Genomic DNA, 57,671 nt, shown 5'->3' on the forward strand with positions numbered 1-57,671 from the left:
GACTTCGATCACCCTGTTGGCTTGATCGATCCGCATGAGAGAAAAAGTCCCTAATGCCTTGCCCGAATCTTTGTTTACAATCGCATAGTAAAAGCGACCTTGGGCTGTCATGAGATCATCTAATAAGCGGTCCCACTCCTCTTCATTTCGGGCAGGGCCTTTGAACAGATATGTCCACATCGCTGCTGGGGAGGCTGGCCCGTAGACCTGATAAAGATCTGCTCCATGTTTTTCTTTTGAGAGGCGCTCGATCACGGTATAGCGACCTTCGATCCGCTCAATAGCTGGCAGACGCCCCGGTGTAAACTCCGGCAGTGCATCTCCAATCGCTTGACCAAATTCATTTGTTCTCATAGAATATCCTGTCCTACTGCTTTTTCGACATTATCACGAATCCGCTGTTGGCCCAGTCCTGTAGTCCCTCTATGGGTCGGGATAAGAATCAAGGCTGGTGTCAGCTGCTGGTCGTAAAAAGCCACTGTTTCTGGAATAGCTTGAGCAATATCCTCTGTCAGGTAGATAATCCCAAAGTTTTCCCGACTGAGTTTTCGCAAGGTATTGATCGCTTCTTGCGGCTCTGTGACCGGATAGGTTTGAAAGCCAATCAGACGAAAAGGAAGGATGGCGTCCCGATTGCCCACAACTGCGATCTTATAGGTCTGTTTGTCCATAAATCGGTCTCATCCTTTCTTTAATTTCTGCTAGCGGAAAACCATTGTCCAAACCAGAGAGGACCAAACGAAGATTGGTCACCTCTAACTCTTTTCCGTAAAGATAACGAACAAGAGGGAGTGGTCCATCGACTTCAAAACGGCCAGCGTCTAGAAGACTGAATTTCACCAAGCTTTCTAGATACTCCAACTCTACAGTCTTTAGTTGACCGGTGCGCATCTTTTCTTCATAAGTCTCTAAGGCAAGATCGTAGTCCAGCGGATTGATTTGATAAAACCAGGTCAACCACTGACCCGATTCTAGCAGGTCGATCACCTGATGGGCACTGAGACTCCCTTCATCTGAGAGCAATTGGTGCATGAAACTATGCGGTTTTTGCTGATCCAAGGCCCGCTTGACCGTAATCGCATTGTAAAAGTCAATGGTCACGTCCACTAACTGCTTCAGAATCGGATGATCTAGGCTGTCCCCTAAGTATCTCAGGTGTTTAAAATAAGCTAAGTCCATCCCGATTTCGAGAACCCGCAAGTCCTGATAGTCTTGGAATTCTTGCCAGGTTGCAGCCACTTCTTCCGCCATAAAGGCTGGACAATGCTCCGCAGAAAAGGTCGCCACCAAATGCTCGAGCACATCGAGAGAATAAGGACCGATAGGGATCAATAAATGTCCCAACTTGCGCTCTGTCGCCTTGTGTTTTAGATAAACCTTGAGATTGTGATAGGTGTACTTCAAGGTAAAAAGGCTAACCAGGTCTGACTGAGGGCTTACCTCAAAAGCCCATTGGTATTCTGCCAACAAGGCTGCCATCAGGCGGGCTTCAAGGGCTGCTAAATCCTTGATCTCCTGGCTATCTAGAGCATAGGACGTTCCTTGCAGCAAGCCTTCTCGACTCTCACTGGAGGGACTTGCAAGCAACTGCTCGAACTGACTGGGACTGACAAAACTAGCCTCACGTACGCTGATTCCTGTATTGACTTGAGAATAGGTCCGTTCGCTCATTGCAACCTCCTAGTTCTCTTCATCTGTGAAAATGCTGGCTGCCATCTGGTAGCTTTCTTGCTCCCAAATGGAATCCACCAAATCACGGTAGAGATAGTTGTCATCAATCTTCCCAACCGACAAGACAAAACCTGCTTGAGCTGGGATCGTCGCATCTGCAACTGTCACATTCTGATGAGTCTGCTTTAATTTCTCGAGAGCTGCTGGATCAAATTTGCTAGCACTCACCGCCCCAAAGGTCAGAGTCACAACTTGCCCTTGATAGCGGTCTAAAATCGCATCTACAAACTGCATTTCCTTGTCAAGGGGCCAAGCCGCCATTGCTTCATAAGCATCTGAAAAGAGATCCTTTAAGACTCGTTGCTTGGTGACAAGGGTTGATTGGCGTTTTTTATTTTCGATTTGTTGGGTTTCACGTTGCAATTGACGTTGAATCCGCTTGAGCTGCTCAGCACGTTGATTGAGTTTATCTTGGATCAAACGATCTTCTTGCGCCGTCTCTTCTTTTAGGATGGTTTCCTTGGCCTCTTCTAAGAGTTTACGCCCTTTTTCGTGGGCTTGGGCCAAGATCGAATCCTTTAATTGGGTTTGTTCATCCATTCGTTATTTCTCCTATTGCATGCGTCTTTTGTTTTTCGTCTCGCGAGACGAATTCATCAAAGCTAGTTCTTAGCCGACGCGTAGGGTCAATAGGAAGGACACAACGAAGGCCAAGATGGCATAAGTTTCAACCATGGCCGCAAGGATAACCCCTTTCATCATGTCTTCAGGGCGTTTAGCCAAGATTTGCATCCCTGCTGTCGCAACATTTCCTTGGTGTTTGGCTGAGAAATAACCAACGATCGCAACTGGAAGAGCTGTAAAGAAGTAAGCAACTCCTGTTTCAAGTGGCATATCTGGCTTAATTTGCAACCAGATCAAGATCCCAATAACGAAACCGTACAAACCTTGTGTACCTGGCAACAATTGCAGAATCAGGGCTTGGGCAAATTTTTCAGGTTGTTCTTTCAAGAGTGCTGCTGCTGCTTGACCCGTTTTACCAACCCCAAGGGCAGATCCCATCCCACTAAGTGCGACGGCGATCGCTACACCAAATGCTGCAAAGAAGGCGCCCCCATGGGCTGAAAAATATGATGCTAAAGATTCCATGAATATACTCCTATTTATTAAAGATAATACTTATTTTTTTGTTTTAATATAGCGTTCAGAAGGTTTAAGAGGACGAAATGGCTTGCCTCCTCCTTCGTAGAACTTACCGAAGAACTCCACAAAGATCAAACGAGCTCCATGCACGTACCCTGACAAGAAGGACAGGAACATATTAATAGCATGAAGGACAATAAAGAGCAGAAGTCCTACCGTAAACCGTCCAAGCGGTGGAAAGAGATTGACAATGAGGTTAAAGGCTGAACCGATACTAGCTCCAGACAAGCCCAAGGCCATCAAACGGGTGAAACTGACCAGGTCTCCGATATAGCCACTGACATTGTAAAGGTTAAAGAGACCAGACGCTAAACCGGACAGCTTCTTGGCACTGACAATGGAAACAATCAAGATCCCAATGGCATTCAAAATAGCTAGCCACTTGCCAATCGGAACTAGGACGCTCATCCCTGGTAAGATATTGCCTACTGCTAGAAGCATTAAGCCAAGTAGGATCAAAACCCAAGCAAAGCCCGCATTATAGGCTTCCGTGTAGTCTTTGAGGCGGACATTTTTCATCCCCCCTAGGAACAAGCCCACTAAGACAGTAACAAAACCAAAGACTACTGAGAGGATCAGGATGGTCATGGCGTTACTGGTCGTACTGATCAGGGCAAAAGGCATCTCAAATCCAAAGAAAGAGCCATAAACCACACCCCAAAGGGCAACTGAAATCCCGAGGAGACTGAAGAATCGAAGATTCTTTGCCGTACCAGGATTGAGTTTGAAAGCTTTGAGGGCAAAGCCTGTCGCTACCGTTAGCAAGAGTCCATAACCGATATCTGCGACCATCATGCCAAAGAAAACAAAGTAGAAGAGCGAAACGATCGGTGTCGGATCTTTCTCGTAATACTTAGGCAGGGCGTACATCTCTGTGACTAATTCAAAGGGCTCTACCAAGGCATTATTTCGCAACTGGATCGGAACGTCATCCCAATCTTTTTCCGTCACATCGCGTGTCTCTAGTAAGACCCGAGAACCAAAACCTTCTTGCAAGAAGTCTCGCAATGAGGCCACTTGGGAGGTTTCAATCCAACCCTCTAGAGCTACCAAGCTTTGCGTGCTGGCAAGAAGTGACTTGGCTTCCTCCCGAGCTCCCGAACTCAGCAAGTAATCCATCTGGTACTTGAGCTGGTCCAACTCCTTCTGGGAGTTTTGCAACTCGGCTAGGGTTGCTGCAACTACAGCCTCTTGCTCTTTGATTTCCCCTTCTAGGCGATCCAAGTAAGCGGCTGGGACTTGCTCTTCTTCATAGTCCAATTCTTTGAACCCATGGTCTTCTAGAAGCTCCTGAACAGCTACACGATCTCCTGAACGATACAAGATGACATAACCGTGTTCAGTCTCAGATGTAAAGACTTCTTCCAACTCCAGCTCAGGATGAGCTTTTAAGGAAGAACGAACAGCGTCTGTATCGCTATTCGGGATGGTCCCAATCAAACCATGCACATAGTGAAAGGTAGCAAGAGCTGTTGGTGTCACCTCTAACGGTCGCCATTTTTCTAAGCGATCTATCTCTCCCTTTGCATCTGCAATCTTCTGCCGAGCCTTGTCTAACACGCGCAATTGGCGTTTCAACTTGGTCAATAGAAGTTCCTCGTCTCGAATCATCCCGTGAGCCTGCAAGTCATCAAAAGACAAACTTAAAGGTTCTTCCTTCAGAGCTTGCAGGGCCTTTTTCTCAGGCATGTAGGGCTCTAGAGTCTGAATCATTTTTTCGACTTGTTCTTGACGTTTTTGTAGCTCTACCAAGGCTTGACGATTGTCCTCTGTCAAGGGTTGAGACAAGGTATTTGCCTCAAAGGCAGCCTGCCATTCTTCATGCTCACTGAGGTCATAAATCTGGATTTTCGCCTCAGACTGTAGCGCTAGTAGGAGACTGTCCAAGTCATCTTTTGGCAAGATAAGGGACAGTTTTTTCATCTGACTAACGGACATAGCTTGCTACCACCTTTTCTACAATGGCTTCAACTAACCCAGCTCGCTTATCGGTCATCGCTTGCTGTACTTTAGCATCATTGCGCGCAACCGTTTCTTCCAGATCTTTCGTTAAACGGACGAGTTTTTCTTGGGCGTTTTTTTCTGCCTCTGTAACCAATTGCTTGGTTTCCTCATCGTAATGCTGTGCCACTGTTGCAAGGCGATCGCGTGAATCCGTTCGGATTTGGTCGACTTGAGCTTCATAGCCTACGATCACGCCTTGAGCAGCTTGCTCGATCTCTTGCATCATCTCGAGTGTTGCATTCGACATCGTCACACCTCCTTATTCAACTATTGTTCTTCCAACAACAGTACAATTATCTTAAATTATACCACAATTCATATCGTTTGTTCAGGCTAAATCTAGAATGTTCAGAAAATTATGGATACGCACTAAGGCCGTCTTTTCAACATTGGTAACGTTCTCTTTATTTGTATATCCTGTTCCTAGTTTCAGTATTTCTTGATTTCTTTTACTTGAATAAAGCGGTTAGCCATGTTATAATGTGTAATATATTATAGGAGAATCCTGTTATTTCATTTTGCGAGGAAGGAGGATTGCTGTGAAACAAGATCAAGATTTACGCTCGATTATTGCCAGTCATGAATCAGAGCTGACAGATATGGAACGTGACATTGCCCAATACTTTTTATCGTCAGAAGCGCGACAGCATTCCCTGTCTTCTTCTCGTGTCACTGAATTACTTCATGTTTCAAAGGCAGCTTTGACGCGTTTCTCTCAAAAATGTGGTTTTACTGGCTATCGGGAGTTTGTTTACCATTTTAATGAAGAAACTAAGAATCAAAAACAAGTGCAAGATCATGACGAACTTACTCTCAGTGTTTTGCAACGCTACCACCATATCAGTAACGTCACTGAAAGCCTAGTAAACGATTCACAATTGGACCGGGTGGCTGAACTGATCGACCAAGCGGACCGGGTCTACTTCTTTGGGATCGGTAGTTCTGGTTTAGTAGCTCGAGAAATGAAATTGCGCTTGATGCGACTGGGCGTCGTTTGTGAGGCTCTGACAGATCAAGATGGCTTTGCTTGGACGACGAGCATTCTCGATTCCTCTTGTCTGGTCATCGGTTTCTCACTATCAGGAAGTACGAGCTCTATTACAGACAGTCTTCTAAAAGCCAAGGAAAAAGGGGCCAAGACGATTCTTATAGCTTCTAACCCTGCGGCTATCCACCAAGGATATACAGAGGTATTGCCTGCTGCACCCCTTCCTAGTAGCACCTACATCGATCGAATCTCTGCCATTTTCCCTCTCCTCATCGTAGTGGATTTAGTCTATGCCCATTTCCTCAATAAAAACCGAGAACAAAAAGAAGTCGTCTTTAATAGCTACTGGGAAAACAAAAAACTCTCTAGTCAACGTTCTCGAAAATCTTAATATGGTCTCCCTATTTAAAAAACCATGAAGGTTGGGGCTTCTCTCATCCTTCATGGTTTTTATGATGAAGCAAAAACAAGTCGCCTGTGCGACTTGTTTTATGTTGCATGTTTTTGTCTAAAGTGATAGTAAGCTCCCAACATACCCGCAGCATTTTGATGATGGGCAAATTCCAAACGGATTTTATCTGCTAGGCTAGGTACAAGTTCGGCACACAGAGCTTGATAGATTTTTGGCTTGAGGATGGCTTCCTGGGCTATAATCCCCCCTCCAAGAACGATGACCTCTGGATTGACCACGTAGGCGATATTGGCTAATCCTTTTCCAAGGTAGGCCACCATCCGGTCAATCCCTGCCATACAGATCTTATCTCCTTCTGTCGCCTGCTTGAAAATACGGCGACCATTCCACTGGTCTGAAGGATCGCCATGGCACGCCGCCACATACTCGACCAAGGCAGTTGTAGAAGCTAAATCTTGAAAGGCGCCATCTGGCAAATGAAGATAGCCAACTTCACAAGCTGAATTGCTAAAGCCATGAAAGACTTGACCATCCAACAGGAGGCAACCGCCAATTCCTGTTCCAATTGTCAGGCAAACAGCATTGTTCGATCCTTTAGCATGCCCTGTGGTAACCTCTGCAAGACCAGCACAATTAACATCATTTTCAATCTCACAAGGGAGCTGAAAGGCCTCCTCAATTTCCTTTTTGAATTGAGTGCCAGCATAGTTGGGAATTTGTGGTCCAGCATAAAAGATTTCTCCCTTATCCGGATCGACCATCCCAGCTGAGGAAATCGCAACTCCTGCCAAGGCATGCTTCTTTAAATAACGGGCTACGATTTCTTTCGTTGTCTTAAGAATGTGAGGTCCTCCTTTTTGGGCCTCTGTTGGCATTTCATGGGTCTCTATGAGTTGCCCTTCTGCATCGGCTAGACCATATTTGATACTCGTTCCGCCGATATCAATTACAACATATGGATTCATCTAGACCTCCTTTGATCAAAGGAATCTGTCTTTTGTGTCCTTAATGAGTTGAGCAGCACGTTGGATCACTTCTTGATCCGCTTCTACTACTGCCGTCAAAGGGGAACGAACAGATCCTAATTCCAACCCTTCGTTGATCCGCAATACTTCCTTGATGACTCCATACATGTTTCCATGAGCAGACGTCAAGACTCCGATAATGTCATTGATGGCAAACTGCAAGTCACGCGCAGTCTCCAAGTCTTTCTCAGCAATCAGCTGATTGAGTTTCAAGAAGAGCTCCGGCATAGCACCATAGGTACCTCCAATACCAGCTCCTGCTCCCATCAGACGGCCACCTAAGAATTGCTCATCCGGACCATTAAAGACGATGTGGTCTTCACCACCTAAAGAAGCAAAGGTTTGAATATCCTGCACAGGCATCGAAGAGTTTTTCACCCCAATGACTCGTGGGTTTTTCAACATTTCTTTATACAGACTCGGTGTCAAAGCCACCCCTGCCAATTGCGGGATATTGTAGATAACAAAGTCTGTGCTTGGCGCTGCTGCGCTGATTTCATTCCAATAGTGGGCTACACTATACTCTGGCAAGCGGAAGTAAATCGGCGGAATGGCCGCAATGGCATCTACTCCTAGTTCTTCTGCATGTCGTGCCAATTCCACGCTATCCTTGGTGTTATTGCAGGCTACGTGAGCGATGATGGTCAATTTTCCTTTAGCCACTGCCATGACTTCTTCCAAGACTAGCTTGCGATCGGCCACGCTCTGGTAAATACATTCGCCGGAGGATCCGTTGATATACAAGCCCTGCACACCTTTCGCGATAAAATATTCTACCAGCGCTCGCACCCGCTCCGGGCTAATTTCTCCTTGGTCATCATAGCAAGCGTAAAAAGCAGGGATGACTCCTTCATATTTTTTTAAATCTGACATTTTTTCTCCTTTTGTCGTATCAGTAATATTATTAACCCATGATCTCTGATAATTTCACTTTTCGGTCCTCATTAATGGAACGAGTACAAGCATCAGCAGATGCAATTGCTTCTAGCGCCGCTTCTCCGGTTAATAGTTTTTCAAATTCTTTTGATACAGGAGCACCATTCATTATGTCATGAAGGTATTTCATTTCTTTATCAATAACAGATGAAAGCCACAATGGAGTTCGTTTCCCTGGTTTACCATAGGCAATGGCACCATCCATCTCCGTGCTATGATAAATTCTTGTACGGTCATCATCTTCTTCCTGAGATTCATGAATTAAGAAATATGATTCTTTTCCATCTACTTTCAGAGTACCTTTACAATTAAATAGGTCTAATTTTATAGCACCCTTCGTCCCCTGAATCAGAACGTAGTGTTCTCCCCAACGATAGGCAGAACCCCATTCAAGCAAGGCAAATCGCTTGCCAGGGAATTCCATATTAACAAAAATCATGTCATCTTCATCACCAAAGTTTTCTCCTTGGTGAGCTACATTTCCACCTGTCATCGTAACTGTTTCAGGAATACCTCCCATTAAAAATTGAACGCAATCCAACTCATGGATATGGTGGTAAAGATGTCCCCCTGATTTTTCACGAATTTTTTTCCATGAAATAGATGGTTGTTGTTCTTCCCAGCCATTTCTCGCTGTATGACAGTACAAAACATCTCCAATAACCCCTTGATTGATCAATTCTTTAGCATGATGAACACCATTAAAGAAATTCATAATGTGACCAGCCATGAAAATCACACCATTTTCTTTACATGTTTCTACCATCTCTTTACAATCTTCATATGATAAAGCAATCGGTTTTTCACAGAAAACATTTTTTCCATTCTGAGCAGCTTTAATAACGGGTTCTTTATGCAGATTATTAGGAGAAGCAACAATCACGCAGTCCACATCATCACTTTGAACCAATTCATCTAGTGACGAAGCCACTCGTGCTCCTAATTCTTCTGCTACAGCTTCTGCATTTTCTGGATCATAAACAACTGTAATTACTGCACCTTCATTTTTTTTCATATATCTTGCCAATTCAGCACCAAAGTATCCTGTGCCAACAACACCATAATTTACAACCATTGTTTTACTCCTGTTTCTATTTTTACTATTTTACGGATCCTTCAGAAAGACCACTTGCGATTTTGTTTTGGATAATTGAGAAGAAGATGATTGAAGGCAATACCACAATTACAGATGCCGCCATCATATCTCCCCAATCCAGTATTTCCGAACCGTTTAACGAACGCAAAGCTACTGCAACCGTCATCTTGCTTGTATCGTTGATCAAGATCAGTGCGTAAAGGAATTCATTCCATGCATTGATAAAGGTATAGATAGCTGTGGCAACAATACCTGGTGCAACAATTGGCAACACCACTTTATAGAAGGTAACAAATTTATTCGCGCCATCTATTTTTGCTGCTTCCTCGATTCCAATTGGAACGGTTTGGAAGAATCCTACTAACAACCACACTGCATAAGGGACACTAAATGAAAGATAAACAATCATTAAACCAATTAAACTATTGGTTAATCCAACTTTTGCAATAGCAATAGAATAAGGAATTGCCAACAAGATCGGAGGGAAGATATAGGTAATGACTAGCAACCGAGACATGATCGCCCCTAATTTTGGAAAGAAGCGAACAATACCGTAAGCAGCCATTGCAGAAATAATAATAGCGATGACAGTTGTCGTTAATGCGATTAATAAGCTATTTTTTATATTATTTATAAAATGTAGGTCATTAATAACATGCGTAAAATAATCGAGAGTAAACTGTTTAGGCCAAAATCTTGTTGGAAACTGGGTTAATTCACCTTTTCCTTTTACAGAAGATAGAAGGATCCAAATTAAAGGAAAAATTGCGATAATAGTTGAAATAACTAAAACAACATGTGACCCAATATCAAGGAGTACATTTGTTCTTCTCTTCATCATTTTCTACCCTCCTTCTCCCATTTACTAATTACTCCAAAGTAAATGAAACATACTGCCAATAAGAAAATAAATAGCAAGACTGTTACCGCTGAGGCACGCCCAAGAAGTTTTGTTCCCCAACCGAGATTATATGCAAATATTGGCAATGTTGTTGTTGCGTTTGAAGGGCCACCACCAGTAATCAGATAAATAATATCAAAGTTATTAAAGATCCATACTGTTCTCAGTACAACAAGTAATCCGACTACTACTTTAATGTGAGGTAAAATAACAAATCTAAAAACTTGCCAACTGGAAGCTCCATCAATCCTAGCGGCTTCAAACTGTTCCTCCGGAACCGTTTGTAAGGCAGATAGAACATTGACCATGATCATAGGGGCACCAAACCAAATATTAATAAATACTAAACAGATAAAGGCCCAGGTACTTTCTGTCAAAAATCCAGGAACATGATTCATCAGTCCTAATTTCACAATCAAATTAGGTAGATAACCATATACTCCATTTAAGATCCATTGCCAAGAGAAGGCAATGACAATTGTTGGGAAGGCCCAAGGAACAATCAACAATGTTCTATATAACTTCTTAAAGCGTCTAACTCTGTGCAATGCAAGTGCTAACACAAAACCAACAAGCACTTGTCCCAAAAGAGAAAAGACTGTCCATTTAAGGGAGTTGAAGAAGGCATTGTAGAAATTAGGATCCGATAAAACTGCTTTATAATTTGCTAATCCTACAAATTTATACCGCGGCATGATCAAATGTTTGTTTGTAAAGCTAAAATAAATGCTGGAGAAAAATGGGTAAACAAATAATAGTCCAACAATGATAATAGCAGGTAACACAAACACCCATCGAGTCAAATTTCTATTTTTGACCATATGCTTTTTCCTCTCTAAAAACAGAGGCTACATTATTGTAGCCTCTGCTATTATTATTTAACATCAACTGCTACAGTTTCGAATAAATCGTTCAATTGTTTTTCTGCATCCTTAGCAGCCTCCATTGGATCTTTACCATTTGTAATAATATCTTGGAACATTTGTTCAATGATATGTTGGTTTGTTAACATTCCAGCTTGAACACTTGGACCATTTTCATATCCAATAGCTGTACCTTTTTCCGCTGCTTTTGTAATAACTTCTTCTGCATGTTGGAATTTCTTGCGGATGTCATTATCTTTATAGGCTGGATCATCACTAATTCCTTTGATGGCAGGCAACATTCCAACAGGAGTTGAATCTAAGAAGCTAATATAATCTTTCTTTTCATACAAAGATTCTAAGAATGCTTTCGCTACTTCTGGATGTTTGGAATTCTTCCAAACTACCAATGGAATATTAGAAGTTTCAATACCATAATCTTTATCTGATTCTTTTATTTTTGGAATAGGGTAGGCGTCAATCGCATCAATCAATTGAGGACTATTTGCTTGAATACCACCTACATGGAAGCCTGAGTTAAAGTCAAATGCTGTCTTTCCTTGATAGAACAAAGTAGCTTGCTGCAAGACATTAAAGTTCAATGAGTCTTTCGGAGAAAATTCTTTGTACATCTTCACCCAGTATTTAATTCCATCTTGGGCCAGTTTGCTTGTCAAGTTAGCTTTCAAATCTTTAGTCAATAGGCTACCACCGCCACTTCGTACATAGAAATTCAAGAAGCGTGTCCCCATCATATCATTTGTCCCGAAAGGTACGGATAATCCATAAACTCCATTTTCTTTTAATTTTTTAGAAGCTTCATACAACTGATCCCATGTTTTTGGAACTTCAATATTATATTGTTTCAATAAATCAGTGCGAACCCACATAACTTGAGCATGTGAGTACAAAGGCACGGAATAAAAATTGCCATCAACCTTCGCTTCATCTAATGCTGTTTTATTAAATTTGTCTTCTCCAATCGTCTTAACAGTATCATTCAATGGAACCAAAGCATCTGAATTCACCATTTCCATAACTTGGTTTGGCAAAGCTGTACTAATATCTGGAACATTGCCATTTGCTAATCCAGTCGTCCATTTTGTATAGAAGTCATTCCATGAAAATGTCTCAATCTTGATTTTAACTTTTGGATGCTTCTTCATGAACTCATCAGCTGATTTTTGAATACTTTCTAACCGAGGCCCTTGAGTAAATGAGTGCCACATTACAATTTCACCAGATAATTCTCCAGTTTTATTACTTCTTTCTGCATCATTTTTTGAAGATGAACATGCAGTGACAAACAATGCGAATAACGCGAGAACCAAAGCGAAAAGAATTTTCTTACTATTTTTCATTATTTTCCTCTTTCTGTTTTAAATACAAAATATGTAATCAGCGCTTTGAAGACTTAACTTCTCCGAAAAAACTAACTATATTGCCTATCTCCTCCATTTTCTATTTAAGACATCTAATCAATCGCAATTTTGAATAAATATTTTCTGACTGTTTCTTCCTGACCTGAATAACCATTTGGTTGGTGAGGTTCCCCAGGGAAGAAGACTGCAAAATTATGATAACCCAAATGAAGTGGATAGAATTTCTCACAATGAACAAAGCCAATATCACTTGCTTCATCAAATGGAATAGCTTCATCTAGGATACGGGAACCGTAGCTAGAGAATTCATGCCCTTCAACTAATAAATGAAGGTCGGCATAACGGCGATGATGTTCAAAGCGACCATTTTCATCTTTGTTAAGGGTGTTTTCTTGAACAACGAGAAAGACCTTGTCACCGTCGATATCATATCTCCCTAGCTCAAAAGAATCTTTCCGGTGTTCATAGAGAAAATCAATCGCTTGATCCAGATTAGGATGAATCCCTTTGTACAATTTTATGTTTGTTAAATCATCAAATATCATCTATTTCTCCTTTTACACTAGATTTATGTTACAGAAAGTTAAGCAAATATGAGTTCCTTCTTGAAATCTTCATCGTTATCCCTTCACTGAAACATTCTCATTAAATGAATTCGACTACTCTCTATTGGGTCTCCTCCTTCAATCTTCTGTTTTGTTTTCTCAATTTAAAGCTGCGACAAAGCGCTCGGTGATCTCTTTTGGTCGGGTAATAGCGCCACCTACGACGATACCGCGCACCCCGAGATCATGTATTTTCTTGGCCTGATCAGGAGAGTGGATCTTGCCTTCTGCAATGACATCCACTCCTGCTTGGCAGAGGCTATGGATCAGTTCAAAATCTGGTCCATCGACCTTTGGACTGTAGTCTGTATAGCCAGATAAGGTCGTTCCGACAAAGTCTACTCCAGCTTCAACAGCCGTCAATCCTTCTTCCAAGGTCGAGATATCGGCCATGAGCAGCTGATCGGGATATTTTTCTTTGACTTGATGGATAAAGTCACTAATCGAAAGACCATCATGACGGGGACGTTTGGTACAATCCAGAGCAATGAGCGCGATATCCAATGCTGCTAATTCATCAACTTCTTTCATGGTAGCCGTGATAAAGGGTTCTTCCGGTGGGTAGTCACGCTTGATAATCCCAATGATCGGTAACTTGGTCACTTCCTTGATTTCCTTGATATCCCGGACACTATTGGCTCGGATCCCGACAGCTCCACCCTGCTCAGCCGCTTTAACCAAGAGAGGAATGACTCCTCCAGTTTCTGTATAGAGCGGTTCGTGAGGGAGAGCCTGACAAGAAACAATGATGCCATCTTTGATTTGCTGGATCAATTCATCTTTTGTAATCTTTGACATAACTCCTTCTCCTTTGATAATAAGGCAACTCGAGTACTTGTAAATTGATTATAATCCATTTTTAAAGCGCTTACAACATTATTCTTGCAATTGGATTATAGTTTCGCATTTTGGGAAAAATAAAAAGATCTCTGAAACTAGTTTCAGAGATCGACATGGTGACAATTCACTAAACCATCTTTTGAGCCGCTTTTTCCTTTACGACAAATACAAAGCCGATAGAGCCAACGACAGCTCCAAGCAAGATCCAATAGGCCATATCCGATGACGCAATTGGGCCTGCCAAGAGACCTGCTAATAAAAAGAGATCGATATAGAGTCTGATATCCCGATAGAAGGTCCAATTGAAATGGTAGCTACCTTCCGTGTACTTCCGTGTCGATACAGGCGGTTGAAAGACCTGCAACAAAATCAAAATCCCAACAAAAGCAAGATAAGCGAGGCTAACTACCGAAAGCGGAGCCCGCATCGTCAAAGCTACAGCCGCTAAAAGCAAGACCAAGATCCAGAAATGAAAGTCCAACCAGAATTCACGATGGTAACGAAAGCCCTTCATAAGTTCACACCTTTCTATCCATATAATCGTTTTCTACACTTATATTATAAGACAAAGAAATTTTTTTGCAAGGAGAAATCGGTTAGCTGGAACTGAAAATAGGACCAGAATATCTCTGGCCCTACTAAAAAAACTATGAACAAAAATTAGCTAACACTTCATTGACTAATGTCATTATCGATAATGACTTTCAAGGCATTGTTTTCTCCAGCATGTTTGAAGATTTCGTATGCCTTCTCCGCCTCTGAAAGTTTAAAGTGGTGAGTCACCAACTTCGTCGCATCAATCTTACCTGACTTCAATACATTAAGAAGCATCTCAGTTGTATTGGCATTAACCAAACCAGTGTTGAGCGTGATGTTCTTAATCCAAAGGTCATCAAGATTGAAGCTAACTGGCTTCCCATGCACTCCGACGTTGGCAATATGACCGCCGACAGAGATAATATTTTGGCAGACATCGAAGGTAGCTGGATAGCCCACACATTCCATCGAGATGTCAACACCACGACCATCGGTCACTTCATTGATAAAGGTCTTGATTTCATCAATATCACTTGAACAAATGGTATGGGTAGCCCCAAACTTCTTAGAAGCTTCCAGACGAGATTCAGACAAGTCCACCATGATAATCGTAGCTGGTGAGAAGAATTGTACGGTTAAGAGAGCTGCTAAACCGATTGGCCCTGCACCAACGATACAAACGTTGTCCCCAGGTTTCACATGAGATGGGAGAACCCCAATTTCATAGGAAGTTGGAAGAATGTCTGAGAGCATAACAAGGGCTTCATCATCAACAGAGGCAGGTGCATGATAGAGACTACCGTCTGCGTGAGGGATATGCACATACTCTGCTTGGGTACCATTGATCAAGTGACCGAGAATCCAACCACCGTCTTCACAGTGAGATGGTAAGCCACGTTTACAGTAGTAGCACGTGTTACAAGTTGTCACACAAGAGATGATAACCTTGTCCCCCACCTTAAAGTTCGTAACCGCATCACCGACTTCTTCGACTATCCCAATTCCTTCGTGACCAAGAATCGTTCCTTCTTTACAAGCTGGAACATCTCCTCCCAAAATATGGAGGTCTGTTCCACAAATGGTCGTTTTGACCAAACGTACAATCGCATCAGTCGGTTTCTTGATGACTGGTTTTGGTTGATCGATCAACTGTAGATTGCCTGCAGATACATAAGTTGCAGCTTTCATAAGCGACTCCTTTTTTGTTGGTTTGATAAAACCATTTTATTTTCGTTTCTTTGTGAATATTATAACATACTAAGTAAGCGTTTGCAAGAATTTGTGAGCACATTTTTAAAAGTTTTTTGAACAAAATAAAACATTCCCCTTATCTCTACCAGAGGAATGTTTTAATCACCTTGTTCTAATTGTTGGCGCTGTCTGTAATACTCTTGCTGCTCGCGTTCTCGCTCTTCTTCCAAGCGCTCTTCATAGCGCTTGAGTTCTGCCTCAAATTCTTCTTGCAAGGCAAACAAGCGCTCCAAGCCACTTTGGGCCTCCGCACTCGGGGCTTGAAAGTGCAGAGCACTCAACCAGTCTACTAAATTTTCTGTATGTTGCCGAACATCCATGCGCATATCCGCATAATCCCACTCCAGCTCACTAATCTTCTGGTTGAAGCGGTGATGTCGATCTTCTAGTTGCTCTAATTCACTATTTCCTGAATGGTACATCACATACCTCCTTTGATCGGACTCAATAGAATGGGCTTCTTCACTGATTTCAGTGCTGCTTCTGCCGCGTCCGCTGCTCCTCCTGTAAATCCATCTTTCAAATCACTAACTAGGGTTGTTGTAGCAAAAGAGCGCATCTTTTCTGATTGACCGCTCAAAGTTACCTGCAAACTCATCCCTTCCAACATCATCAAGGCTTTTTGCGTAGCAATCAAACTCCGAATTGCAATTCGCTCTTGCTCCTTTTTAATCTCTCGATGGAGCTCCTCAATGCGTTCTCTGTCCTCTCCCAGGATCTCTAACATCTTTTTCTCCTACTTATGAAAAATCAATTGCCACGGCTTGCCCCTTGTCCAAGTCGACTAATTGGGCGGATGCAGCCTCTAGCTGGCCTGCCAAATCTGACAAATGTGTCGAGTAGGCCTTTGCTTGGGCAAGGTTTTCCGCCTCTACCGCTTGGTCCCAACAAGCATCCATAGAGAACTCTCCTAATAGTTGCTCCACTTCTGCATCTGTTAAAAATTGGGCCATCCCGTGGGCTATTTGAGACACCTCGGTGACCTTAGAGAAAACCGCTTCCTTGGCCTCTTCCAGCTTGCCCTTGAGCTCAGTCTCAAACACAGTTGCTTGCGCTAAAGCACTCTGTGCGACTGCCAGCACCAATTCCTCCCGCAATTGAATGGTCTGGGTACCAGACGCGCCTGCTAGTTGCTGATGGAGACTCGGAATACTTGGCCTTTCCTGCCCATACATGGAGACCACCGAAGCAGATGATGGATGATTTTCTGAAGCGGACGTTGCCCGATCTCTTTTGGGCATTTCAATAATTTTCTGTGCCTGATCTTGCACTTCACCTTCTAACTCCATTTGAGATGGCCTCCTTTCCTGATTTCTTTCGTTTTATTTTTTTGCCTATAACTGAAAAGCTATCCTAGCCCTTCAGCACAAGCAGATTCACACACTATAGGGTAACATAAATTAGCTTGAAATGCTATAAAAATAACACAATTTCGGAAAAAAATCTAATTTTTCACGAAAAAGCGATTCTGAGACCTAAAAAGCAAAAAAGACGAGCAAGCCCTCTGCTCCCTTTCTTCTATTGAAACTTGAAAAGGCCATCAAAAATCCCCCGCTCTTTTGAGCGAGGGATAGCTGATAAACATCAGTTGTTCTCTAGCACCTTATTTACGACGTCCTGGACGTTCTTTGTAACCATAGTATGCATCTTCGATGATTTCTTGCATATGGTCTACCATTGGAAGACGTGGGTTAGCCGGTGAACATTGATCTTCGTAAGCAAGGAAGGCCAATTCGCGAGAATGTTTCTTCCATTCTTTTTCATCGATTCCTTGTGCTTTAAAGTTCATTTGGATTCCTACGCGTTCACCAAGTTCGTAAACAGCTTTTGCGTAAGCTTCAACTGCTTCTTCTGGCGTAGAGCATGGAAGTCCTAACATACGAGCGATGTCTTGATATTTCTCATCTGCACGGTAGTAGTTGTACTTAGGCCATGTCGCTGTCTTAGCCGGACGTGTACCGTTGTAACGGATAACGTATGGAAGCAAGATCGCATTGGTGCGTCCGTGAATTGTGTGGAATTGCGCACCAATCTTGTGGGCCATTGAGTGAGAAATACCGAGGAAGGCATTGGCGAAGGCCATACCTGCGATGGTTGACGCATTGTGCATCTTTTCGCGTGAATGGAAGTCCGCGTTCTTCACTGAGCTTTCCAAGTTTTCGAAGACAAGTTTGATGGCTTGAAGAGCAAGACCATCAGTGTAGTCACTTGCCATTTGAGACACATAAGCTTCTGTTGCGTGCGTCAAAACGTCCATACCAGTGTCTGCTGCAACAGATCCTGGAACTGTCAATACCAAGGCAGGGTCTACAATGGCAACGGTTGGCGTCAATGAGTAGTCTGCGATTGGGTATTTACGGTTGTTTGCTTTATCAGAGATAACGGCAAATGGTGTTACTTCAGATCCTGTACCAGATGTTGTTGGGATGGCAATGAATTTGGTCTTCTTACCAAGCAATGGGAACTTGAAGGCACGTTTACGGATATCCATGAATTTTTGAACCAAGTCACGGAAGTCCACTTCTGGTTGTTCGTAGAAGAGCCACATTACTTTGGCCGCATCCATTGGAGATCCACCACCGAGAGCGACGATAGTATCTGGTTTGAAGGCACGCATGATCTCTGTACCACGTTCAACGGTTGTGATATCTGGATCTGGTTCTACGTCTGCAAAGATTTGGTAAACTACCTTATTGCGACGAAGGTCAAGCTGTTCGATGATGCGATCAAGGAAACCAAGCTCTACCATAGCGTGGTCTGTAACGATCATGACACGTTCAACGTCACGACATTTTTGTAGGTATTCAATTGAATCACGTTCAAAGTATGTTTTTGAAGGTAGTTTCATCCATTGCATGTTATTTCTCCGGCGTCCGACTTTTTTGATATTCAAGAGGTTGATGGCACTAACGTTGTCCCCAACAGAGTTGCGTCCGTAAGAACCACATCCAAGTGTCAATGATGGCAAGAAGGCATTGTAAACATCCCCGATACCACCGAAAGTCGAAGGAGAGTTGCAGATCACACGAATGGCTTTAACTGCTTTACCAAATTCTTTGGTCAATTCTTCGTCAGCTGTATGGATGGCAGCTGAGTGACCAAGACCGTTGAATTCAACCATTTGGCGAGCTTTGTTAATTCCGTCTTCACGGCTTTCAGATTTCAAGACAGCGATGACTGGTGACAATTTTTCACGAGTCAAAGGCTCTTTTTCACCAACTTCTTTACATTCTGCCGCAAGGATATTGGTTCCTTCTGGAACTGAGAAGCCAGCTTGTTCTGCGATCCATGCTGCTGGTTTCCCAACAATGTCCGCATTCAATTTAGCACCCGCACAGTTCTTGCTGTTGGCTTTTACGCCGAAGCAGAACTCTTCAAGAAGGGCTTTTTCTTTTTTGTTAACAAAGTAAGTGTGGTAAGATTTGAATTCTTCAACAAACTCATCGTAGATTTCTTTATCGATGATGACCGCTTGTTCAGACGCACAGACCATACCATTGTCAAATGATTTAGACATGACGATATCGTGTGCAGCTTGGCGGATATTAGCTGATTTTTCAACATAGGCAGGAACGTTTCCGGCACCTACCCCAAGAGCTGGTTTCCCACAAGAATAAGCTGCTTTCACCATGGCGTTCCCACCGGTCGCGAGGATCGTAGCAACTCCTTCATGGTTCATCAGGGCACTCGTTGCTTCCATAGAAGGTTGGGTAATCCATTGCACACAGTTCTCAGGTGCTCCAGCTGCAATTGCCGCATCGCGTACGATTTGTGCTGCATGAGCTGATGATTCTTGAGCAGATGGGTGGAAGGCAAAGACGATAGGGTTCCGTGTCTTCAAGGAAATCAAAGCTTTAAAGATTGCTGTTGAAGTTGGGTTTGTTGTAGGAGTGATCCCGCAGACAACTCCGACTGGCTCAGCAATAAGAGTCAAACCAGTGACATCATCTTCTGAAATAACACCAACTGTCTTGGTGTGACGCATGTTGTTTACAACGTGCTCACAAGCGAACAAGTTCTTCGTCGCCTTGTCTTCGAAGACTCCACGACCAGTTTCTTCATATGCATGAAGAGCAAGCTCACCGTGTGCGTCAAGAGCAGCTACAGATGCTTTTGCAACGATGTAGTCTACTTGTTCCTGATCCAATTTGCGCATTTCTTCAAGCGCTACAAGCGCTTTTTGCACCAACTCGTCTACGTGTTTTTCAGCAGCGAGTTTCTTTTCTTCAGGTGAGAGAGTTTTTTTATCAGCCATTTGATGCTTTCCTCCAATGTTTGAAACCCTTATCCTTTTCCGGAACTTTTTCTTGTTTTCAGAAACTTTCAAGAATAGTGTAAGAAATTTCGATTTGTTAATTATTTCACAATATTATTGTACTCTATTTTAAGATTTTTGTAAACACTTCCAGGCAACTTTCACAAAGAATTTTTTGTAGTTTGTGAAATTTTTATCAAATTAAACGCAATTGCAGGACTTTTCTGATTACATTGTGAAAAAAATATTAAAAAAATTTTTTCTTCACAAAGTAAAATTTTCAATCTGTTTTTGTAAGCGTTTTCTTAATGTTACTAAAAAAAGCAGCTTTTTACAAGTAAAAAGTTGCTTTTTGTTCTCTTTTGTCAGCATTTATTTTATTGCAATTTCAAAGAAGTCTCTCTACTTTTTAACCGGACCTTTTTCTGCTTTATCAAGGGCTTCCTTGACCGTTTGGGCATAGAGTTCGCCACCATTGGTTTCCATATTGAAGTGAACAGAGTCTGTTCCCACCCAAATGTTTGGATTTTCAACAGCTACTTGGTACCAATCTGCAATGGTAATAAAATCATACTTCTTGGCTAATTCCAACTCATAGAGACGAGTTTGGACCGATTCGCTAGACTCGTCGTTGGCATAACGACCATCATATGGTGTCACAAGAATCAAGCGACGACCTTTTGGAAGTTTTTCAACATACTGATCCAGCAACTCTTTGTAATTGCTAACAGTATTAGTTCCTAGGGCAATGACAACATTTTTCAATAAGACCTTATTGGAAATATCAGTTTCAAAGACCTTCATTCCATTTTCCAACTGACGGCTCACCACCGCATCGATCTGGATGCCTGGAATTGCTTTTAATAGGTAATCCTGCGCCCGCAAGTTAACTGAATCACCAATCATGGTCACCCCATTTGAGACGTTATAATCTGTCGCTGTAGCATTTTCCACTTGTGTCCGTGTGACCTGCATTTTATTGTCTGCTTGATTGAGGCCACTGACAACTAAGCTTTCGTCAAAGGCTCCCACTGTGGGTGCAAAGGCAGAAATCCCAATCATCAACAGGGTCAAGGGAATCATCAGGTAAAAGATTGGCTTGGTTAAAAAACTGAGGTCCATTTTCATGCCAAAGACATGAGGCTCTTTACCTGCAATGGTTGGCTCCAAAATATAGAAAGAAAGAGCTGTTAGAATCAAGGAGACAATTGTCGTCGCAATAGCTCCTACCACATTTCCCAAATGTTGGGAGAAGATAATAAAGAAAGGCCAGTGGAAAAGATAGACACCATAACTGGTATCTGCCAAGAAATTGAGGATAGCGGGTTCTTTTTTATCTGGCGTCTTCTCATGGAGAATACGGGCCGAAAGAATCATGGCGCAAGCCGCAATGGTCGCTACTAAAAAGCCAAATAGATAGGTCCATAAGCTATCAAATGGCAAGAAAAGACTGAGCAGGAACAAGAAGGCAAAACTGCCAATCAAGACCGCTAGCGTCTTTTTCGTACTCCAAGACTGTACGAGTTTTGTAAAGTTTGGACTGACATTAGAAATCCCTGTCACCGTTGCTAAACACGATCCCGCAAAGAAGGGGAAGATATGGGTAAAACTAGAGAAATAAATCGTGGAGAAATTGGCTGTCAAAAAGGCACGGATGAACATGGACAAGAAGGTGAAGAGAAAGAGCCCACTGGATGCTAAGAAGAGCATGCCTCGGTATTTCCCAACCGTCTTAGACCGCTTAGCCAAGAACCATGCTAGGAGCGCCCACAGCACATAGTAATGCACCTCTAGAGCCAAACTCCAAGTATGAAGGAAGAGGTGAGGAATAAAGTTACTTTCGTAACTACCACCGGTTGCCATCTCAAAGAAATTGGTCACAAAACCAAAGACCGCTGCAATCTGAGTCCCAATACCAGCAACGTAGTCCCGTTGAACCATAAAGGTAAAAGGCATCACAACCAAGACCATGAAAACAAGTGGCGGTACGATTCGATAAAAGCGCCGTTTTAAGAAAGCTAGGTAGTCGATCTCCTGCTTGCGCGCAAATTCATCGATCAAGAGAGCAGTAATTAAAAATCCTGAAAAGGTGAAGAAAATATCTACCCCAATAAAGCCTCCTGGGAAGGCTTTCTGGAAGAAATGGTAGAGCAATACCAATAAGAGTCCAGTGACACGGACTAGTGAAAACCATTTAATGCGCATTCTGATAAATCCCCTGCTTGAATGTTCCTTTGTATACGACGTTGGCTTCTGTGGTTAAGGTGCCTTTGCCTTCGGGCTGACCATTGACAAACTGTCCTTCATAGGTCCAGCCATCCTTAGACTTGAACTTGCCATAACCACTAAAAGAGCCGTTGACGAGGTTGCCCGTATAGGTATCCCCATTTTTGAAAGTGACCGTTCCCTTGCCATTCATCTTGCCACGAACTAAACTTCCCTTGTAGCGGATAGCGCCCTTGTCCAGAGTCAAAGTCCCCTGACCCGGAATAGCTGAAAAGAAGACCAGCAAAGCGGATAAAACAATCACGACCAATGCTGCTATTTCTAAATTTTTTCTTGTTAGATAGACCTTGTAAGTCTCCAAAAATTCTTTCATATTCTGTATTCTCTCACATATCAAACTCTTAAGAAGTTGCTAGCCGATCTAACCAAGCCTCACAGCCGGCCAGAACCCTGCGATAGGTTTCCTCAAAATCACCGGTATACCATGGATCCGGCACACTTTCAGCAGCAAAAAGATGGATCTTATGCTCTGTCCCTGCAGGAGCCATTTGTTTTAGATCTGCCACATTGTTTTCGTCCATCCCTAGGATCACATCAAAGGCATAAAAATCCTCTTCCTTGATCTGTAAGGAAGTCTTAGCTGGATCATAAGGGACTTGGTATTGTTGAAAGATTTTCTGGGTCCCCCGATGGATGGGATTGCCATGTTCCCAACTAGAAGTGGCCCGACTTTCAATCTCATACTGATCGGTCAAGTCCTTCATGACGAACTCTGCCATGGGGCTCCGACAAATATTTCCTAAACACACAAATACGATTTTTTTCATGACAGCACCTCCTTTCTATTATAACAGAATGTAAGAAAAATATAATCTGCTAAAATTATAATTTTAAGGCAAGACGAAAAAAGCCTGTCCACCGTTGAGGTGGGCTGACTTTCTTTTTTTATTCAGGCAGGATGATCTGAAGGGCTGGCCATTTTCGTTTCCAATCTTTCTTCCGCATGCGTTCCCTATAAACCGCCAAACGCTCTGGGCTGGCTAAAAAATGTGGTGTCGGCTGAACGATAAAGTCTTCGATATCTCTTGTCCCATAAGGGAGAAAGAGCTCCAGCTGACCATCTTTCCTTAAGCGAACTGCAAGTGCCGTACACTGCTCGGGGTATTTAGAAACCGCGTCACAAGCACTGCGATAAGGATCCGTCCCCGGACTATGCTGGTGCATGTAGACTTGGTTTTTGGTTTCCCAAGTGTACTGGGGATAGGTCCTCTTTAATTCTTGCTCGATCTGGAGAGTCTCCTCATAGCTAATCGTAGGGTCATAAAAGACCAGATCCAGATCTGTCGACGCATCAAACCCTGGTCTGCCAGAAAGCTGGTTCCAGACGAAATTGCGCACCGCACCCGCTGCTAACCAAGCGTCTGCCAGGTTGAGATCCCGAATAATAGCCAAGACTTTCATCATCTCTTGATCCGCCTGGATCTGCTCTACTATCGCTTCTTCCGTCAGCATCTTCTTCTAGTCTCCATTGTAGGGATAACCCAGGTGTTCATAAGCCTTGCGAGTCGCCACGCGCCCTGTCCGGGTCCGCATGATAAAGCCTTTTTGAATCAGGTAAGGCTCATACATATCTTCTACGGTCTCCCGCTCTTCGGCAATATTGACCGATAGGGTCCCAAGGCCAACTGGGCCTCCTCCGTACATCTCAATCATGGTCCGCAGGATCTTTTGATCGACATAGTCCAGACCTTCATGGTCCACATCCAGCATAGAGAGGGCCTTGTCGGTAATGGTATCGTCAATCAAGCCGTCGCCCATAATCTGGGCAAAATCACGCACCCGCTTCAGCAACCGGTTGGCAATCCGAGGAGTCCCCCGACTACGAAGAGAAAGCTCTTCGGCAGCCTCGTGGGTAATCTCCATCTCAAAGATCTCGGCGGTCCGCTCGACAATCTCTGTCAGATCATCTTGCTCATAGTATTCCATGTGGCCGGTAATCCCAAAGCGAGCGCGCAAGGGATTGGACAGCATCCCAGCTCGAGTCGTCGCCCCAATTAGAGTGAAAGGAGGAAGATCCAGGTGGACACTCCGGCTAGTCTCGCCAGCACCAATCATAATGTCGATGTAAAAATCTTCCATGGCGCTGTAGAGCACTTCTTCGACTGACATAGGCAGACGGTGGATCTCATCGATAAAGAGGACATCGCCCGGCTCTAAGTCATTAAGGATGGCTACTAAGTCACCAGCCTTTTCAATGACAGGACCGGAAGTCTGCTTGAGATTGACGCCCAGTTCATTGGCAATGACAAAGGCCATAGTGGTTTTCCCAAGCCCCGGAGGGCCAAAAAGAAGGACATGATCCAGCGCTTCATCCCGAAACTTGGCTGCCTCGATGAAGATTTTTAGCTGGTCTTTAACCTTATCTTGACCGATATATTCATGTAAATATTGCGGGCGCAGCGTCCGTTCAACAGCCTCTTCGTCGCCCATAATTTCATTGTCTAAAATTCTACTCATACAGTCTATTATAGCAAAAAATGATGCCTCCAGATGATTTAAAATCATATTCTATTCAATCTATCACTAATTATTGATTGTTGGATGTTGGGAATCGATTGCCCTCTTAAACTACCTTATTTCTGTTTAAAGAACGTAGTTTTCGCTCCGCTCAAACTGCGTCAATATCTCTAAATTCGGTTGAACTCTCTGAGTTCACCTCATTAATTTTTTAAAGATCGTAGTATACTCACTAGCGTTGGAACTGCGTCAATGTACCTAAGCTCACTAACGTTTGCTAAGGTACGTAGAAAAAGCCACCGGTTTTGGTGGCTCTTATAGGGAGATTATTATGAAAAAGTTTTAGGAGTTTTATCATTCAAAGTTAGGAGGTCTTTGATGATGGTATTAGTATACGACGGGAATCTTAAAGTTTCCTTATAGTCATTTTTAAAAATTTTTTTCAAAAAAAGAGGAAGTTTCAAGCAAGGTTTTCACATCCTTGTTTGTCACCCTCTCTTTCTTATCTATTTTTTAGCAATGGCATGGTAGCTGGTCTTGCTGGTGAAGACTTGACCCGCTCTCAAGATGACCTTTTCAGCTTGGTCACTATGAATGGCGTCTGGTACGATTTGGAATTCCAAGGCCAGGCCATTGTGTTGAACCATTGGTTGCCCTTCCAGATGAACAGTTTCGTCTACGAAATTGGCTGAATAAACCACCAAGGCGGGAGCTTCTGACTTGAAAGTCAAAAATCGTCCAGACGGCTGATGGTAGAAGAATCCTGCATTTTCATGCCCTTCTGGAAGAGCAAATGGATGGTCTAAGCCTTCTACCAGGCGGATTTGCGGATCCGAATCCTTAAAGAGATCCTCTAAGAGCATAGCTTGGTAGAGATGCTGAACGATCGGACTTTCTTTATCCACAGTGTGAAGAGGGACACCGTCGGGATGGATAGGGTAAAGCCCTTGATGGTTGATCTGAAAGACATGATCATGAATCGGCTGGGTGAAGTTCCCAGATAGGTTGAAATAGCTGTGGTTGGTCGGATTGACCAGGGTGTCCTGGTCTGTCTCTACCCGATAGCTAATTTCCAATTCCCCTGCTTCCGTCAAACCATAGGTCACCCAGATCTTAAGATTTCCAGGGAAACCACCAGTGCCATCGGCACGCTCTGTGTACAGGGTAATTTCTTGGTCTGTCACGGACTCAACGCTAAACAAGGCGCTGTCCCAACCAGTCGATCCACTATGGTTGCAGTTGGCACCGTTATTAGCTTCCAAATTGTAGCTTTGACCATTGAGCTCAAAGCTGGCCCCTGCAATCCGGCCAGCGACTGGGCCAATACTGGCACCGTATTTAGGGTTATTGCCCACATAGTCCTCAAAGCGATCAAAGCCTAGTATAATATTAGCAAACCGGTCTTCTTTATCCGGTGTCACATATTCTAAAATCGTCGCACCATAAGTCATGACAGACAATTGGTAGCCCTTGTCATTTTCGAAGCGATAAGCACGAACTTCTTGATTCTGCCATTCCCCAAACACGCTTTCTTGATACTGTTTCACAAACCTTCTCCTCTCACTGTTTTTCTCCATTGTATCAGTTTCACAAGAAGAAACACTCCACTTTTTATAGAAAATTAGTGGCTATTCTTTATGAAATGGATGAATGATCACTCCTTGAACAACCCGATTGACGGTACCAGTCGGTGAAGGCGTATCTGGGCGATTTTGCACCTTGAGCGAAGTCAAGAGAGAAATCAATTGACCATAGATAATGTAAGGGAAGGCACGGTAGATATCTAGTGAGTCTGCAGAAGCTTCCACTAACACTTCTCGTACATGCTCAATCCCTGCAGCTTGATCGGTCAAGAGAATGACCTGACGGGCAATCCGATCCCCTGCAACTTCGCGAACCAAGTCCAGATCATACTGACGGGTATAAGGATCAATGGATCCAAAGACCAAGACGAGGGTCTGGTCATTGATGAGGGATTTTGGACCGTGACGGAAGCCGACAGGACTCTCGTACATAGTCGCGATTTTACCTGCAGTCAATTCTAAAATCTTGAGCTGGGCTTCATGAGCTAGCCCAAAGAAAGGTCCCGCTCCTAGATAGATGACACGTTCGAAATCTAGATCGACAACTTCCTTGACCTCGCGGTCTTTCTCCAAGACCTGCTCTGACAGATTAATCAATTCTTCAACCCGTTTTTCTTTGGTTTTTTCCTCACTTGGATCAAAGACCAAGAGGGCTGTCAGGAGCATAGAGGTAAAGCTAGAAGTCATGGCAAAGCCGGCATCGTTGGTTTCTTTCGGCTGTAAGAGCAAGAGATTGCGCTTATCTCCGTGGGCTTGCTGGGCCAGTTTTCCTTCGGCTGCACAGGTAATGGTAATTTGATAAAGATCCTCCACCAATTGTTGAGCTAACTTAACTGTCGCAACACTTTCAGGCGAGTTGCCACTTCGTGCAAAGGAAACCAAGACCGTCGGCACTTCTTTTTTGAGATAGGTTTGTGGATGCGCCACGATATCAGTCGTCGCAATAGATTGGAAATTCCAATGGCGTTCATCGTGCACTTCCTGCAAATACGGAACCAAGGTGTCCCCCACATAGGCTGAGGTCCCTGCCCCTGTCAGGATGACCTTGATATAGGCATGCTCTTGGCCTATCTTATCTAAGAAAGCTTTTATTTCCGCTTTTCTTTCTTGGTACAAGCAAGCCGTTTCTTTCCAAACACTTGGTTGTTGGTAGATCTCACGTGTGGTGATCTCTGCTCCTAGCTCCTGCAAGTCTTCTTTTGTATAGTCTAACATAGAAAATAGTGTTCCTTTCTACTATCTAGCATTGATAAATGGGAAAGGAGCCTGAGATGATTCTCCCAGACTCCCATACCAACCTACTCATCTTCATCATCATCAAGGTTTGACAAGAGGTCATTGACCTTGACAATACTTTCTTTTGCACGTTCAGGGTAGTCCCCTTCATTGCCAGTCAGACTGCTATTGATGAATTCGATAACCATCGGAAGATTCATCCCTGCGTATAAGTCAATCGCACGTCCTTCAAGGATCAAGCGGCTCACAGTGTTGCAAGGAGTCCCTCCCAATAGATCTGCAAATACAATATAGTCTTCTAGACCTTGAACTGTTGCTTCAAACTTGGCTGTAAACTCCTCAGGACCTTCCTCTGGCAAGAGGGCCACGGTATGAATGTTGTCTTGTGGTCCCATAATCATTTCTGTACTGGCTTTGAGCTCTTCACAGAAGCGACCATGACTGACCAATACTAACTGTGTTACCATACCTTACTCCATTATTCCATTCCAAAGAAGAAATGTCCAAAGGCAGAGAAGGAAATAGCTGCGACGATAATCAACAAGATAGCCTTGGTTGAGTTCATACCTTTACGTCCAAGCAACCAGTAGATCACACCTGTAATGATAGCTGGTACCAAACGTGGGAAGATCAAATTAAGCATGTCTTGGATATCGATGGCCTTATCCCCGATGTGTGGCATCCATGAGACATCTACATTGATCATAGACGCGATCAAGGCACCGACCATGAAGATACCAAGAACAGAAGCTGCTTCGATCAAAGCTGTCAAGGTGCTTTGCATGTTGTTGATTAAGTTGGTACCTTCTTTATAAGCAAACTCCAACTGTTTCCAACGGAAGATATCATAGGCTACTGCCACTGCGATCCAAAGGAAAATACCCCATGGTTGACCTTGTGACGCGATTGTTGCTGCAATAGATCCCATAATGGCTGGTACCAAAGATCCAAAGATAGAGTCTCCAAGAGGAGCAAATGGTCCCATGAGACCTGTCTTGATCCCGTTAACCGCATCTTTCGATTTCACACCATCTTTTTCTTCCAAAGCAAGGTCAAAACCAGTGATAATGGTGTGGAAGAATGGTGAAGTATTGAAGAATTGCGTATGCAATTTCATCATTTCTTTCAATTCAGGTGTGCCGTCTCCATACATTTTCCGCAATTGTGGAAGAAGCATGTAAAGGTAACCAGAAGCCTGCATCCGTTCGTAGTTCCAACCCAATTGGAAGGTGAAGAGGCTACGTTTGTTGATTTGTTTGAAATCCTCTTTAGTGAGTTTGTAGTTCTTAGAATTCGTCATCTTCAATTTCCCCGCTTTCTACATTGCTTGCTGGAGCAGCTACAACCGTACGTTGGCTGTTTTTAAAGTGTTGCACTGCAAGGAAGATACCAATGATGGCAACCCCGATCATAGATACAGATTTGAAGTTGTTTGTGAAGGCAACCATTTGTTCTTTTGGAAGTTTTGCAAAAGCATCTGTTCCAAGCATTGCTGAAACGGCATTACCAACACTTTGGACATTTCCATAAAGTACTGTCAACATTGCTGTCAAGCCAAAACCAAGAGCAAGATAGTGAAGGTGACGTTTCACAGGTAAGTAGTGAAGCAAGATCGCAAATCCAAGACCTGGAAGCATACGTCCTGCAAGTGTCAAACCATTCGCAATCCATTTATATTGTTCAACAAAGTCTACAATAGATTGAACATAAGCCCCACCGAACCTAAGAGCTAAGAAGACTGGAAGGGCACGAGAAAGAGCCCAAGGAAGAGCACCGAGAAGGTAGTTGCGTTCAATTCCTTTGTAGTCAAAGCGTTCAATCGCCGCATCAATACGGTGTGCAAAGGCAGTTGTACTCATCCGACCAAGGATATCTGCATAAGTCAAGAGACCTGCTACCGGAACGGCAATCGTTGCAATCGCAATTTCTGGTTTGATTCCTCCTGCTACTGAGAAGGCAGTTGCAAGAACGGCACCAGAAGTCGCGTCGATACGAGAAGCTCCACCAAAAGTACCAACACCGAGTACTGTCAATTGAAGAGCTGCTCCAATATAGAGACCTGTTCCTAAATCTCCCATGACAAGTCCTGTAATGAAACCAGCAAAGACTGGTGAGCCTGCTGATGAAACAATCGTCAACTCATCACAGATTTGATAAGCTGAGTACAAAGTAAGTAGTAAAATTTGCCACCATTGTATCATGACAATTTCCTCCTAAAATTTTTCTTTTTTATTTATAAACTATTTGAGCAACTTCAAGAAGTCTTCAACTGGATCATTTGGAACCATTTGAGCAGTTAGCTTAACTCCTTTTTCAGCTAGCTTGTGGAAGGCTTCCACATCGGCATCCACTACGTTGATCGAACGAGTAACGGGGCGAGTCTCGTCTGACTGAGACATGTTCCCTACGTTTAAGGTTTCAAGTGGCACACCTGCTTCTACCAAGCCTAGGAAGCGGTCTGGTTTGCGAGCTACGATGAAGAGACGTTGGCTGTCATATTTTCCAGCCAAGATATTTTCTGCAGCCTTTGCCACTGGCAAGATACTGAGCTTAACACCAGGTGGTGTCGCCAGTTTCAAGCCACTTTTTTCAATATCATTTTGAGCGACTTCATCATCGATCACCATGATACGTGAAATATTTAGTTTGGTAGTCCAAAGATTGGCTACCTGCCCGTGGATCAAACGTCCATCGATACGGCATCCTACAATAGTCATAAGTTTTCCCCCTTTACTGTAATAAATGTAGGTTGTTGAACAAGTTCAAGTGTCTCTTGGTAGCGCCCTTCTGTCTCAAAGACGATCAGGCTATTGGCTCCTTCTTTGAGGAAACCATGAGGCACATAAAGTGAAGTGGTGGGTCCGACCTCCCAGAAGCGACCGAGGTTGTGGCCGTTGACAAAGACGACCCCTTTCCCAAATCCTGTCATATCCAGATAGGTGTCAAGGGTGTGGTCCAGCTGAAAATCATATCGGTAAAATGCTGGAGCACCTGCCTGCCATTCCTTTGAAAAATCGAGCTGGCTGAGATCTTGTAAATCCAGCGGGTACTGCTTCCAATGAAGGTGGAAATGCAAATCCACACAGACACCTGTGCGAATGCCCTTGTGCTGGCTATCCGCTAAGAGCTTGTGCCCGTAGTTGACACGTCCCATATTTTCAAGCAAGATTTTTAAATTCGTAACCGCTTTCTTTTTTCCTTTGATAAAAAGATCTTCACCGATCTCTGTTTGGTATTGCGTTGCTACATGTTGATCATCCAGGTAAATCTGTACCCGATCCCGACCATCAATGATGCGCAGTTTTTCTTCCTCCGCATCCAATTCAAGGTCTGTCTCATACAAGAGATAACCTGTGGTTTGCCCCAACTCTTCCATCTTTTCTGGATAGAGACTAGTCTTAAGCTGAGCCAAGTTGTCCAGATTAGCGAAGAGACTGGTCTTGGCTGCCAATTGCAAGCTTTGTTCCGGCAAACATTCTTTGATGAGCGGTTCTTGCTGTGGGTATTCCGGATAATAGGTCGCCATCATTTTTTGAATAGCATCATACTTCTCCGTCGGATTGCCTTGCTCATTGAGCAAAGCCCCGTAGTCATAGGACGTCACCTGTGGCAAATCCAGCGTCCCCCGAGCTGAGCAACCATTCATAAAGCCGAAATTGGTTCCACCATGAAACATGTAGAGATTGATGGAGCCGAGCTCCAAGACCTCATGGACAGCTTCTGCCAACTCCTCTGGGTCCCTTTGAATCACGGGTTCCTTCCAGCGGGTAAACCAGCCATCCCAGAATTCCATACACATCAAAGGCCATTTCTTGCCGTATTCGTTAAAGAATTCTTTCATTTGACCAAAGTTATAGGCTGCTTTAGAACCGAAGTTTCCCGTCACAAAGAGGTCTTCTTCGATCAAGGTTCCTGTTCTTAACGTTGCTCGCCATGGCCCATCTGATGTAAAGAGGGGGCAGGTCACGCCTTTTTCCTTCATCAAATCCCGAATGGCACGAAGATAATCCTTATCCTCTCCATAAGAGCCGTACTCATTTTCCACCTGCATCATAAGGATTGGACCACCCCGATCCACTTGGTAGGGTGTCAACAATCCAAGCAAGCGATCATAATAACGATCTATCGCTTCGATAAAGGCTGGGTCTGATGAGCGGATTCGCAGGTCTTCTTCTAAAAGCCAGGCTGGCAATCCACCAAATTCCCACTCTGCACAGATAAAGGGCGATGGCCTTACAATCATGTAAAGTCCTAGGGACTGGGCTGTTTGGATAAAACGTTCCAGATCCAATCGACCACTAAAGTCAAACTGCCCCTTCTTGGGTTCATGCGCATTCCATGGGACATAGGTCTCAACCGTGTTAAAACCCAAAGCCTTAAGATTATACAAGGAATGGTACCAGTCTGTTGGGTCAATTCGGAAATAATGGATCGCACCGGACAAAATCTTGAAGGGTTGACCTTTTAAATAGAAATCATCGCGAATCTCAAAAACCCCCATAAACGCCCCCTTTCTTATATATAACCCTTTTCATTTATTAATATAATAAATTTTTTAAAAAATGTCAACACTTTTAAAAAAAATATGTTAAAATAGGGTTAAATAAGAGAAATCTAAAGAGAGGTAGCACTATGGCAATTCCAAAGTACCAACACATCAAAGATGAATTGAAACAGCAAATTATCTCAGGAAAATTTGAAAATGGAGATAAATTTTATACTGAAGCTGAACTCATCAAAATTTATGATGTTAGCTCTATCACCGTTGTCCGTGCTTTGAACGACCTCGCTGCCGATGGCTACATTGTCCGTCAGCAAGGAAAGGGGACCTTTGTTTCTCGTGCTCGAAAACACAAACTAGTTGAATTTTCAGATGTTGAAACCTTCCCCATCCAAAAGGCCAAAGTCAAAGTTCTCTCTATTAAACGTGGAAACACCTTGAGCATCCTAGACAAACTAGGCCTCAACCCAACGCAATTCTACTATAAGATCGAACGGACCCGCCAGACAGGGGATGATACGTATATCTTCCACCAAACCTATATTCCTGAACAATATATCAATCCAAACTATCCAAATTTGGAATACTATAGTTCTATCTATGATCGCTTCAAAGAGGATTACCACATTCATATGAATGATGAACACTTCGAAGAAATCAATGAAATCGTCTTTCCTACACCGAGCAAGGTGGCTAAAGTTTTGGAGATCGATGAAAATTTCCCAACTGTTAAACAAGTGAAGACGACCAAATTAGAGGCTACTGGCCAAATCCTAGAATACACGGAAACCTACAAACGCGGTGACTACTACAAGATTAAATTTATCTCCTGTGACCGCGATCACTAAGAAGCAAAAAGACTGGGACAGCTCGGTCTTTTTTATAGGTTCAGTATAACATGTTGAAAACGATTTCTAAAGACCTATTTAAAAATATATATAATTAGTGATAGTTTAGCTATAAAAAGTTTAAAAAAGAGAGTGGGACAGAAATCGGTAATTCGTAAGAATTCGATTTCATCGTCCCACTTCCGCACAGTTGAGTAGGGCTGTAAAAGCTGATGAAATCAGCGTAGTAGAGCCCACTCAACCACTGCGTCTTGCTCGACAATTCAAGAACAATTAAGAGGCTAGGACTTTTGTCCCAGCCTCTTTCGTCTATTTTTCAAATTCCCTTTTTCGTTGCGATTAGTCACCCAAACCGATGCGTTCGAAGATTTCATCCACCCGTTTGGTGTAGTAAGTTGGGTTGAAGATTTCGTCAATTTCTTCTTGAGTGAGGCGAGATGTTACCTCTGGATCTGCTTCAAGAAGTGGTTTGAAGTCGACTTGGTTATCCCATGATTGAGCTGTTTTTGGCTGCACCAAGTCATAGGCTTGCTCACGAGTCATACCTTTCTCAATCAAGGTCAACATGGCACGTTGGCTGAAGATGAGACCAAAGGTTGAATTCATGTTGCGGATCATGTTTTCTGGGAAGACTGTCAAGTTCTTAACGATGTTCCCGAAACGGTTGAGCATGTAGTCAATCAAGATAGTTGTGTCTGGTGCGATGATCCGCTCAGCTGATGAGTGAGAGATATCCCGTTCGTGCCAAAGTGAGACATTCTCATAAGCTGTTACCATGTGACCACGGATAACACGCGCAAGACCAGTCATATTCTCAGAACCGATAGGGTTGCGTTTGTGAGGCATCGCTGAAGAGCCTTTTTGACCTTTGGCAAAGAACTCTTCCACTTCCCGTTGTTCAGATTTTTGCAGACCACGGATCTCCGTTGCCATACGTTCGATTGAAGTTGCAATGCTCGCAAGAACTGCAAAGTACTCAGCGTGAAGGTCACGAGGAAGGACCTGTGTAGAGATTTCTTGAGCACGGATACCCAATTTATCGCAGACGTATTTTTCAACGAATGGTGGGATGTTAGCAAAGTTACCAACCGCACCAGAAATCTTACCAGCTTCCACACCAGCAGCCGCATGCTCAAAACGCTCGATGTTGCGCTTCATTTCGCTGTACCAAGTGGCTAATTTAAGACCAAAAGTCGTCGGCTCAGCGTGCACACCGTGGGTCCGACCCATCATGATAGTGAACTTGTGCTCTTTCGCTTTGTCAGCGATGATGTTGAGGAAGTTTTCAAGGTCCTTGCGGATGATGTCGTTAGCTTGTTTGTAGAGGTAACCATAGGCCGTATCGACCACGTCAGTAGAAGTCAAACCATAGTGAACCCACTTGCGCTCTTCACCAAGCGTCTCAGAAACCGCACGTGTGAAGGCAACCACATCGTGGCGCGTCTCCTGCTCAATTTCCAAAATACGGTCGATGTCAAAGTCTGCCTTCTCGCGAATCAAAGCCACATCTTCCTTAGGAATTTCTCCCAACTCAGCCCATGCCTCATCAGCCAAGATTTCCACCTCAAGCCAAGCACGATATTTATTTTCTTCAGTCCAAATGTTCGCCATCTCAGGGCGGCTATATCTATCAATCATGTTTAATTTTCCTTTCTATTGATGTATCACTTAAGTGGGGCGGACGTCAGCAGCTTCCTCCGGAATCTCATGACTAAATCTTGAGCCTGAAGTCTCAAGATTTCCGTCGCTTACGCTTTCCCCACGGCGTGAAACATCGGTTTAACGAATAAAAGTCGTTTTATTCAAATTCTTCTTTCCCAATCCACACAGATGGATAATGATCTAGTGTATTCAAATCCGTATCCAGCGGGGCATCATAGATAACTAAATAGTTATCAGGATATTGTGCAACTAGCTCTTCATACTTTGCTTTCACTTTTTCGTGATCGCTACTAGCATACAAGACTTCGACGACTGCTCCCATTTTCTCTTTTTCAACAAACGCGTTGACAATAATTTGAATCATAAAACCTCCTAAAGCGAAATGCCCTTCATATTTGCTTCCAGAATGGGCATCTCAACACCTAACTCCTGACCTGTCTGATAAACACTTTGACAACAGTAGAAAATATCCTGTTTATCATTGTGTAAGGTCATGATTTTTCGTGTCAGCTCATTTTTCGCAAACATGATTTTCATGGCTTTTCCTGCAATCCAAGTAGGAATTTTGTAAGGTAAGAGTTCAGCTTTATAAAGCTTCAAATTTACGCCACGCGCTTCTACCACTTTCAAAGCTTCCCGAATGGCCTTGATGGCCAATGATAATTCCGAAGATCTATTCATCAAATTCAGAGCCAGCTGTTCTGGATTTTCCAAATTTCCCGAGCGAGCAGCTGTCGAAGTAACACCCGCATTAATCGCCATGTGAATCCAAATCCACTCGACCATATCATGAGGAACTTCCCACTTCAAATCTGCAGAAGTCAGTAAAGTCGTCAAATCAGAATAATTAGAAATGTGTGCTTTTTGCTCACCTTCTAGCATTAAATGGTCAAACAAGACACCATCCAAATGGTCCTCCTGCATGTGACCTCCAGCTGTTGGAAAGGCTAAAATATAGTCATAGTCTCCTGCCCACTCTTGGACCACTTTTCGAGTATCCCAGAAATTACAGAAGAAAACAAGGGTGCCTTTGATATTATTTTTTCGCAAGGTCTCCACAGCTTCTTTGACAAGCCCATGACGCACACTGAGAAAAATAAAATCATATTCCGAATGAGCTTCTGCCACACGAACCTCATAGATGTCGTGTTTGTTCTCACCTTTGGAATGATAGCGACCATCTAGTAGATCAACCAACAACTCCTTGGGAGCATTGTTTTTCTTACTATCTCTCAGTACGTGTTCCACTTGATGGCCTGCTTTTTGAAAGGCGTAGGCATAGGTGGTCCCGATCACTCCAAGTCCTAGAATCGCTATTTTCACTTAAAAATCAGTCCCTTTCCTTCAGTAGTTGTCTGGATTCTCTTGTTTAACAAACGCGTTGACAATAATTTGAATCATAAACTGGTCTCCATTTAGCTTTAAAGATTATCATTTTCTGAGTCTTCATGTATAGAAAATTCAAATGAAATTCTCTCAGGATGTCTAGGCAGGCCGTAACTACTCAGATAATCCTTAACTTCCTTAACGGAACAAGAATATTCTAAGACTAGCTGATTGCCAGCTCTCTCTAAAACATGAATCCCCTCTCTATCCGCAATCTCTGGAACAATCAAATCGTCCGTATAAGTCAGTGTTACGGTCGTTATTTCATCATCTAGCAATTCATCAAATTCTTCTGTCATTTCAAAAATCAATCCCCTCCCCAAACTCAGCCACATTGTCAGGCACATCACTAAACAAAGTCACATGTCCCATTTTGCGGTTGTGCTTCGCTTCTAGTTTACCATACATGTGGAGGTGGGCGCTTGGATTTTCTGTCACATATGTTTCAGCAGCCTCGACGTGTTGGCCGAGGACGTTGAGCATGACAGCTGGGGCATGCAATTGGATAGCTGGCAATGGTGCTCCCAGAACACCCAAAATATGAGTATCAAACTGGGAGAAGTCACAGGCTTCGATAGAGTAGTGCCCCGAGTTGTGTGGGCGTGGCGCAATTTCATTGACGATGATGTCGTCAGCGGTCGCAAACATTTCCACGCAAAGAGTTCCAGACAAGTTCAGCTGTTCAGCGATTCGCACTGCCATGGCTTTGGCTTTTTCAGCTAGACTTTCTGAAATACGGGCTGGCACAATGGTCTTTGAAAGAATGTTGTTGCGGTGGATATTTTCCTGAACGGGGAAAACCGTCACGTCCTTGCCATTCCCAGATACGATGACAGAAATCTCAAGGTCAAAGTTAACAAATTCTTCTAAAACGCAGTCTGCTGAGTCAGCTAGTGCATAAGCTTCTGCCAAATCTGCTTCTGAACGAATAACCTTTTGACCATGTCCATCGTAGCCACCGGTCGCGGTCTTGAGGACATAGTTTTTCGACAGGTCGATATTTGCCAAATCTTGGCTTGAGGTCACAACCTTGTAAGGAGCAACGGTGACTTGAGCCTTGTTTGAGAGGAAGTCCTTTTCAAAAATACGGTTTTGCGAAATGCGAAGGAGGTCGGTCCCTTGTGGGAGCTGGCCTTCTTTGATAACGGCATCAAGGCCATCAGCATCGACATTTTCAAATTCATAAGTGAGAACATCACAGCGATCTGCCAACTGACAAAGAGCATCCACGTCGTCGTATGGGGCCACGATGACCTCAGACACACGAGAAGATGGACAATCTGCTGCAGGATCAAGGGTAATAACCTTATGGCCCATGTAGATAGCTGAGATCGCCATCATCTGACCGAGTTGGCCACCACCGATGATCCCAATGGTTTTAGTTGAGCTCATTTGTAGACTCCTCTGCGATTTTTCCTTGTTCTTCTGCGAAATCCGCCAAAGCTGTCGCAATAGCCTGGTCCTCTACTGAGAGGAGACGGAGGGCAAAGAGGGCTGCATTAGTCGCACCAGCTTCACCGATCGCCATGGTTGCGACTGGCACACCACCTGGCATCTGAACGATAGAATAGAGCGAATCTACACCGCTAAGAGCACGTGATTTGACTGGCACACCGATGACTGGAAGGGTTGTTTTTGCGGCTACCATGCCTGGCAAGTGAGCTGCACCACCAGCACCTGCAATGATAACCTTGATGCCACGGCTACGTGCTTCTTCTGCATGTTTGAACATGAGATCCGGCGTCCGGTGGGCAGAGACAACTTTCTTTTCGTAAGCGACACCGAAGTTGTCGAGGACTTCAGCGGCTTTTTGCATGGTTGCCCAGTCGGATTTTGAGCCCATGATAATGGAAATTACTGGTTTCATTTCTTCTCCTTTTTTTGATAATCGTCTAATGTAGTGCGGACGTAAGCGACCGCCTAGGGCGTTCCATTACTAAAACTGGAGCCTAGGTCTCCAGTTTTCCGCTCCTAGTAGCAAAGCTACTAGGAGTTCCACTACAGCGACGATTATCCTATACTAGCTCGCTAACGCTCGCAAATCAAGCGACCATTATCTTAGTTTGGCTCACTTTCGCTCGCCTTTTACGACCTACGGTCGCTAATTATTTGTTAGCCTTGCTTCCGATATCCGTTCGGTAGAAGAGGCCTTCTGTGTTTTGTTTGTCAAGTTCGTTGTAGATAATGTTTTGGCCGTCTTTGACGGTGTCTGCTGTTGTAACCAGCATGTAGACGCGTCCGCCGTTTGAGAGGAGGTCTTGGTCGTTTTCAGCGAATTTAGCACCAGCATAGTAAGTGATGATGTCGCCTTCTGTCTTGGCTGGAAGCTTGACACCCTTCTCATAAGCGAGTGGGTAACCGTTTGAGGCTACAACCACGCCCAGTGTCACACCCTTGTCCGTCCAAGTAATAGTTGGCTCTTTGCCATCCAAAATGTCAGTGATATTTTGCGCAAAATCAGAAGTCAAACGAGGCAAGATGATTTGCGTTTCAGGATCTCCGAAGCGTGAGTTGAACTCGATGACTTTAGGGCCGTCAGCTGTCAAGATAAGCCCCGCGTAAAGGACACCAAGATAAGGACGTCCTTCTTTAATCATTCCTTCGAGAACTGGCTTGACAATAGTGTCAACCGCTGTGTCAACCACACTCTGTGGCAAGTGAGGAACTGGCGCATAGGCCCCCATCCCACCAGTGTTAGGACCCTTGTCGCCATCATAAGCACGTTTGTGGTCCTGAGCCGTTGGCATGATATAGAACTTGTCTCCATTGACAAAGGCAAAGAGAGAGAATTCTTCCCCGTCAAGGAATTCCTCGATGACCACACGCGCACCTGAGTCACCGAATTTATTGTCCAAAAGCATCTCGTGAGCAGCTTCGACGGCTTGCTCAACTGTCTCCGCAACGACGACACCTTTACCTAGGGCCAATCCGTCTGCCTTGACGACGATTGGAGCACCTTTCTCCTCGATGTAGGCCTTGGCTTCCTCGAAATCTGAAAAGGTGCCATAAGCTGCTGTCGGAACGTCATATTTGACCATGATTTCCTTAGCAAAATCCTTAGACCACTCCAGCTCAGCCGCAGCCTTGGTAGGACCAAATGCCTTGAGACCAGCTGCATTGAAACCATCCACGATTCCAGCTGCAAGGGCATCATCTGGGCCGATAAAGGTCCAAGCAATATCGTTCGCTTTTGCGAAGTCAATCAGCTTAGAATGTTCGGAAATTCCAATATTGATCAAATCCAGACCATCTAATCGCATCCCGTCATTACCAGGAGCCACAAAAACCTGCTCAACGTTTGTAGACTCCAACAATTTCTTGGCAATCGCATGCTCACGACCGCCAGATCCAACAACCAAAAGTTTCATCTCGAACCTCTTTTGCGAATTATTTTATTAAATTATATCATAATCGTTCGTTTTGTTCTAATCATTTTGGCAAAAGTCTCCCATTTTCAGTAGAATCCAAACTTTTTTAGCTATTTCCTCCTATTTCTCATTTTTTTCCGAATAGTATAAGTGAGACCTACTAACTGACGAAAAGGAGTATTATGCAAACCATTAAAAAATTTGTAGTACTGACTTGTGCGACATGGGGGATGCAAACCTCTATAACCCATGCAGATCAAGCGACCAACGCCATCTATGCCGAAAAAGGGCAGTTGATGATTCATCTTGGAAACATCCCAGATAAGTATCAAAAGATCCAGGTTCCCATCTGGTCTGACCAAAATGGCCAAGATGACCTGATTTGGTATCCTGTGGAACGCAATGACAAGGGATTCGACTTAGAAGTGCCTTTGACCAACCATTCTGATCAAGCCGGACTTTATCATGTCCATGTCTATGGGGTAGAGGCAAATGAGCGGCTAACCGGGCTATTCCCTCTCACGACCAGCGTCCAAGAAAAAGACCTGGCTTCTTCCCAACCCAAGATCACGATCACACCCATCTCCTCACAGGAATTCGAGGTAGACCTCAAGTTATTCGAGGATGTGGAGGAGATTGTCTTTCCCACCTGGTCTGAAGAAAATGGACAGGACGATCTGGTCTGGTACCCAGCAAAGAAGATGGCCCCTGGACATTTTCAACTGCGCTTTCAGGCCAAAAAACACAAGGGAAGTGGCCTATTCCACCTTCACGTCTACCAGAAAAAGAAGGGACAACTGCAAGGCATGTTCCCAACTACCTTCCAAGTCGAAAATTCAAGGCCAAAGCTCACTCCACTCGCGATGCATCCAGGAAACACCTACCCTATCGGTGAGTGTACCTGGGGTGCCAAAGAATTAGCCCCTTGGGCCCACAATTGGTGGGGAAATGGTGGCATGTGGGCAACTAGTGCACGCGCTGCGGGATTCCGGATAGGAAGCAGCCCAGAGGTCGGTGCCATCGCTTGTTGGGATGATGGGGGATACGGCCATGTCGCCTTAGTTACGGACGTCGAACATGACCAAAAAATTCAGATCCAAGAGGCCAATTACAATGGCCATCGTTTTATCGACAACTTTCGTGGTTGGTTCGACCCGACCAATCCCATCTGGGGAACTGTTACCTATATCTACCCAGATTAAGGTCTTCTTAACCAGCAGAAAAGACACTCATCGTTGAATGAGTGTCTTTTTTGATTAATGTCTAAAATGTCTCACGCCTGTGAAGATCATGGCCAAGCCGTATTTATCAGCCGCTTCGATTGACTCTTGGTCACGGACGGATCCACCCGGTTGGATGATGGCTTTGATCCCTGTTTTGGCGATTTCTTCCACGTTATCTGCAAATGGGAAGAAGGCATCTGAAGCAAGCACAGCGCCGTCAAGACGGTCTTTCGCTTGATCAATGGCGATACGGACGGAAGCCACACGATTGGTTTGACCAGGGCCAACACCAAGTGTCATGTGATCGTTGGTCACGATAATCCCGTTTGATTTGACATACTTGATGGCTTTCCAAGCAAACTCAAGAGCAGTCGCTTCTATATCAGTTGGTTGGCGTTTGGTCACCACTTGCCAGTCAGCGGGACTTTCTTTCACCACATCTTGGTTTTGAACGAGAAGGCCACCAACAACACCTGTGTACTCAGCCTCTACTTCACTAGCATCTTGAGCGTCAAATGGCAAGGCAAGGATCCGCAAGTTTTTCTTCTTAGTAGTCAAGATTTCAAGTGCTTCGTCTGTGTAGCTTGGCGCGATGATGATTTCAAGGAAAACACCATGCATCTTCTCAGCTGTCGCAGCATCTACCTCACGGTTGAGAACGACGATACCACCAAAGATAGACACCGGATCAGATTCATAAGCGTAGTTCCAAGCAGTCTCGATGTCATCAGCCTGACCGATTCCACATGGATTCATGTGTTTCAACGCCACAACGGTTGGACGGTCTTTAAAATCGCGAATGATACGAATCGCAGCATCCGCATCACGGATATTGTTGAAGGACAACTCTTTCCCGTTGAGCTGCTTAGCCGATGCAATAGAGTAATCCGTCGGCAAAGCTTTTTGGTAGAAATCAGCGTCTTGTTGAGGGTTTTCCCCGTAACGCATAGCTTGTTTGAGATCATAGGTCAGAGTGAGTTTTTCAGGTTTGCTTTCACCCACTTGAGCTGTGAAGTATTCCGCAATCAAGGCATCATAGGCTGCTGTGTGACGGAATACTTTTGCTGCTAAACGTTGACGAGTTTCGTAAGAGGTTTCGCCGTTGGCTGCTAATTCGTCAAGAACAACAGCATAGTCAGCAGGGTCTACAACAACTGTTACGCTAGCGTGGTTTTTAGCTGCTGAACGAAGCATTGATGGACCACCGATATCGATGTTTTCAACGGCATCCGCATAAGTCACGTCTGGTTTGAGAATGGTTTCCTTGAAAGGATAGAGATTGACCACTACAAGGTCAATGAGCTCGATCTGATTGTCCTTAGCAGCATCAAGGTGACTATCAAGGTCACGACGAGCGAGAAGACCACCGTGGATATTTGGATGGAGAGTCTTCACACGGCCGTCCATCATTTCTGGAAAACCAGTCACATCGTCAATGGCAATGGTATCAACACCGGCATTGTCAAGGGCAACTTTGGTACCACCTGTTGAGATAATATCCCAGCCCAGAGTTTTCAGCTCTTTCGCAAATTCTACAATGCCTGTCTTATCTGAGACACTGATTAAAGCTTTTTTCGTCATTCTATTCCTCTTTCTTTAGGTCCAAGCGCATAGCGATTTCATTATTTTCTTCTATAAATCCTGTTTCCCGAAAACCCAGACTAGTCAGCAGGTGCTTCATTTTTTCATTTCCGACTACATAATCTGCGATAATATGATTGCAACATCTATCCATCTGAGCCTCTTTGATTAGAACTTCCAAGGCTTTTCGTCCATAACCTTTTCCTTGGTACTGCTGGCCAATCATTATCCGCCAGATAAAGTATTCTGCTTCATCCTTATCTATTTCCAGCAGGAGAAAACCAACTACTTGCTCATTCCAATAGATTGCCATTGGAAACACATCCCCATTCTCTCGGTAGAGCCATGCGTCAGCTAAAGAGCGCACATTTGGAGCTACGAAACGTGCTCGTTTATCAGCATCAGATATTTTCAGATCCAGCACTGCCTGAAAACTGCTCTCATCTACTAATTTCAGATTAATCATTTTTCTCCTACCAAGATTACACAATCAAAACTTGATTTCCTTCTTATTTCCTCTCCACTCCCAAATGTTCCAACACCTCTGGATAGAGCTTGTACTCTGTTTCGTGGATGCGAGTTTCGAAAGTATCCAGGGTATCACCTTCAAGGCGTGGCACACGGACTTGTTTGATGACCTTACCGGTATCCACACCAGAATCCACCCAGTGAATGGTCACACCAGACTGGGGCACGCCAGCATTCCAAGCATCTTCAATACCATGAGCCCCTGGAAATTCAGGGAGATAAGCCGGGTGAATATTGATAATACGGCCTTCATAAGCTGCTAGCAAGGTTGGGCCGACGATTTTCATATAACCCGCCAAACAGACTAGGTCAATCTCGTGCTCATCCAAGAGCTCGACAATAGCTCCTTCGTAGTCTGCTTTGCTCTCAAATTCCTTGAGTTTAAAAGCATAGGAAGGAACTCCAAGTTTTTCGGCACGCTCGAGCACATAGGCATCACGATGGTCTGAAAAGACAAACCCCACTGGAAATTCTTCAGCAATCACCTGAAAATTTGAGCCATTACCAGAGGCAAAAACCGCTATTTTTTTCATTTGATGATAACACTTTCGTTTTCTTTCTTGACAATCCGACCGATTTCATAAACAGGTTCGTCGAGAAGTTCTTTGACACGTTCCGCATTTTCTGGTTTCACTGCAAGCATAAGCCCTACACCCATGTTGAAGATTTCAAACATTTCTTCGTGTTTGATTTGTCCATATTTTTCAAGGGCTTTGAAAATTGGAAGAACTGGAACCTTGCTTTCGTCAATTTCAGCAGCCAAGTCATCTGAGAACATCCGTGGGACATTTTCGATGAAACCACCACCTGTGATGTGGGCAATCCCGTTGATCAATTCTTCTTTGATAAGAGGCAAAACAGCTTTGACGTAGATACGAGTTGGTTCCAAAAGGACTTCCTTGAGTTTTTTACCTTCCAACTCTGGGAGAACTTCTTCACCTGTATAATCCGCAAAGACACGACGAACAAGGGAGTAGCCATTTGAGTGGATACCGCTTGAAGCAAGTCCGAGAAGGACGTCTCCCTCTGCTACTTTTGAACCGTCGATGATTTGAGATTTTTCAGCCACACCGACTGCGAAACCAGCCAAGTCATAGTCGTCTTCGCCATACATACCAGGCATTTCAGCCGTTTCACCACCGATGAGGGCTGCGCCTGCTTGCACACACCCTTCTGCAACACCAGCAACCACTTGTTCTAGCTTAGCTGGTTCATTTTTCCCAGTCGCCACATAGTCTAGGAAGTAGAGGGGCTCTGCACCTGCAGCAATGATATCATTGACACACATAGCTACACAGTCTTGACCAATGGTATCGTGCTTGTCGTACTTGATAGCCAGCATGAGTTTGGTACCAACACCGTCCGTCCCTGAGATCAAAACAGGCTCTTTGACACCTGTTTTTGAAAGGTCAAACATACCACCGAAACCACCAAGAGCTCCCATAACACCTGCACGCTCTGTACGTGCTACGTGTTTTTTGATCCGTTCAACAACTTCATAACCCGCTTCAACATCCACACCGGACTGCGCGTAAGCATTTTTATTTGTCATTTGTTTATTCCTTTTCTTTTTTTGAGAAAGAGTGCGACGTATTTTTAGATAAACCATCTTTTTATCTAAAAATACTAGTCAGGTCTCTAGCTTTGGTCCCATAGGGCAAAGCGTCTACTGACAAATGCTTTAGCTTTTAGTCAGTAGTGAGACGTGGCGCATAAGCATTTTTATTCGTCATTTTATTCATTCCTTTTCTTTTGCACCGTTCTTAATAGAAAGAAGTATGTTCTTTCAAACTTTCTACGTAGCGTTCTTCGTAGTCATACAATGGGGTTGGGTATTTCCCATCAAAGTAGGCTACACAAAGACCACCGTTTGGTGCATCGGTATCAATGCCAATAGAATCAATCAAGCCATCAACAGATAAATAAGTCAAACTATCCGCACCGATAATCTCACAGGTTTCCTCTACTGTATGGTTGGCTGCGATCAACTCTTCGCGACTCTGAATATCAATTCCATAGAAACATGGATAAGCCAGAGCTGGGCTGGCAATTGCCACATGGACTTCTGTAGCCCCTGCTTCTTTCAACAATTTCACAATCCGACGAGAGGTCGTTCCCCGTACAATGGAATCGTCAATCATGACAACCCGTTTGCCTTTCACGACCCCAGATACGGCAGAGAGCTTCATCCGCACTCCTTGTTCCCGCAATTCCTGAGTCGGTTGGATAAAGGTCCGTTGAACATACTGATTCTTGATCAAGCCCATTTCATTTGGCAGACCGGATTCTTCCGCAAAGCCCATGGCCGCACTAAGAGAGGAGTTGGGAACCCCCACTACAATATCTGCCTGGTTCTTAAATTCTCTAGCCAACTGAGCTCCCATCCGCTTACGAGCTGTATGGACGTTGACCCCTTGGATATTGGAATCAGGACGAGCAAAATAGATATACTCCATAGAACAAATTGCTAGTTGAGTATCATCCGTATAGCGATCATAGGTAATACCGTTTTCATCAAAAATCACGAGCTCACCAGGATGCACATCTCGGATCCATTCTGCCCCAATCACCTCAAAGGCACAGGTTTCCGAAGAAACAACCAAGGCTCCATTTGCCATTTTCCCGATGGAAAGAGGACGGAAGCCATTTGGGTCTAGAGCTGCAATCAGCTTATCTTCAAACAGCATCAGATAAGCAAACCCACCTTTGACCGTATTGAGCGCTTCCTTGATTTTCCCCATAAAGGAAGGGTTGTGGCTCCGACGAATCAAGTGAGCCAGAATTTCTGAGTCAGAAGTCGAGCTAAAGATGGCTCCATTTTTTTCTAATTCCGATTTGAGCGATTGGGCATTGGTCAAATTCCCATTATGGGCCAGACCAAACTGCGTATCGTGAAAGCGGAAGAGGAAGGGTTGGATGTTATCCACAGACGCTTCCCCCGCTGTCGCATAGCGAACATGTCCAATAGCAGAAGATCCTGTCAATTTTTCTAGATTTAAAGGATTCCGAAAGACTTCTGAAAGAAGGCCTGTATCCCGATGGCGTCTCAAGGTCCCTTGGTCATTAGCCAGGATTCCTGCACCCTCTTGTCCCCGGTGTTGGAGACTGTGAAGCCCAAAATAAGTGAGTTTCGCAGCATCTGGATGTCCCCAAATCCCAAAGACTCCACACTCTTCATTAAGAGATTTTACTTCGTATGTCATGTTGTATACCTTTTATTTTCCAGTAAAATATTGAACCGCTGATGCAAAGAGATGCTGGTCTTTATTTCCTGGAATATTTTGGAAGAGACCGTCTTCGAAACGTTCTGAGTGTCCCATCTTCCCAATAATTTGACCATTCTTGCTAGTGATTCCTTCAATCGCATGAACAGATCCATTAGGATTGTATTTCGAATCCATGCTTGGTTTGCCTTCGAAGTCAACGTATTGGCTAAAGATTTGACCATTATCACGGAGTTCCTCAAATTCTTCAGCTGTCACGACAAACTTCCCTTCACCGTGTGATACTGGGATGGCATGGATGTCACCAACTTCTACTCCGGCAAGCCATGGTGAGTTGGTATTGGAAATCCGTGTTTCCACCATCTTAGCCACGTGTTGGTTGGCATCATTGTAGAAGAGGGTTGGACTTGTGCTGCTTGCATCTTCAAAGTTACCATATGGAAGAAGACCTGATTTGACAAGAGCTTGGAATCCGTTACAGATACCAATGATCAAACCACCACGTTCGATGAAGTGATCAATGGCTGCACGTACTTTTTCATTGAGCAAGATGTTCACGATAAATTTAGCTGATCCATCTGGTTCATCCGCTGCTGAGAATCCACCTGCAAAGAAGATAATGTTGGCTTTTTCAATGTTGTCAACCATGGTGTCAACAGACTTGACAATCGCTTCTTCGTTGAGTGTGACAAATGGTACCAAGTTGACTTTCGCACCTTCTTTTTCAAAGGCCTTAGCGGAGTCATACTCGGAGTTGGTACCTGGGAACACCGTAATGTAAACCACTGGTGTCGCAACTATTTCTTTGGCTTTAATCACAATATCTGATGCCACTGCAGGTACTTCTTCTAGTTCAGTAGCCTGTTCAAACTCAGTAGGGTAAACTTCTTCCAACTTACCTTGGAAGGCACTGTCAAGTTTGTATCCATCAAGCGTTACACCGTTGACAACTACTGTAAAGTCTCTAACTGTTTGACCGATCTTCTCTGCACCTGCAATCTCTTCAGGTGAAGTGAAGATGAATCCACCCAATTGGGCTGTCAAGCTACTGTCAAGCTCAGCTAATTGAACAGTGGCACCGATATGGTTCCCAAATGTTGCAAGGGCAAGAGCTTCAAGGATACCTCCATATTTGACAGCTGATGCTGCTGTCACTTTGTGGGTTGCTTGAATAGCTTCAAACTGAGCAAAGTTAGACTTGATAAGATCAAAATCAATTTCTTGGGCCAAAGCTTGACCTGGGATGTAATAGATATTTTCACCAGCAGCTTTAAATTCTGGAGAAAGGACCTTACGACTATCTGCAGTTGTGACACCAAAAGCAACCAAGGTTGGTGGTACTGTCAATTCTTCAAAGGTACCAGACATAGAGTCTTTCCCACCGATAGATGGCAACCCAAGTTGAATCTGCGCTTCAATGGATCCAAGAAGAGCTGCTACCGGTTGACCAAAACGCTCTGCTTGTTTATCCATCCGCTCGAAGTATTCTTGGTAAGAGAAGCGAGCCTTAGACCAGTTGGCACCAGCAGCAACCAAACGAGCAGTTGCTTCGATAACTGCATAAGCCGCACCATGATATGGAGACCATTCTGCTACATAAGGGTTGAACCCTTGCGCCATAACAGAAGCAGTTGTTGTCACACCATGCTGGACTGGCAATTTCTGTACAGAGGCTTCCGTTGGTGTAATTTGGTAGCGACCACCAAGTGGGTGATTGACTGTTGAACGACCAACTGAGCTATCAAAGATGGTTTGCAAGCCTTTTTGACTAGCATGGTTCAGATCAGCCAAGACTTCAAGAGTATCCGCTTCAAGGGTTTCAGCAGATGTTTGACGTTCTTCTGGAAGCTTGACATCCTTGTCAACCACCTTAGCATCTACAACCACACGTACACCGTTTGTATCAAGGAAACGACGTTCCAAATCAACGATGGTTTCACCATTCCAGTGCATGACAAGATTTGGTTTTTCCGTCACTGTCGCAACGACAACAGCATCAATATTTTCTTTGTTACATGCTGCAATGAAGGCATCTACATCTTCTGGACGAACCACTACAGCCATCCGTTCTTGAGATTCAGAGATGGCAATTTCGGTACCGTTCAAACCTTGGTATTTCAATGGCACTTTATCCAGATCAATTTCAAGACCATCTGCTAATTCACCGATCGCCACACAGACACCACCAGCACCAAAGTCATTTGATTTCTTGATCAGACGGGTCACTTCCCCATTACGGAAAAGACGTTGAATCTTCCGTTCTTCGATAGCGTTCCCTTTTTGAACCTCAGCACCAGCCGTTTCAACAGATTCAACCGTTTGAACTTTAGAAGAACCTGTCGCACCACCGACACCGTCACGTCCAGTCTTACCACCGAGCAAGATAATCACGTCACCTGCTTCAGGTTTTTCACGAACAACATTTTCCTTAGGAGCCGCACCGACAACGGCACCTAGCTCCATACGCTTGGCAACGAAACCTGGGTGGAAGTATTCGCGAACATAAGTTGTTGCAAGACCAATTTGGTTACCATATGAAGAATAACCATGAGCTGCTGTTTTAGAAATCACTTGTTGTGGCAATTTACCAGCGCGAGTCGCTGAAATCGGAGCTGTGATATCACCAGCACCTGAGATACGCATGGCTTGGTAAACGTAAGAACGACCTGACAATGGATCACGAATAGCACCACCGATACAAGTAGCCGCTCCACCAAATGGTTCAATCTCCGTTGGGTGGTTATGAGTTTCATTCTTGAACATGAGAAGCCATGGTTCTTTGACACCATTGACATCCACCTCAATTTCAACTGAGCAAGCATTGATTTCATCAGACACTTCCATGTCGTCCAAACGACCATTGGCACGCTCGTAACGGCCAAAAATAGTCGCCATATCCATCAAGGTTTGAGGTTTTTCCGTACGTCCCAACTCATCACGCATGGCAATATACTTGTCATAAGTCGCTTGCAATTGTTTTTGGAATTTAGAAGCTGAAAAGTCGATATTCTTCAACTCCGTCTCGAAAGTGGTATGACGACAGTGGTCAGACCAGTAAGTATCCAAAACCTTCAACTCAGTCTCAGTTGGCACACGTCCAATAGACTTGAAGTAATCTTGAATGAAGAGAAGGTCATCCACTTCCATTGCCAATCCTTGCTCAGCCTTATACTTTGCAAAATCTTCTGCTGTATAAGTTTCAAAGAAATCCAAGTTTGGAATGGTCTTGTCAGACTCAGAGAAATCCTGTTTGGCAATGCCAACAGTGATGTCTTTGAAACGAGAATCCACTGGATTCAAGAGATAGTTTTTAACAGCTTCCAATTCATTCGCATCAATATCCTTATTGACCAAGTACAATTGTGCTGTATTCACCGTTACATCATTTGAGCTACCAAGCAACAGCAAAGCTTCTTGCGAAGATGCCGCACGTTGGTCAAATTGACCAGGCAAACTTTCGATAGCAAAGAAAGCAACCTTCTCAAGATCAGCCTTAACCTCAGCTTCATCCAAAACAGTATCGGTCACCTGCTCAGAAAAAATATGTTTTTCCGCACGCGCAAACAAGTCCTCTGCCAAATTAAAAACATCGTAAACTTGAACAATCCGAAGATCCTTCAAAGTTTTCAACTGAAGATTATGCTGTAATTCTTTTACTAAAGAGTCAGATTTCACACGAAAATCAGCTTTTTTCTCAACGAAAATACGTTTATCCATTTTAGTTCCTTTATTTATTTCTATTCAAACATGCTCTTGAAAGACGAAGTTTTTCCCTTTCAAACAGGTTACTTCAAGCCCTGCAATTTCTCCAACACAACCTTGTACACATCTGTCAAACTTCCCAAGTCCCTACGGAAAACATCCTTGTCCATATGGTGCCCTTCCGCATCCCAAAGGCGGCAGTTATCTGGTGAGAATTCGTCTGCCAAGATGATCTTGCCATCCTTATCAAAACCAAATTCCAATTTGAAGTCAATCAAACGAAGACCAATTTGCGCAAACCAATCTTTCAGCAATTCATTGATACGACGCGTTTCTTCCTTAATAAAAGCAATTTGTTCATCATTGGCAATATCCAAAAACTTCACGTGTTCATCATTGATGAATGGGTCGTCCAACTCATCGTTCTTGTAGTAAAATTCAACGATTGGAGTTTTCAAGTCCAAACCTTCTTCAACGCCAAAACGTTTAGAAAAAGAACCTGCAGTCACATTACGAAGAACAACCTCCAATGGAATGATGGCAACTTTTTTATTGAGTTGTTCAGTATCAGAAATACGTTCGATAAAGTGAGTCTCCACTCCAGCTGCATTCAATTTTTCAAAAATAAGAGACGAAATCTGATTATTCAGCACACCTTTCCCCTCAATGGTTTCTTTACGAGCCCCATTCAGCATAGTGGCCTGGTCCTTATAGACCGACTTAATCACATGTTCGTCTTCTGTAGTATAGATATCCTTAGCTTTCCCAGTATAAATCAGTTGATTGGTCATGATTTTGTTCGCCTTTCGCATTTTATCACCTACATTCTATCACATAAAAATTATATTTTCAATAAATTTCCGTACAATATAGTCAAAATCCGAATGAAATGAACAGAAAAAAAGATCACTCAGAATAATATCTGAACGATCCCTTTTTCATTAATGAGCAGCAATTCGTTTGTCGATGTAGTCGACAACATCCCCTATTGTATTAAATTCATCAATAGCCTTGTCTGGAATCTCAATTTGGTATTCATCCTCAAGATTGATAATAAATTCCATCAACTCAACTGAATCTGCCTGTAAATCCTTTTTCAAGTCTAATTCTAAAGAGACTTGAAAATCTGGCCCCTTGCGGTCTTTGAGAAATTCCTCAATTGTCGCTAAAATTTCATTTTGTTTACTCATACATTACCCTTCTTTCGATAATTCCTTCACTGATTTTCCAACAACATCTGTCTCTAACATAGTCCGAACTTGGCGAATCGTGCTATAGACTGCCTTTGCATCACTCGAACCATGCGTTTTAACAACAGGTGCCTGAAGACCAAACAAGACAGCACCTCCAACATCTGAGAAATCTAAGGTCTGCTTCAATGATTTCAAACTGTCCTTAAGCAGAAAAGCTCCTAATTTCGCCTTCCAGTTTCCAGTCGTAATCGCTTGTTTCAACTGCTTCAAGATTCCGAAAGCCGTTCCTTCCATGGTTTTCAAGACAGCGTTTCCCGTGAAACCATCTGCCACAACAACATCTGCAACGCCATCCATCAAATCACGCGCTTCCACGTTTCCAACAAAATGAATCGACTCATCCTCAGACAATAATTGATAGGTTTCCTTTCGTAAAGAATCCCCTTTACTAGCTTCTGTCCCATTGTTCAATAGACCCACGCGTGGTTTTTGAATCCCACGAACATTTTCAGCATAGTAAGATCCCATCACAGCATACTGATGCAAGTGCTCCGGTGTATTTTCCGCATTGGCACCTAAGTCCAGCATATCATAACCACGCCCATCAACCGTTGGAAGTGTAGACATCAAACCTGGACGTTCCACTCCTTTGATACGACCGACAATAAAGAAACCTGCCGCCAACAAGGCGCCCGTGTTCCCCGCAGACAACATAGCATCTACATCTCCAGCCTTCACATCCTTGGCAGCCAAGACCATAGAAGCTTGCTTCTTCCGACGAATAGCACGCGTCGGCTCATCATCTGAATCGATTTTTTCTTCCGTATGAACAATCGATACACGCTCTGTTGCTGTTAAATAGTTTTTGATTTTTGCCTCATCACCATACAAGACAACCTCAATATCATCAAAATCACGAATGGCTTGATTCACGCCTTCTACCAAGGCTTGAGGTGCATTATCGCCCCCCATTGCATCTACTGCAATTTTTTTCATGTTTCACCTCCAGATGAATCTTTCATAATCGCTCCCCAATCACTCAAAGAATCGATAAACTTTTTAGCTTTTAAATGGATCCCTACATACTCCTCATACAACTGATCGATTGCCTGACGCAGAGCTAGTTTCATCTCCTCTTGTAGGGAAATTGTCTCTAACTCACTGAATCGAACAGCTTGGAACTGATCCAATAAATAAACAACATTCGGATGCCAGTGAGCTCGCCTTTCATCCCGATCATAATGATCCGGACAAAGGACCCCACTATACCGAAAGGAATAGTCAAAAGGAAGACCAACCCGATGACAGAAACAACATTCATGCAGGTTCAAGACAACCCCAAACCTCGAAAGAATCTGAATCTCAAAAATATTGGTTATCACCTCGTAATCCAAGCCATCTTCCATCAAAGACAAGGTCTTCTCTAAAAACACAAACAAGGCCGGATCTACTTGATTATCCTGGATACATGCATCCGCAAGTGCCAGAACATAGGTCGCATAAGAAAGAGCAAAAAGATCTGCATTGATTTTCTTATAGACCTGTACATCTTGGAAATCATCAATATAACTCAACCCATCATCATTGATTTTCAGAAACATATCTGCCGTTACCAAAGGTTGCAACATGGGATTCAGCCGGGATTTCCCAGCATGCTTTACAAAAAACATCCGCTTGCCCGACTTCTCCGTGAAGATCTTGACCAACTTGTCCTCCTCACGAAATTCCCGATTATACAGTACAATTCCCCGGGTCTCAATTGACTCCAGCATGTTCTTCCATATACTCCTTCAAGCGTTTCATAGCTTCCTCAATAACCTCCATGCTGGCTGCATATGACAAGCGCACATAGCCTTCGCCATATTGGCCAAAAGCAGCCCCAGGAATAAAAGCAACTGCTTTTTCACGTGCAAAATCTTGCAAGAAAGCAAAGGAATCCTGATTATAACCAGCCGGTATCTTAGCAAAAATATAGAAAGCCCCATCTGGCTTAATCATCTCAAACCCAAGCGCGGACATCTTTTCAATAATATAATCCCGACGTTTCACATATTCCTGCTTCATTGGCTCTGCATCATCCCGACCTTCTGTCAAGGCTTCGATCGCAGCATACTGGTTCATGGTGCCAGCAGCCGTTACCAAATACTGATGACTCTTGATGAGCTGGGCCGTCAATGCAGCTGGGGCAAAGATAAAACCGAGTCGCCAGCCTGTCATGGCATGAGATTTAGACAAGCCATTAATAACAATGGTCTGCTCAGGGATAAATGTTGCCATGGAAACATGTGCTTCCCCTGTATAAGTCAGCTCTGAATACACTTCATCACAGATGACAAAAATCTCATATTTTTTCAAGACAGCAGCCAATTCTGACATCTGTTTGCGCGAATAAGTGACACCCGTTGGATTAGCTGGATAGTTAAGGATAACAGCCTTCAATTTTTCACCCTGCTCTAGAATAGCCTTTTCCAACTTTTCAGGCGTTAAGACAAAACGATCTGCTGTCGTATCAATTTCAACAACATCTGCTCCCACCAAATTTATAATCGGTTCATAACCAGGATAAGCCGGAGCAGGTAATAGCACTACATCACCAGGCTCCAAGATTGCTGTCAAGGTGGTAGATAAGGCTTCAGTCGCACCAATCGTAACCAAAATCTCATCCTCAGGACGGTAGTGAATTCGATACTTATCAGCTACAAACTGACTAGCAGCCTCACGCAAAGCTAGCAAGCCACTCATTCCTGTGTAATGACTGAAATTCGCATCAATAGCAACCTTTCCAGCTTCTTTCACATGTTCAGGAGTTGTAAAATCCGGTTCCCCCAACGTCAAACGCAAGACACCAGGAATTGAAGAAATCGATTGGTCAAACTGACGAATCAAAGAAACTTCAATTCGACTCAGATTTTTATTAAAACGTTTCGTTAAATCCATAGAACACCTCCAAAAACAGTTATATTCATTATACTATAAATAGAACCCCATCGCAAAAAAACAATCAGATCCCTCCATTTTTCAAACAGTTGAACACAGGCCAACCATATTTCAATCATCCTGATAAACAAAAAAAGACTTAGCAATGCTAAGTCTTTCAAGACATTATTGTTGACCACGTGTTGCCACGTATTTCAATTGATCTGCATGTTTCGCCACAAAATCCTTCATTTCTGAATCAGGAATTTGACGAAGGTAGAGGTTAGAACGAATGGTTTCATCCTCTTCACGACAAGTTGACAATACTAAATACTTATCAGATGCTTTGATCTTGATATTAGGGTTCTTCGTACGAGCTGACTCATAGATGTTCTTCAATTGTGTCGTAAAATCATTGTCATCTGTAAAGCTTGTACGGTAGAAAGCAGTATCCTCAGGTACAATAACCAAGCCCATCGCTTCATAGTAGTATTTCCGCTCTGGAGTTTCAATCACGACATATGGATGTTGATCCAAATACTCTTGTTTATCGTAGTAGTTGATGTCATTAAACATACGGTGATCACCAACTTTACTACCGCGCGCATGTCCAAATAGCCATGTCAAACGATCACTAAAGTCTTTCTTGTTATCCATATCCATGAAGACCGTACCCATATAAGGTTCATTTCCACCATCAAACGTCTTATCCAAGTATGTTGCATTATCTCCTGTTTGAACAACAGGCTCATCCAACTCAGTACCCGGTGCATAGACATAAGCAATCGCTTCAGGGTTAACAGCCGTTAATTCGGCAAAACGATTTTTTAGGTAGTCTTTTTCTTCTTGACTTGGTTCATATTTAGTTTCTTGCTTAGTTGAACTTGTTCCAGTTGCTTTTTTAGCCGTGTTAGATGATTTGCTTCCTCCGAATGGATTAAAGAAAATAAAACCAGCTACAATCACAACAACTGCAACAAGAGCAGCAATCATAACACCTAATTTATTTGAAGCTTTTTTTCCAGCTCTTTTCATTCAATTGATCTCCTCTTGATGATTTTTTCTAAAAAATAACACTGAACCCGAAGGTCCAGTGATATTTTACGAGCTAATTAATAATCAAATTATTTAACTGCGCTTGTTTTTGGAAGAGCTTTACCAGCTTGTTTTGAACCAGCTTTACCAGCTTCTGCTGCTTTAGCTGCTTCTGCTGCTTTTTTAGCTTCTTCTTGAGATTTAGCTTGATCATTGTTAGCAGCTGCATCAGCAGAACCACCATGGTTAAGAGCTTTATCTTCTGCATCACGCATTTCACGAGTTTTGTTGTCTTGAACACCAGATGCATCGTTCCAGTATTTACCTTCACGTTGTGCTGCTGCACGGTATTTATCTTGAAGTTTAGCTACATATTTGTTACGTACAACATTACGAGCTTCAGTACGAGCAGCTTCTACTTTTGCAACATAAGAGTCGTAAAGATGACCTGATCCGTATGCTTCAAGTGCTTGTTTAGCCGCAACAACTGCTGCATCATTTTCAGCTTCAGCGTTGATATCAGCTTCGTGAGCTGCTACTTGTGTGTTTGCTTCGTCTGCGATATCGCGTTCAGAAACATAGTGTTTTTGGATCAAAGCATTTGAGCTATCGTAGTTGTCAGATGCAAATGCTGGTGCTGCTGCTGCAAATACTGCAAGAGCTGCTACTGATGATAATAAAACTTTTTTCATTGTTTTATCTCCTTTTTTTCTTTTCAAAAATTATTCGTTACTTCGTAACTATGACTAGTATACTAGGATATTCTGCCTATGTCAAGACTTTTCTTATTTTTTTTGAAAAAAACTATCAATTTTTTTCCTATTTCCAATGAATATTTCTTTATGGATATAAAATTTTATTATTGTATTTATACTTTAGTCCATGTTTCTAAATCCTTAAAAAGAGGGCAACTGCCCTCTTAAAAATTACATTAAATCTATTATTGGTTGACTACTGAAGAGTAGTTTGTGCTAACAAATGTTTCTACAGCCTTGAATGTTTCGTATTGTTGACCATCTTTAGCTGGTTTTTCTTCTTGTGAAGCAGAACCATAACGAGAATTTGGATCAACAGTCACAAGACGTTTACCATCGTCATATGAACCATTATAAGAATAGTTAGTATTTCCGTATGTTTCTACAGCTTTGAATGTTTCATATTTTTGACCATCTTTAGCTGGTTTTTCTTCTTGTGAAGCAGAACCGTAACGAGAGTTAGTTGTTCCAGTTACATTTTTTTCTGAAGGAAGGTCTTTTTCAGCTGTAACTGCAACTGGTTTTTTAGGTGCAACTGGAGAAGATACTTCTTGAAGAACACCATCTTTTTTATCACCTTTTGGTTGTTGAACTTGTACAACTGCAACTGGTTTTTTAGGTGTAGCTGGTTTTTCTGGTACAGCTGGTGTAGCTGGTTTCTCCGGTACAGCTGGTGTAGCTTGAGTTGGTTTTGAAGGAGCTACTACCTTCTTTCCAAGACCTTGGTAAGTTTGAGCATAGTATGATCCAAAACGGTTATTTGGATTATCTTTGCTGTTTGCCAAAGTTGAAGCAAAAACAACTGAAGTTGCTGCTACAGCTGAAAGAACGACGGCACTTGATAATAAAACTTTTTTCATAATAGTTTTATCTCCTTTTTCATATTTAATATAGATTGCTCTATACTGAACATTTTATACATATATGTTTGGTTTGTCAAGTGATTTTACAATAAAACACTTTAATATCAACAAAATAATTTTAAATTTAGGTCTATTTGATACCAAAAATTACGATTTCGAGATAATTCTACATAAAAAGAAGAAGTCAGGATATAACTTCTTCTTTTCCTTTAAACTATTTCACAGCCTTATTTTCTGGCAACCTCTTCTTGGGTAAACTAGGGTCTACCTTGGCTTCTAATTCGTGAGCTGACTTGACCAGTTCTTTTCGCTTCTTTTCTTTTTTTAGCTCTTGCCACCATTGTCTGATTCCCATTTGTACTTCCTCCTATACAAAAGAGGCCAGTTTCCCAGCCTCCTTATTGTTAACATTTTTTGGCATTTCCGGTTTCAAATAGAGGGGAAAGAGGACGATTTTCATGAATACGCACAATTGCTTCAGCAAGCAGTTTGGCAATTGAAATTTGCTCAATCTTGTCAATTAATCGTTCTTCTGGTAGGTAAATCGTATCCAAGACGACTAATTTCTTAATCGCTGATTTTTGGATATTATCTAAGGCTGGCCCAGATAGAACAGGGTGGGTACAGCTCGCATAGACTTCAACTGCGCCTGCTTCTGCAAGAGCATCCGCCGCATGACAGATTGTACCAGCTGTATCAATCATATCATCAATCAAGATACACGTTTTGCCTTCAACATTTCCAATGATGTTCATGACTTCACTCGTATTCATCTTATCAACACTACGACGTTTATCAATAATTGCAATCGGAGTCTTTAAAAACTCAGCTAACTTCCGAGCGCGAGTCACACCACCATGGTCAGGACTGACAACCACATAGTCTTTTCCAATCATTCCACGACGTTCAAAATAATCAGCAATCAATGGAGCACCCATCAAATGGTCTACAGGAATATCAAAGAAACCTTGAATCTGAGCAGCATGCAAATCAATGGTCAATAACCGATCAACACCTGCAACTTCAAGCATATTAGCTACTAACTTAGAAGTAATTGGCTCACGGGCCCGAGCCTTCCGGTCCTGACGGGCATAACCGTAATACGGCATCACCACATTAATCGATTGTGCGCTTGCACGCTTCAACGCATCCACCATAATCAAAATTTCCATAAGATTATCGTTAACGGGTGAACTAGTAGATTGTAAAATATAAACATCTTTCCCACGGATTGATTCTTCAATATTGACCTGAATTTCTCCATCAGAAAATTGACGAACAGTTGACTTTCCAAGCGGCAATCCCATTTCACGAGACACACGTTGAGCCAATTCTTGATTTGACGACAAGGCAAA

The 57,671-nt window shown here is 43.3% G+C and carries 59 protein-coding genes (2 of these 59 only partly in view); 3 read left to right on the forward strand and 56 right to left on the reverse strand.

The features are described 5' to 3' along the window. From QM830_RS09750 to QM830_RS09780, 7 genes are all read right to left on the reverse strand, one after another. Positions 1-354, reverse strand: the 5' portion of a protein-coding gene (locus QM830_RS09750; RefSeq protein ID WP_414326770.1) for a GNAT family N-acetyltransferase. Its footprint begins 351 nt before the window's first position; the window shows 354 of its 705 coding nt (coding positions 1-354); the start codon lies at positions 352-354; its stop codon lies off the left edge, out of view. Beyond that, positions 351-671 carry a V-type ATP synthase subunit F gene (locus QM830_RS09755; RefSeq protein ID WP_031572747.1) on the reverse strand — a complete coding sequence of 107 codons (321 nt, stop codon included), beginning with the start codon at positions 669-671 and terminating at the stop codon, positions 351-353. Before QM830_RS09755 ends, QM830_RS09750 begins: the two co-directional genes overlap by 4 nt. Beyond that, on the reverse strand, positions 652-1,671 hold the full coding sequence (locus tag QM830_RS09760; RefSeq protein WP_414326772.1) for a V-type ATPase subunit: 1,020 nt from the start codon (positions 1,669-1,671) through the stop codon (positions 652-654). Before QM830_RS09760 ends, QM830_RS09755 begins: the two co-directional genes overlap by 20 nt. Positions 1,672-1,680: 9 nt before the next feature. Further along, the gene (locus QM830_RS09765) at positions 1,681-2,271 is read right to left on the reverse strand and encodes a hypothetical protein (protein ID WP_414326774.1); all 591 of its coding nucleotides are present in this window, start codon (positions 2,269-2,271) and stop codon (positions 1,681-1,683) included. A gap of 69 nt (positions 2,272-2,340) precedes the next feature. Beyond that, positions 2,341-2,820 carry a V-type ATP synthase subunit K gene (locus tag QM830_RS09770; protein WP_003009435.1) on the reverse strand — a complete coding sequence of 160 codons (480 nt, stop codon included), beginning with the start codon at positions 2,818-2,820 and terminating at the stop codon, positions 2,341-2,343. Positions 2,821-2,850: 30 nt separating this feature from the next. After that, positions 2,851-4,812, reverse strand: coding sequence for a V-type ATP synthase subunit I (locus QM830_RS09775; protein WP_414326775.1), 1,962 nt, complete (start codon positions 4,810-4,812; stop codon positions 2,851-2,853). Continuing rightward, entirely contained in the window at positions 4,802-5,125 is a 324-nt protein-coding gene (locus QM830_RS09780) for a hypothetical protein (protein WP_414326777.1), read from the reverse strand. The genes QM830_RS09775 and QM830_RS09780 overlap by 11 nt, the downstream gene beginning before the upstream one ends. A 292-nt stretch (positions 5,126-5,417) precedes the next feature. On the opposite strand from QM830_RS09780, the gene QM830_RS09785 reads away from it, so the two are divergent. After that, on the forward strand, positions 5,418-6,257 hold the full coding sequence (locus QM830_RS09785; protein ID WP_414326778.1) for a MurR/RpiR family transcriptional regulator: 840 nt from the start codon (positions 5,418-5,420) through the stop codon (positions 6,255-6,257). Positions 6,258-6,355: 98 nt separating this feature from the next. Here QM830_RS09785 and QM830_RS09790 read toward each other — a convergent pair whose 3' ends face one another. From QM830_RS09790 to QM830_RS09915, 26 genes are all read right to left on the reverse strand, one after another. Then, entirely contained in the window at positions 6,356-7,243 is an 888-nt protein-coding gene (locus QM830_RS09790; protein ID WP_414326779.1) for an ROK family protein, read from the reverse strand. Between the two features lie 15 nt (positions 7,244-7,258). Continuing rightward, positions 7,259-8,176: a dihydrodipicolinate synthase family protein gene (locus tag QM830_RS09795; RefSeq protein ID WP_414326781.1), complete on the reverse strand. Its 918-nt coding sequence runs from the start codon at positions 8,174-8,176 to the stop codon at positions 7,259-7,261. Between the two features lie 31 nt (positions 8,177-8,207). Continuing rightward, the gene (locus tag QM830_RS09800) at positions 8,208-9,314 is read right to left on the reverse strand and encodes a Gfo/Idh/MocA family protein (protein ID WP_201037265.1); all 1,107 of its coding nucleotides are present in this window, start codon (positions 9,312-9,314) and stop codon (positions 8,208-8,210) included. A gap of 25 nt (positions 9,315-9,339) precedes the next feature. Continuing rightward, positions 9,340-10,173 (reverse strand): carbohydrate ABC transporter permease, encoded by an 834-nt coding sequence (locus tag QM830_RS09805; protein WP_037599884.1) that lies wholly within the window; start codon positions 10,171-10,173, stop codon positions 9,340-9,342. Further along, positions 10,173-11,057, reverse strand: coding sequence for a carbohydrate ABC transporter permease (locus QM830_RS09810; RefSeq protein WP_006595263.1), 885 nt, complete (start codon positions 11,055-11,057; stop codon positions 10,173-10,175). Before QM830_RS09810 ends, QM830_RS09805 begins: the two co-directional genes overlap by 1 nt. Before the next feature lie 53 nt (positions 11,058-11,110). Next, positions 11,111-12,460 (reverse strand): ABC transporter substrate-binding protein, encoded by a 1,350-nt coding sequence (locus QM830_RS09815; RefSeq protein WP_414326783.1) that lies wholly within the window; start codon positions 12,458-12,460, stop codon positions 11,111-11,113. A 113-nt stretch (positions 12,461-12,573) separates the two neighbouring features. Then, entirely contained in the window at positions 12,574-13,026 is a 453-nt protein-coding gene (locus tag QM830_RS09820) for a YhcH/YjgK/YiaL family protein (RefSeq protein ID WP_414326784.1), read from the reverse strand. Positions 13,027-13,185: 159 nt separating this feature from the next. After that, the gene (locus QM830_RS09825) at positions 13,186-13,884 is read right to left on the reverse strand and encodes an N-acetylmannosamine-6-phosphate 2-epimerase (RefSeq protein ID WP_414326785.1); all 699 of its coding nucleotides are present in this window, start codon (positions 13,882-13,884) and stop codon (positions 13,186-13,188) included. Between the two features lie 169 nt (positions 13,885-14,053). After that, the gene (locus QM830_RS09830) at positions 14,054-14,440 is read right to left on the reverse strand and encodes an ABC transporter permease (RefSeq protein ID WP_414326789.1); all 387 of its coding nucleotides are present in this window, start codon (positions 14,438-14,440) and stop codon (positions 14,054-14,056) included. 158 nt (positions 14,441-14,598) lie between these two features. Beyond that, positions 14,599-15,651: a zinc-dependent alcohol dehydrogenase family protein gene (locus tag QM830_RS09835; protein ID WP_414326791.1), complete on the reverse strand. Its 1,053-nt coding sequence runs from the start codon at positions 15,649-15,651 to the stop codon at positions 14,599-14,601. A gap of 161 nt (positions 15,652-15,812) precedes the next feature. After that, a complete protein-coding gene (locus QM830_RS09840) occupies positions 15,813-16,136 on the reverse strand; it encodes a hypothetical protein (protein WP_154859249.1) in 324 nt (107 codons plus the stop codon). Then, a complete protein-coding gene (locus tag QM830_RS09845) occupies positions 16,136-16,441 on the reverse strand; it encodes a hypothetical protein (protein WP_009731984.1) in 306 nt (101 codons plus the stop codon). The genes QM830_RS09840 and QM830_RS09845 overlap by 1 nt, the downstream gene beginning before the upstream one ends. Before the next feature lie 13 nt (positions 16,442-16,454). Next, the gene (locus QM830_RS09850) at positions 16,455-17,003 is read right to left on the reverse strand and encodes a hypothetical protein (protein ID WP_414326793.1); all 549 of its coding nucleotides are present in this window, start codon (positions 17,001-17,003) and stop codon (positions 16,455-16,457) included. 314 nt (positions 17,004-17,317) lie between these two features. Then, positions 17,318-19,969, reverse strand: coding sequence for a bifunctional acetaldehyde-CoA/alcohol dehydrogenase (adhE, locus tag QM830_RS09855; RefSeq protein ID WP_414326795.1), 2,652 nt, complete (start codon positions 19,967-19,969; stop codon positions 17,318-17,320). 402 nt (positions 19,970-20,371) lie between these two features. Then, positions 20,372-22,174, reverse strand: coding sequence for an acyltransferase family protein (locus QM830_RS09860; protein WP_414326796.1), 1,803 nt, complete (start codon positions 22,172-22,174; stop codon positions 20,372-20,374). Further along, positions 22,164-22,568: a hypothetical protein gene (locus QM830_RS09865; RefSeq protein WP_414326798.1), complete on the reverse strand. Its 405-nt coding sequence runs from the start codon at positions 22,566-22,568 to the stop codon at positions 22,164-22,166. Before QM830_RS09865 ends, QM830_RS09860 begins: the two co-directional genes overlap by 11 nt. A gap of 28 nt (positions 22,569-22,596) precedes the next feature. Then, positions 22,597-23,022: a low molecular weight protein-tyrosine-phosphatase gene (locus QM830_RS09870; RefSeq protein WP_414326800.1), complete on the reverse strand. Its 426-nt coding sequence runs from the start codon at positions 23,020-23,022 to the stop codon at positions 22,597-22,599. A 118-nt stretch (positions 23,023-23,140) separates the two neighbouring features. Continuing rightward, a complete protein-coding gene (locus QM830_RS09875) occupies positions 23,141-23,707 on the reverse strand; it encodes a nucleotidyltransferase family protein (protein ID WP_414326802.1) in 567 nt (188 codons plus the stop codon). A 6-nt stretch (positions 23,708-23,713) separates the two neighbouring features. Further along, on the reverse strand, positions 23,714-24,712 hold the full coding sequence (gene ruvB / locus QM830_RS09880) for a Holliday junction branch migration DNA helicase RuvB (RefSeq protein ID WP_414326803.1): 999 nt from the start codon (positions 24,710-24,712) through the stop codon (positions 23,714-23,716). 506 nt (positions 24,713-25,218) lie between these two features. After that, positions 25,219-26,259 carry an aldose epimerase family protein gene (locus QM830_RS09885; RefSeq protein WP_414326805.1) on the reverse strand — a complete coding sequence of 347 codons (1,041 nt, stop codon included), beginning with the start codon at positions 26,257-26,259 and terminating at the stop codon, positions 25,219-25,221. A gap of 81 nt (positions 26,260-26,340) precedes the next feature. Further along, the gene (locus QM830_RS09890; RefSeq protein ID WP_414326807.1) at positions 26,341-27,510 is read right to left on the reverse strand and encodes an SIS domain-containing protein; all 1,170 of its coding nucleotides are present in this window, start codon (positions 27,508-27,510) and stop codon (positions 26,341-26,343) included. Between the two features lie 83 nt (positions 27,511-27,593). Beyond that, positions 27,594-27,998, reverse strand: coding sequence for a PTS sugar transporter subunit IIA (locus QM830_RS09895; protein ID WP_414326808.1), 405 nt, complete (start codon positions 27,996-27,998; stop codon positions 27,594-27,596). A gap of 11 nt (positions 27,999-28,009) precedes the next feature. Beyond that, positions 28,010-28,831: a PTS system mannose/fructose/sorbose family transporter subunit IID gene (locus QM830_RS09900; RefSeq protein ID WP_009731973.1), complete on the reverse strand. Its 822-nt coding sequence runs from the start codon at positions 28,829-28,831 to the stop codon at positions 28,010-28,012. Then, complete coding sequence (locus tag QM830_RS09905; RefSeq protein ID WP_009731972.1) at positions 28,818-29,732, reverse strand: PTS mannose/fructose/sorbose/N-acetylgalactosamine transporter subunit IIC; 915 nt, start codon at positions 29,730-29,732, stop codon at positions 28,818-28,820. Before QM830_RS09905 ends, QM830_RS09900 begins: the two co-directional genes overlap by 14 nt. A gap of 39 nt (positions 29,733-29,771) precedes the next feature. Beyond that, positions 29,772-30,248, reverse strand: coding sequence for a PTS system mannose/fructose/N-acetylgalactosamine-transporter subunit IIB (locus QM830_RS09910; RefSeq protein ID WP_006595287.1), 477 nt, complete (start codon positions 30,246-30,248; stop codon positions 29,772-29,774). After that, on the reverse strand, positions 30,245-32,032 hold the full coding sequence (locus tag QM830_RS09915) for a glycoside hydrolase family 35 protein (RefSeq protein ID WP_414326811.1): 1,788 nt from the start codon (positions 32,030-32,032) through the stop codon (positions 30,245-30,247). Before QM830_RS09915 ends, QM830_RS09910 begins: the two co-directional genes overlap by 4 nt. 131 nt (positions 32,033-32,163) lie before the next feature. Between QM830_RS09915 and QM830_RS09920 the strand changes: the two genes are divergently transcribed. After that, positions 32,164-32,880, forward strand: a complete 717-nt coding sequence (locus tag QM830_RS09920; RefSeq protein WP_009731970.1) for a GntR family transcriptional regulator — start codon at positions 32,164-32,166, stop codon at positions 32,878-32,880. Between the two features lie 339 nt (positions 32,881-33,219). Here the strand turns inward: QM830_RS09920 and purB are convergent, their stop codons facing one another. The 7 genes from purB to purD all read right to left on the reverse strand — a co-directional run bounded on the left by purB (position 33,220) and on the right by purD (position 39,296). After that, positions 33,220-34,518, reverse strand: coding sequence for an adenylosuccinate lyase (purB, locus tag QM830_RS09925; RefSeq protein ID WP_414281763.1), 1,299 nt, complete (start codon positions 34,516-34,518; stop codon positions 33,220-33,222). Between the two features lie 160 nt (positions 34,519-34,678). Continuing rightward, positions 34,679-34,906 (reverse strand): phosphoribosylaminoimidazole carboxylase, encoded by a 228-nt coding sequence (locus tag QM830_RS09930; RefSeq protein ID WP_414326813.1) that lies wholly within the window; start codon positions 34,904-34,906, stop codon positions 34,679-34,681. An 8-nt stretch (positions 34,907-34,914) separates the two neighbouring features. Next, positions 34,915-35,865, reverse strand: coding sequence for a ketopantoate reductase family protein (locus tag QM830_RS09935; RefSeq protein WP_414326814.1), 951 nt, complete (start codon positions 35,863-35,865; stop codon positions 34,915-34,917). A gap of 98 nt (positions 35,866-35,963) precedes the next feature. Continuing rightward, on the reverse strand, positions 35,964-36,227 hold the full coding sequence (locus QM830_RS09940) for a hypothetical protein (protein WP_414326844.1): 264 nt from the start codon (positions 36,225-36,227) through the stop codon (positions 35,964-35,966). Position 36,228: 1 nt separating this feature from the next. Then, entirely contained in the window at positions 36,229-37,320 is a 1,092-nt protein-coding gene (gene purK / locus QM830_RS09945) for a 5-(carboxyamino)imidazole ribonucleotide synthase (protein ID WP_414326815.1), read from the reverse strand. Next, complete coding sequence (gene purE, locus QM830_RS09950; protein WP_003015335.1) at positions 37,307-37,795, reverse strand: 5-(carboxyamino)imidazole ribonucleotide mutase; 489 nt, start codon at positions 37,793-37,795, stop codon at positions 37,307-37,309. The genes purK and purE overlap by 14 nt, the downstream gene beginning before the upstream one ends. 238 nt (positions 37,796-38,033) lie before the next feature. Then, a complete protein-coding gene (gene purD, locus QM830_RS09955; RefSeq protein ID WP_414326817.1) occupies positions 38,034-39,296 on the reverse strand; it encodes a phosphoribosylamine--glycine ligase in 1,263 nt (420 codons plus the stop codon). 182 nt (positions 39,297-39,478) lie between these two features. Here purD and QM830_RS09960 point away from each other — a divergent pair, with 182 nt between their 5' ends. After that, entirely contained in the window at positions 39,479-40,498 is a 1,020-nt protein-coding gene (locus QM830_RS09960; protein WP_414326818.1) for a GBS Bsp-like repeat-containing protein, read from the forward strand. A 54-nt stretch (positions 40,499-40,552) separates the two neighbouring features. On the opposite strand, the gene purH is transcribed toward QM830_RS09960, so the two are convergent. From purH to QM830_RS10040, 16 genes are all read right to left on the reverse strand, one after another. Next, the gene (gene purH, locus QM830_RS09965; RefSeq protein WP_414326819.1) at positions 40,553-42,100 is read right to left on the reverse strand and encodes a bifunctional phosphoribosylaminoimidazolecarboxamide formyltransferase/IMP cyclohydrolase; all 1,548 of its coding nucleotides are present in this window, start codon (positions 42,098-42,100) and stop codon (positions 40,553-40,555) included. A gap of 1 nt (position 42,101) precedes the next feature. Then, on the reverse strand, positions 42,102-42,566 hold the full coding sequence (locus QM830_RS09970) for a GNAT family N-acetyltransferase (protein ID WP_126403571.1): 465 nt from the start codon (positions 42,564-42,566) through the stop codon (positions 42,102-42,104). A 43-nt stretch (positions 42,567-42,609) separates the two neighbouring features. After that, positions 42,610-43,161, reverse strand: coding sequence for a phosphoribosylglycinamide formyltransferase (gene purN, locus QM830_RS09975; protein ID WP_414326821.1), 552 nt, complete (start codon positions 43,159-43,161; stop codon positions 42,610-42,612). Then, entirely contained in the window at positions 43,158-44,180 is a 1,023-nt protein-coding gene (gene purM / locus QM830_RS09980; RefSeq protein WP_414326823.1) for a phosphoribosylformylglycinamidine cyclo-ligase, read from the reverse strand. Before purM ends, purN begins: the two co-directional genes overlap by 4 nt. A 211-nt stretch (positions 44,181-44,391) precedes the next feature. After that, a complete protein-coding gene (purF, locus tag QM830_RS09985) occupies positions 44,392-45,831 on the reverse strand; it encodes an amidophosphoribosyltransferase (protein ID WP_009731959.1) in 1,440 nt (479 codons plus the stop codon). Between the two features lie 12 nt (positions 45,832-45,843). Beyond that, positions 45,844-49,569, reverse strand: coding sequence for a phosphoribosylformylglycinamidine synthase (locus QM830_RS09990; RefSeq protein ID WP_414326825.1), 3,726 nt, complete (start codon positions 49,567-49,569; stop codon positions 45,844-45,846). Between the two features lie 68 nt (positions 49,570-49,637). Beyond that, positions 49,638-50,345 (reverse strand): phosphoribosylaminoimidazolesuccinocarboxamide synthase, encoded by a 708-nt coding sequence (gene purC / locus QM830_RS09995; RefSeq protein WP_414326845.1) that lies wholly within the window; start codon positions 50,343-50,345, stop codon positions 49,638-49,640. A 150-nt stretch (positions 50,346-50,495) separates the two neighbouring features. After that, positions 50,496-50,744, reverse strand: a complete 249-nt coding sequence (locus tag QM830_RS10000; RefSeq protein WP_009731956.1) for a phosphopantetheine-binding protein — start codon at positions 50,742-50,744, stop codon at positions 50,496-50,498. Positions 50,745-50,747: 3 nt separating this feature from the next. Then, positions 50,748-51,743 carry a phosphate acyltransferase PlsX gene (gene plsX, locus QM830_RS10005; protein WP_009731955.1) on the reverse strand — a complete coding sequence of 332 codons (996 nt, stop codon included), beginning with the start codon at positions 51,741-51,743 and terminating at the stop codon, positions 50,748-50,750. Further along, positions 51,740-52,519, reverse strand: coding sequence for a DNA repair protein RecO (gene recO / locus QM830_RS10010; protein ID WP_009731954.1), 780 nt, complete (start codon positions 52,517-52,519; stop codon positions 51,740-51,742). Before recO ends, plsX begins: the two co-directional genes overlap by 4 nt. Continuing rightward, positions 52,503-53,684, reverse strand: a complete 1,182-nt coding sequence (locus QM830_RS10015; protein WP_414326827.1) for a pyridoxal phosphate-dependent aminotransferase — start codon at positions 53,682-53,684, stop codon at positions 52,503-52,505. The genes recO and QM830_RS10015 overlap by 17 nt, the downstream gene beginning before the upstream one ends. Positions 53,685-53,849: 165 nt before the next feature. Next, the gene (srtB, locus tag QM830_RS10020) at positions 53,850-54,698 is read right to left on the reverse strand and encodes a class B sortase, LPKTxAVK-specific (protein WP_414326828.1); all 849 of its coding nucleotides are present in this window, start codon (positions 54,696-54,698) and stop codon (positions 53,850-53,852) included. 89 nt (positions 54,699-54,787) lie between these two features. After that, positions 54,788-55,390: an amylase-binding adhesin AbpA gene (gene abpA / locus QM830_RS10025; protein ID WP_414326830.1), complete on the reverse strand. Its 603-nt coding sequence runs from the start codon at positions 55,388-55,390 to the stop codon at positions 54,788-54,790. A gap of 248 nt (positions 55,391-55,638) precedes the next feature. Then, positions 55,639-56,313, reverse strand: coding sequence for a hypothetical protein (locus QM830_RS10030; RefSeq protein ID WP_414326832.1), 675 nt, complete (start codon positions 56,311-56,313; stop codon positions 55,639-55,641). A gap of 217 nt (positions 56,314-56,530) precedes the next feature. Further along, positions 56,531-56,671, reverse strand: coding sequence for a hypothetical protein (locus QM830_RS10035; RefSeq protein ID WP_414326833.1), 141 nt, complete (start codon positions 56,669-56,671; stop codon positions 56,531-56,533). A gap of 49 nt (positions 56,672-56,720) precedes the next feature. Then, positions 56,721-57,671: the 3' portion of a ribose-phosphate diphosphokinase gene (locus tag QM830_RS10040; protein ID WP_414326835.1), read on the reverse strand. It continues 24 nt past the right edge of the window; the window shows 951 of its 975 coding nt (coding positions 25-975); the start codon falls outside the window, past its right edge — the gene reads right to left on this strand; the stop codon is at positions 56,721-56,723.

This window comes from Streptococcus sp. OMI750 (assembly GCF_047463895.1).
In the GTDB taxonomy this organism is placed as follows: domain Bacteria; phylum Bacillota; class Bacilli; order Lactobacillales; family Streptococcaceae; genus Streptococcus.

Coding starts and splice junctions, on each gene's coding strand:
- QM830_RS09755 (WP_031572747.1), bottom strand. CDS start 671: ATGGACAAACAGACCTATAAGATCGCAGTTGTGGGCAATCGGGACGCC.
- QM830_RS09760 (WP_414326772.1), bottom strand. CDS start 1,671: ATGAGCGAACGGACCTATTCTCAAGTCAATACAGGAATCAGCGTACGT.
- QM830_RS09765 (WP_414326774.1), bottom strand. CDS start 2,271: ATGGATGAACAAACCCAATTAAAGGATTCGATCTTGGCCCAAGCCCAC.
- QM830_RS09770 (WP_003009435.1), bottom strand. CDS start 2,820: ATGGAATCTTTAGCATCATATTTTTCAGCCCATGGGGGCGCCTTCTTT.
- QM830_RS09775 (WP_414326775.1), bottom strand. CDS start 4,812: ATGTCCGTTAGTCAGATGAAAAAACTGTCCCTTATCTTGCCAAAAGAT.
- QM830_RS09780 (WP_414326777.1), bottom strand. CDS start 5,125: ATGTCGAATGCAACACTCGAGATGATGCAAGAGATCGAGCAAGCTGCT.
- QM830_RS09790 (WP_414326779.1), bottom strand. CDS start 7,243: ATGAATCCATATGTTGTAATTGATATCGGCGGAACGAGTATCAAATAT.
- QM830_RS09795 (WP_414326781.1), bottom strand. CDS start 8,176: ATGTCAGATTTAAAAAAATATGAAGGAGTCATCCCTGCTTTTTACGCT.
- QM830_RS09800 (WP_201037265.1), bottom strand. CDS start 9,314: ATGGTTGTAAATTATGGTGTTGTTGGCACAGGATACTTTGGTGCTGAA.
- QM830_RS09805 (WP_037599884.1), bottom strand. CDS start 10,173: ATGAAGAGAAGAACAAATGTACTCCTTGATATTGGGTCACATGTTGTT.
- QM830_RS09810 (WP_006595263.1), bottom strand. CDS start 11,057: ATGGTCAAAAATAGAAATTTGACTCGATGGGTGTTTGTGTTACCTGCT.
- QM830_RS09815 (WP_414326783.1), bottom strand. CDS start 12,460: ATGAAAAATAGTAAGAAAATTCTTTTCGCTTTGGTTCTCGCGTTATTC.
- QM830_RS09820 (WP_414326784.1), bottom strand. CDS start 13,026: ATGATATTTGATGATTTAACAAACATAAAATTGTACAAAGGGATTCAT.
- QM830_RS09825 (WP_414326785.1), bottom strand. CDS start 13,884: ATGTCAAAGATTACAAAAGATGAATTGATCCAGCAAATCAAAGATGGC.
- QM830_RS09830 (WP_414326789.1), bottom strand. CDS start 14,440: ATGAAGGGCTTTCGTTACCATCGTGAATTCTGGTTGGACTTTCATTTC.
- QM830_RS09835 (WP_414326791.1), bottom strand. CDS start 15,651: ATGAAAGCTGCAACTTATGTATCTGCAGGCAATCTACAGTTGATCGAT.
- QM830_RS09840 (WP_154859249.1), bottom strand. CDS start 16,136: ATGTACCATTCAGGAAATAGTGAATTAGAGCAACTAGAAGATCGACAT.
- QM830_RS09845 (WP_009731984.1), bottom strand. CDS start 16,441: ATGTTAGAGATCCTGGGAGAGGACAGAGAACGCATTGAGGAGCTCCAT.
- QM830_RS09850 (WP_414326793.1), bottom strand. CDS start 17,003: ATGGAGTTAGAAGGTGAAGTGCAAGATCAGGCACAGAAAATTATTGAA.
- adhE (WP_414326795.1), bottom strand. CDS start 19,969: ATGGCTGATAAAAAAACTCTCTCACCTGAAGAAAAGAAACTCGCTGCT.
- QM830_RS09860 (WP_414326796.1), bottom strand. CDS start 22,174: ATGCGCATTAAATGGTTTTCACTAGTCCGTGTCACTGGACTCTTATTG.
- QM830_RS09865 (WP_414326798.1), bottom strand. CDS start 22,568: ATGAAAGAATTTTTGGAGACTTACAAGGTCTATCTAACAAGAAAAAAT.
- QM830_RS09870 (WP_414326800.1), bottom strand. CDS start 23,022: ATGAAAAAAATCGTATTTGTGTGTTTAGGAAATATTTGTCGGAGCCCC.
- QM830_RS09875 (WP_414326802.1), bottom strand. CDS start 23,707: ATGCTGACGGAAGAAGCGATAGTAGAGCAGATCCAGGCGGATCAAGAG.
- ruvB (WP_414326803.1), bottom strand. CDS start 24,712: ATGAGTAGAATTTTAGACAATGAAATTATGGGCGACGAAGAGGCTGTT.
- QM830_RS09890 (WP_414326807.1), bottom strand. CDS start 27,510: ATGTTAGACTATACAAAAGAAGACTTGCAGGAGCTAGGAGCAGAGATC.
- QM830_RS09895 (WP_414326808.1), bottom strand. CDS start 27,998: ATGGTAACACAGTTAGTATTGGTCAGTCATGGTCGCTTCTGTGAAGAG.
- QM830_RS09900 (WP_009731973.1), bottom strand. CDS start 28,831: ATGACGAATTCTAAGAACTACAAACTCACTAAAGAGGATTTCAAACAA.
- QM830_RS09905 (WP_009731972.1), bottom strand. CDS start 29,732: ATGATACAATGGTGGCAAATTTTACTACTTACTTTGTACTCAGCTTAT.
- QM830_RS09910 (WP_006595287.1), bottom strand. CDS start 30,248: ATGACTATTGTAGGATGCCGTATCGATGGACGTTTGATCCACGGGCAG.
- QM830_RS09915 (WP_414326811.1), bottom strand. CDS start 32,032: ATGGGGGTTTTTGAGATTCGCGATGATTTCTATTTAAAAGGTCAACCC.
- QM830_RS09920 (WP_009731970.1), top strand. CDS start 32,164: ATGGCAATTCCAAAGTACCAACACATCAAAGATGAATTGAAACAGCAA.
- purB (WP_414281763.1), bottom strand. CDS start 34,518: ATGATTGATAGATATAGCCGCCCTGAGATGGCGAACATTTGGACTGAA.
- QM830_RS09930 (WP_414326813.1), bottom strand. CDS start 34,906: ATGATTCAAATTATTGTCAACGCGTTTGTTGAAAAAGAGAAAATGGGA.
- QM830_RS09940 (WP_414326844.1), bottom strand. CDS start 36,227: ATGACAGAAGAATTTGATGAATTGCTAGATGATGAAATAACGACCGTA.
- purK (WP_414326815.1), bottom strand. CDS start 37,320: ATGAGCTCAACTAAAACCATTGGGATCATCGGTGGTGGCCAACTCGGT.
- purE (WP_003015335.1), bottom strand. CDS start 37,795: ATGAAACCAGTAATTTCCATTATCATGGGCTCAAAATCCGACTGGGCA.
- purD (WP_414326817.1), bottom strand. CDS start 39,296: ATGAAACTTTTGGTTGTTGGATCTGGCGGTCGTGAGCATGCGATTGCC.
- QM830_RS09960 (WP_414326818.1), top strand. CDS start 39,479: ATGCAAACCATTAAAAAATTTGTAGTACTGACTTGTGCGACATGGGGG.
- purH (WP_414326819.1), bottom strand. CDS start 42,100: ATGACGAAAAAAGCTTTAATCAGTGTCTCAGATAAGACAGGCATTGTA.
- QM830_RS09970 (WP_126403571.1), bottom strand. CDS start 42,566: ATGATTAATCTGAAATTAGTAGATGAGAGCAGTTTTCAGGCAGTGCTG.
- purN (WP_414326821.1), bottom strand. CDS start 43,161: ATGAAAAAAATAGCGGTTTTTGCCTCTGGTAATGGCTCAAATTTTCAG.
- purM (WP_414326823.1), bottom strand. CDS start 44,180: ATGACAAATAAAAATGCTTACGCGCAGTCCGGTGTGGATGTTGAAGCG.
- purF (WP_009731959.1), bottom strand. CDS start 45,831: ATGACATACGAAGTAAAATCTCTTAATGAAGAGTGTGGAGTCTTTGGG.
- QM830_RS09990 (WP_414326825.1), bottom strand. CDS start 49,569: ATGGATAAACGTATTTTCGTTGAGAAAAAAGCTGATTTTCGTGTGAAA.
- purC (WP_414326845.1), bottom strand. CDS start 50,345: ATGACCAATCAACTGATTTATACTGGGAAAGCTAAGGATATCTATACT.
- QM830_RS10000 (WP_009731956.1), bottom strand. CDS start 50,744: ATGAGTAAACAAAATGAAATTTTAGCGACAATTGAGGAATTTCTCAAA.
- plsX (WP_009731955.1), bottom strand. CDS start 51,743: ATGAAAAAAATTGCAGTAGATGCAATGGGGGGCGATAATGCACCTCAA.
- recO (WP_009731954.1), bottom strand. CDS start 52,519: ATGCTGGAGTCAATTGAGACCCGGGGAATTGTACTGTATAATCGGGAA.
- QM830_RS10015 (WP_414326827.1), bottom strand. CDS start 53,684: ATGGATTTAACGAAACGTTTTAATAAAAATCTGAGTCGAATTGAAGTT.
- srtB (WP_414326828.1), bottom strand. CDS start 54,698: ATGAAAAGAGCTGGAAAAAAAGCTTCAAATAAATTAGGTGTTATGATT.
- abpA (WP_414326830.1), bottom strand. CDS start 55,390: ATGAAAAAAGTTTTATTATCATCAGTAGCAGCTCTTGCAGTATTTGCA.
- QM830_RS10030 (WP_414326832.1), bottom strand. CDS start 56,313: ATGAAAAAAGTTTTATTATCAAGTGCCGTCGTTCTTTCAGCTGTAGCA.
- QM830_RS10035 (WP_414326833.1), bottom strand. CDS start 56,671: ATGGGAATCAGACAATGGTGGCAAGAGCTAAAAAAAGAAAAGAAGCGA.